The 52,813-nt window shown below is 60.1% G+C and carries 70 protein-coding genes and 1 riboswitch (2 of these 71 only partly in view); of the genes, 30 read left to right on the plus strand and 40 right to left on the minus strand.

Annotation, left to right across the window (positions count from 1 at the left end; genetic code table 11):
* Positions 1-644: the 5' portion of an META domain-containing protein gene (locus AB731_RS14030; protein ID WP_047094459.1), read on the minus strand. The gene continues 7 nt to the left of window position 1, outside the view; the window shows 644 of its 651 coding nt (coding positions 1-644); the start codon lies at positions 642-644; its stop codon lies off the left edge, out of view.
* A 12-nt stretch (positions 645-656) separates the two neighbouring features.
* Entirely contained in the window at positions 657-1,190 is a 534-nt protein-coding gene (locus AB731_RS13065; RefSeq protein ID WP_047094460.1) for a J domain-containing protein, read from the minus strand.
* Positions 1,191-1,367: 177 nt separating this feature from the next.
* Here AB731_RS13065 and AB731_RS14035 point away from each other — a divergent pair, with 177 nt between their 5' ends.
* Positions 1,368-1,556, plus strand: coding sequence for a hypothetical protein (locus AB731_RS14035; RefSeq protein ID WP_156167469.1), 189 nt, complete (start codon positions 1,368-1,370; stop codon positions 1,554-1,556).
* Here AB731_RS14035 and pal read toward each other — a convergent pair whose 3' ends face one another.
* The 14 genes from pal to hisB form a co-directional block, all read right to left on the minus strand.
* Positions 1,557-2,078 carry a peptidoglycan-associated lipoprotein Pal gene (gene pal, locus AB731_RS13070; RefSeq protein ID WP_047094461.1) on the minus strand — a complete coding sequence of 174 codons (522 nt, stop codon included), beginning with the start codon at positions 2,076-2,078 and terminating at the stop codon, positions 1,557-1,559.
* A gap of 68 nt (positions 2,079-2,146) precedes the next feature.
* Entirely contained in the window at positions 2,147-3,556 is a 1,410-nt protein-coding gene (gene tolB, locus AB731_RS13075) for a Tol-Pal system beta propeller repeat protein TolB (protein ID WP_047094462.1), read from the minus strand.
* Entirely contained in the window at positions 3,556-4,374 is an 819-nt protein-coding gene (locus AB731_RS13080; protein WP_082126504.1) for a cell envelope integrity protein TolA, read from the minus strand. Before AB731_RS13080 ends, tolB begins: the two co-directional genes overlap by 1 nt.
* A gap of 10 nt (positions 4,375-4,384) precedes the next feature.
* Positions 4,385-4,912, minus strand: a complete 528-nt coding sequence (locus AB731_RS13085; protein WP_047094464.1) for an ExbD/TolR family protein — start codon at positions 4,910-4,912, stop codon at positions 4,385-4,387.
* Positions 4,913-5,027: 115 nt separating this feature from the next.
* The gene (tolQ, locus tag AB731_RS13090) at positions 5,028-5,735 is read right to left on the minus strand and encodes a protein TolQ (protein ID WP_047094465.1); all 708 of its coding nucleotides are present in this window, start codon (positions 5,733-5,735) and stop codon (positions 5,028-5,030) included.
* Positions 5,732-6,187 carry a YbgC/FadM family acyl-CoA thioesterase gene (locus tag AB731_RS13095; RefSeq protein WP_047094466.1) on the minus strand — a complete coding sequence of 152 codons (456 nt, stop codon included), beginning with the start codon at positions 6,185-6,187 and terminating at the stop codon, positions 5,732-5,734. Before AB731_RS13095 ends, tolQ begins: the two co-directional genes overlap by 4 nt.
* Positions 6,188-6,286: 99 nt before the next feature.
* Complete coding sequence (locus AB731_RS13100) at positions 6,287-6,664, minus strand: histidine triad nucleotide-binding protein (RefSeq protein WP_047094568.1); 378 nt, start codon at positions 6,662-6,664, stop codon at positions 6,287-6,289.
* Positions 6,664-6,981, minus strand: a complete 318-nt coding sequence (locus AB731_RS13105; RefSeq protein ID WP_047094467.1) for a phosphoribosyl-ATP diphosphatase — start codon at positions 6,979-6,981, stop codon at positions 6,664-6,666. Before AB731_RS13105 ends, AB731_RS13100 begins: the two co-directional genes overlap by 1 nt.
* 65 nt (positions 6,982-7,046) lie before the next feature.
* Positions 7,047-7,226 carry a hypothetical protein gene (locus tag AB731_RS14040; protein ID WP_047094468.1) on the minus strand — a complete coding sequence of 60 codons (180 nt, stop codon included), beginning with the start codon at positions 7,224-7,226 and terminating at the stop codon, positions 7,047-7,049.
* A 150-nt stretch (positions 7,227-7,376) separates the two neighbouring features.
* Positions 7,377-8,141 (minus strand): imidazole glycerol phosphate synthase subunit HisF, encoded by a 765-nt coding sequence (gene hisF / locus AB731_RS13110; RefSeq protein ID WP_047094469.1) that lies wholly within the window; start codon positions 8,139-8,141, stop codon positions 7,377-7,379.
* Complete coding sequence (locus tag AB731_RS13115) at positions 8,138-8,374, minus strand: hypothetical protein (protein ID WP_047094470.1); 237 nt, start codon at positions 8,372-8,374, stop codon at positions 8,138-8,140. Before AB731_RS13115 ends, hisF begins: the two co-directional genes overlap by 4 nt.
* A complete protein-coding gene (gene hisA, locus AB731_RS13120; RefSeq protein WP_047094569.1) occupies positions 8,371-9,096 on the minus strand; it encodes a 1-(5-phosphoribosyl)-5-[(5-phosphoribosylamino)methylideneamino]imidazole-4-carboxamide isomerase in 726 nt (241 codons plus the stop codon). Before hisA ends, AB731_RS13115 begins: the two co-directional genes overlap by 4 nt.
* Positions 9,093-9,725 (minus strand): imidazole glycerol phosphate synthase subunit HisH, encoded by a 633-nt coding sequence (hisH, locus tag AB731_RS13125; RefSeq protein WP_047094570.1) that lies wholly within the window; start codon positions 9,723-9,725, stop codon positions 9,093-9,095. Before hisH ends, hisA begins: the two co-directional genes overlap by 4 nt.
* Positions 9,726-9,841: 116 nt before the next feature.
* Positions 9,842-10,435, minus strand: coding sequence for an imidazoleglycerol-phosphate dehydratase HisB (hisB, locus tag AB731_RS13130; RefSeq protein WP_047094471.1), 594 nt, complete (start codon positions 10,433-10,435; stop codon positions 9,842-9,844).
* A gap of 128 nt (positions 10,436-10,563) precedes the next feature.
* Here hisB and AB731_RS13135 point away from each other — a divergent pair, with 128 nt between their 5' ends.
* From AB731_RS13135 to gmk, 3 genes are read left to right on the plus strand one after another with little or no spacing between them, the layout of a single operon-like run.
* Complete coding sequence (locus tag AB731_RS13135; RefSeq protein ID WP_047094571.1) at positions 10,564-11,076, plus strand: SspB family protein; 513 nt, start codon at positions 10,564-10,566, stop codon at positions 11,074-11,076.
* A 38-nt stretch (positions 11,077-11,114) separates the two neighbouring features.
* On the plus strand, positions 11,115-11,522 hold the full coding sequence (locus tag AB731_RS13140; RefSeq protein ID WP_052769073.1) for a hypothetical protein: 408 nt from the start codon (positions 11,115-11,117) through the stop codon (positions 11,520-11,522).
* Positions 11,523-11,577: 55 nt separating this feature from the next.
* Entirely contained in the window at positions 11,578-12,231 is a 654-nt protein-coding gene (gene gmk / locus AB731_RS13145) for a guanylate kinase (protein ID WP_047094472.1), read from the plus strand.
* Between the two features lie 5 nt (positions 12,232-12,236).
* Here the strand turns inward: gmk and AB731_RS13150 are convergent, their stop codons facing one another.
* A complete protein-coding gene (locus AB731_RS13150; protein ID WP_052845721.1) occupies positions 12,237-14,522 on the minus strand; it encodes a S8 family peptidase in 2,286 nt (761 codons plus the stop codon).
* A 296-nt stretch (positions 14,523-14,818) separates the two neighbouring features.
* On the opposite strand from AB731_RS13150, the gene dapD reads away from it, so the two are divergent.
* The 5 genes from dapD (at position 14,819) to AB731_RS13175 (ending at position 17,216) form a co-directional block, all read left to right on the plus strand.
* On the plus strand, positions 14,819-15,658 hold the full coding sequence (gene dapD / locus AB731_RS13155; protein ID WP_047094474.1) for a 2,3,4,5-tetrahydropyridine-2,6-dicarboxylate N-succinyltransferase: 840 nt from the start codon (positions 14,819-14,821) through the stop codon (positions 15,656-15,658).
* Between the two features lie 66 nt (positions 15,659-15,724).
* Complete coding sequence (locus tag AB731_RS13160) at positions 15,725-16,033, plus strand: hypothetical protein (protein WP_047094475.1); 309 nt, start codon at positions 15,725-15,727, stop codon at positions 16,031-16,033.
* Positions 16,034-16,045: 12 nt separating this feature from the next.
* The gene (locus tag AB731_RS13165; RefSeq protein ID WP_047094476.1) at positions 16,046-16,273 is read left to right on the plus strand and encodes a hypervirulence associated TUDOR domain-containing protein; all 228 of its coding nucleotides are present in this window, start codon (positions 16,046-16,048) and stop codon (positions 16,271-16,273) included.
* 242 nt (positions 16,274-16,515) lie between these two features.
* Positions 16,516-16,806 (plus strand): DUF427 domain-containing protein, encoded by a 291-nt coding sequence (locus tag AB731_RS13170; RefSeq protein ID WP_047094573.1) that lies wholly within the window; start codon positions 16,516-16,518, stop codon positions 16,804-16,806.
* On the plus strand, positions 16,806-17,216 hold the full coding sequence (locus tag AB731_RS13175; protein ID WP_047094477.1) for a DoxX family protein: 411 nt from the start codon (positions 16,806-16,808) through the stop codon (positions 17,214-17,216). The genes AB731_RS13170 and AB731_RS13175 overlap by 1 nt, the downstream gene beginning before the upstream one ends.
* A gap of 74 nt (positions 17,217-17,290) precedes the next feature.
* Here the strand turns inward: AB731_RS13175 and AB731_RS13180 are convergent, their stop codons facing one another.
* Together AB731_RS13180 and AB731_RS13185 are read right to left on the minus strand one after the other, a co-directional pair.
* Positions 17,291-17,542, minus strand: a complete 252-nt coding sequence (locus tag AB731_RS13180; protein ID WP_047094478.1) for an SWIB/MDM2 domain-containing protein — start codon at positions 17,540-17,542, stop codon at positions 17,291-17,293.
* Positions 17,543-17,592: 50 nt separating this feature from the next.
* Positions 17,593-18,207 carry a YbhB/YbcL family Raf kinase inhibitor-like protein gene (locus AB731_RS13185; protein WP_052769075.1) on the minus strand — a complete coding sequence of 205 codons (615 nt, stop codon included), beginning with the start codon at positions 18,205-18,207 and terminating at the stop codon, positions 17,593-17,595.
* Between the two features lie 248 nt (positions 18,208-18,455).
* Between AB731_RS13185 and AB731_RS13190 the strand changes: the two genes are divergently transcribed.
* Positions 18,456-19,895 carry a S41 family peptidase gene (locus AB731_RS13190; protein WP_047094479.1) on the plus strand — a complete coding sequence of 480 codons (1,440 nt, stop codon included), beginning with the start codon at positions 18,456-18,458 and terminating at the stop codon, positions 19,893-19,895.
* A 16-nt stretch (positions 19,896-19,911) separates the two neighbouring features.
* On the opposite strand, the gene AB731_RS13195 is transcribed toward AB731_RS13190, so the two are convergent.
* A complete protein-coding gene (locus AB731_RS13195; protein WP_047094480.1) occupies positions 19,912-20,349 on the minus strand; it encodes a COG3650 family protein in 438 nt (145 codons plus the stop codon).
* 73 nt (positions 20,350-20,422) lie between these two features.
* Between AB731_RS13195 and AB731_RS13200 the strand changes: the two genes are divergently transcribed.
* Entirely contained in the window at positions 20,423-20,821 is a 399-nt protein-coding gene (locus AB731_RS13200; protein ID WP_052769076.1) for a BLUF domain-containing protein, read from the plus strand.
* Positions 20,822-20,829: 8 nt separating this feature from the next.
* On the opposite strand, the gene AB731_RS13205 is transcribed toward AB731_RS13200, so the two are convergent.
* The 6 genes from AB731_RS13205 to AB731_RS13230 form a co-directional block, all read right to left on the minus strand.
* Complete coding sequence (locus AB731_RS13205; protein WP_047094481.1) at positions 20,830-21,279, minus strand: DUF3429 domain-containing protein; 450 nt, start codon at positions 21,277-21,279, stop codon at positions 20,830-20,832.
* A gap of 133 nt (positions 21,280-21,412) precedes the next feature.
* Positions 21,413-21,988: a fasciclin domain-containing protein gene (locus tag AB731_RS13210; RefSeq protein WP_047094482.1), complete on the minus strand. Its 576-nt coding sequence runs from the start codon at positions 21,986-21,988 to the stop codon at positions 21,413-21,415.
* Positions 21,985-22,299, minus strand: a complete 315-nt coding sequence (locus AB731_RS14045; RefSeq protein WP_156167470.1) for a hypothetical protein — start codon at positions 22,297-22,299, stop codon at positions 21,985-21,987. The genes AB731_RS13210 and AB731_RS14045 overlap by 4 nt, the downstream gene beginning before the upstream one ends.
* Before the next feature lie 166 nt (positions 22,300-22,465).
* Positions 22,466-22,738 (minus strand): hypothetical protein, encoded by a 273-nt coding sequence (locus tag AB731_RS13220; protein WP_047094484.1) that lies wholly within the window; start codon positions 22,736-22,738, stop codon positions 22,466-22,468.
* Positions 22,739-22,837: 99 nt separating this feature from the next.
* Positions 22,838-23,050, minus strand: a complete 213-nt coding sequence (locus AB731_RS13225) for a cold-shock protein (protein WP_047094485.1) — start codon at positions 23,048-23,050, stop codon at positions 22,838-22,840.
* Positions 23,051-23,269: 219 nt separating this feature from the next.
* The gene (locus AB731_RS13230; RefSeq protein ID WP_047094486.1) at positions 23,270-24,007 is read right to left on the minus strand and encodes a hypothetical protein; all 738 of its coding nucleotides are present in this window, start codon (positions 24,005-24,007) and stop codon (positions 23,270-23,272) included.
* Positions 24,008-24,128: 121 nt separating this feature from the next.
* On the opposite strand from AB731_RS13230, the gene AB731_RS13235 reads away from it, so the two are divergent.
* Together AB731_RS13235 and AB731_RS13240 are read left to right on the plus strand one after the other, a co-directional pair.
* Entirely contained in the window at positions 24,129-24,692 is a 564-nt protein-coding gene (locus AB731_RS13235; protein ID WP_047094576.1) for a lipocalin family protein, read from the plus strand.
* A gap of 52 nt (positions 24,693-24,744) precedes the next feature.
* Positions 24,745-25,959, plus strand: coding sequence for an FAD-binding domain-containing protein (locus tag AB731_RS13240; RefSeq protein ID WP_047094487.1), 1,215 nt, complete (start codon positions 24,745-24,747; stop codon positions 25,957-25,959).
* 3 nt (positions 25,960-25,962) lie between these two features.
* Here the strand turns inward: AB731_RS13240 and AB731_RS13245 are convergent, their stop codons facing one another.
* Positions 25,963-26,394: a DUF6491 family protein gene (locus tag AB731_RS13245; protein ID WP_047094488.1), complete on the minus strand. Its 432-nt coding sequence runs from the start codon at positions 26,392-26,394 to the stop codon at positions 25,963-25,965.
* A gap of 74 nt (positions 26,395-26,468) precedes the next feature.
* Between AB731_RS13245 and AB731_RS13250 the strand changes: the two genes are divergently transcribed.
* Together AB731_RS13250 and AB731_RS13255 are read left to right on the plus strand one after the other, a co-directional pair.
* On the plus strand, positions 26,469-26,798 hold the full coding sequence (locus tag AB731_RS13250; protein ID WP_047094489.1) for a DUF962 domain-containing protein: 330 nt from the start codon (positions 26,469-26,471) through the stop codon (positions 26,796-26,798).
* Between the two features lie 13 nt (positions 26,799-26,811).
* A complete protein-coding gene (locus AB731_RS13255) occupies positions 26,812-27,276 on the plus strand; it encodes a YaiI/YqxD family protein (protein WP_047094490.1) in 465 nt (154 codons plus the stop codon).
* 8 nt (positions 27,277-27,284) lie between these two features.
* Here AB731_RS13255 and AB731_RS13260 read toward each other — a convergent pair whose 3' ends face one another.
* Positions 27,285-27,629, minus strand: a complete 345-nt coding sequence (locus AB731_RS13260) for an HPF/RaiA family ribosome-associated protein (protein WP_047094491.1) — start codon at positions 27,627-27,629, stop codon at positions 27,285-27,287.
* A 135-nt stretch (positions 27,630-27,764) separates the two neighbouring features.
* On the opposite strand from AB731_RS13260, the gene AB731_RS14345 reads away from it, so the two are divergent.
* Positions 27,765-27,893: a hypothetical protein gene (locus AB731_RS14345; RefSeq protein ID WP_269429542.1), complete on the plus strand. Its 129-nt coding sequence runs from the start codon at positions 27,765-27,767 to the stop codon at positions 27,891-27,893.
* A 22-nt stretch (positions 27,894-27,915) separates the two neighbouring features.
* Here AB731_RS14345 and AB731_RS13265 read toward each other — a convergent pair whose 3' ends face one another.
* Positions 27,916-28,233: a hypothetical protein gene (locus tag AB731_RS13265; protein ID WP_197076231.1), complete on the minus strand. Its 318-nt coding sequence runs from the start codon at positions 28,231-28,233 to the stop codon at positions 27,916-27,918.
* Positions 28,234-28,306: 73 nt separating this feature from the next.
* Complete coding sequence (locus AB731_RS13270; RefSeq protein WP_047094492.1) at positions 28,307-28,519, minus strand: hypothetical protein; 213 nt, start codon at positions 28,517-28,519, stop codon at positions 28,307-28,309.
* A gap of 191 nt (positions 28,520-28,710) precedes the next feature.
* On the opposite strand from AB731_RS13270, the gene AB731_RS13275 reads away from it, so the two are divergent.
* Complete coding sequence (locus AB731_RS13275; protein ID WP_047094578.1) at positions 28,711-29,160, plus strand: pyridoxamine 5'-phosphate oxidase family protein; 450 nt, start codon at positions 28,711-28,713, stop codon at positions 29,158-29,160.
* 164 nt (positions 29,161-29,324) lie between these two features.
* Here AB731_RS13275 and AB731_RS13280 read toward each other — a convergent pair whose 3' ends face one another.
* On the minus strand, positions 29,325-29,861 hold the full coding sequence (locus tag AB731_RS13280) for a hypothetical protein (RefSeq protein ID WP_052769077.1): 537 nt from the start codon (positions 29,859-29,861) through the stop codon (positions 29,325-29,327).
* Positions 29,862-29,959: 98 nt separating this feature from the next.
* Between AB731_RS13280 and AB731_RS13285 the strand changes: the two genes are divergently transcribed.
* Both AB731_RS13285 and AB731_RS13290 read left to right on the plus strand, forming a co-directional pair.
* On the plus strand, positions 29,960-30,568 hold the full coding sequence (locus AB731_RS13285) for a DUF2726 domain-containing protein (RefSeq protein WP_231638950.1): 609 nt from the start codon (positions 29,960-29,962) through the stop codon (positions 30,566-30,568).
* 118 nt (positions 30,569-30,686) lie between these two features.
* Positions 30,687-31,619, plus strand: coding sequence for a 5'-nucleotidase (locus AB731_RS13290; RefSeq protein ID WP_047094493.1), 933 nt, complete (start codon positions 30,687-30,689; stop codon positions 31,617-31,619).
* Between the two features lie 133 nt (positions 31,620-31,752).
* Here AB731_RS13290 and AB731_RS13295 read toward each other — a convergent pair whose 3' ends face one another.
* The 6 genes from AB731_RS13295 to AB731_RS13320 form a co-directional block, all read right to left on the minus strand.
* Entirely contained in the window at positions 31,753-32,250 is a 498-nt protein-coding gene (locus tag AB731_RS13295; RefSeq protein WP_231638951.1) for a hypothetical protein, read from the minus strand.
* Between the two features lie 89 nt (positions 32,251-32,339).
* Positions 32,340-32,732, minus strand: coding sequence for a DUF4304 domain-containing protein (locus AB731_RS13300; RefSeq protein WP_047094494.1), 393 nt, complete (start codon positions 32,730-32,732; stop codon positions 32,340-32,342).
* Positions 32,733-32,816: 84 nt separating this feature from the next.
* Positions 32,817-33,362 (minus strand): hydrolase, encoded by a 546-nt coding sequence (locus tag AB731_RS13305; RefSeq protein ID WP_197076232.1) that lies wholly within the window; start codon positions 33,360-33,362, stop codon positions 32,817-32,819.
* A gap of 103 nt (positions 33,363-33,465) precedes the next feature.
* Positions 33,466-35,373, minus strand: a complete 1,908-nt coding sequence (gene thiC / locus AB731_RS13310) for a phosphomethylpyrimidine synthase ThiC (protein ID WP_047094495.1) — start codon at positions 35,371-35,373, stop codon at positions 33,466-33,468.
* 48 nt (positions 35,374-35,421) lie between these two features.
* A riboswitch (TPP riboswitch) is annotated at positions 35,422-35,529 on the minus strand.
* A gap of 47 nt (positions 35,530-35,576) precedes the next feature.
* Entirely contained in the window at positions 35,577-36,242 is a 666-nt protein-coding gene (locus tag AB731_RS13315) for a hypothetical protein (protein WP_052769078.1), read from the minus strand.
* Positions 36,243-36,358: 116 nt separating this feature from the next.
* The gene (locus tag AB731_RS13320) at positions 36,359-36,955 is read right to left on the minus strand and encodes a DUF2585 family protein (protein WP_047094496.1); all 597 of its coding nucleotides are present in this window, start codon (positions 36,953-36,955) and stop codon (positions 36,359-36,361) included.
* A 139-nt stretch (positions 36,956-37,094) separates the two neighbouring features.
* Here AB731_RS13320 and AB731_RS13325 point away from each other — a divergent pair, with 139 nt between their 5' ends.
* A complete protein-coding gene (locus AB731_RS13325) occupies positions 37,095-38,696 on the plus strand; it encodes an AbgT family transporter (protein ID WP_047094584.1) in 1,602 nt (533 codons plus the stop codon).
* Between the two features lie 11 nt (positions 38,697-38,707).
* Positions 38,708-39,328, plus strand: a complete 621-nt coding sequence (locus AB731_RS13330; RefSeq protein WP_047094497.1) for an SOS response-associated peptidase family protein — start codon at positions 38,708-38,710, stop codon at positions 39,326-39,328.
* A gap of 125 nt (positions 39,329-39,453) precedes the next feature.
* Here AB731_RS13330 and AB731_RS13335 read toward each other — a convergent pair whose 3' ends face one another.
* Positions 39,454-40,041, minus strand: coding sequence for a hypothetical protein (locus tag AB731_RS13335; RefSeq protein WP_047094498.1), 588 nt, complete (start codon positions 40,039-40,041; stop codon positions 39,454-39,456).
* A 160-nt stretch (positions 40,042-40,201) separates the two neighbouring features.
* Between AB731_RS13335 and AB731_RS13340 the strand changes: the two genes are divergently transcribed.
* Both AB731_RS13340 and AB731_RS13345 read left to right on the plus strand, forming a co-directional pair.
* Positions 40,202-42,238: a S9 family peptidase gene (locus AB731_RS13340; protein ID WP_047094499.1), complete on the plus strand. Its 2,037-nt coding sequence runs from the start codon at positions 40,202-40,204 to the stop codon at positions 42,236-42,238.
* Positions 42,239-42,288: 50 nt separating this feature from the next.
* A complete protein-coding gene (locus tag AB731_RS13345) occupies positions 42,289-42,834 on the plus strand; it encodes a hypothetical protein (RefSeq protein ID WP_047094500.1) in 546 nt (181 codons plus the stop codon).
* 16 nt (positions 42,835-42,850) lie between these two features.
* Here AB731_RS13345 and AB731_RS13350 read toward each other — a convergent pair whose 3' ends face one another.
* Positions 42,851-43,774, minus strand: coding sequence for a MipA/OmpV family protein (locus AB731_RS13350; protein WP_047094501.1), 924 nt, complete (start codon positions 43,772-43,774; stop codon positions 42,851-42,853).
* A gap of 145 nt (positions 43,775-43,919) precedes the next feature.
* Between AB731_RS13350 and crtY the strand changes: the two genes are divergently transcribed.
* The 7 genes from crtY (at position 43,920) to AB731_RS13385 (ending at position 51,889) form a co-directional block, all read left to right on the plus strand.
* Positions 43,920-45,134, plus strand: a complete 1,215-nt coding sequence (crtY, locus tag AB731_RS13355; protein WP_047094502.1) for a lycopene beta-cyclase CrtY — start codon at positions 43,920-43,922, stop codon at positions 45,132-45,134.
* Positions 45,131-46,627, plus strand: coding sequence for a phytoene desaturase (locus AB731_RS13360; protein WP_047094503.1), 1,497 nt, complete (start codon positions 45,131-45,133; stop codon positions 46,625-46,627). Before crtY ends, AB731_RS13360 begins: the two co-directional genes overlap by 4 nt.
* Before the next feature lie 44 nt (positions 46,628-46,671).
* Positions 46,672-47,253, plus strand: coding sequence for an LOG family protein (locus AB731_RS13365; protein ID WP_047094504.1), 582 nt, complete (start codon positions 46,672-46,674; stop codon positions 47,251-47,253).
* Entirely contained in the window at positions 47,250-48,350 is a 1,101-nt protein-coding gene (locus AB731_RS13370; protein ID WP_047094505.1) for a phytoene/squalene synthase family protein, read from the plus strand. Before AB731_RS13365 ends, AB731_RS13370 begins: the two co-directional genes overlap by 4 nt.
* Before the next feature lie 79 nt (positions 48,351-48,429).
* Positions 48,430-49,101: a Cif family virulence factor gene (locus AB731_RS13375; RefSeq protein WP_156167471.1), complete on the plus strand. Its 672-nt coding sequence runs from the start codon at positions 48,430-48,432 to the stop codon at positions 49,099-49,101.
* Entirely contained in the window at positions 49,098-50,990 is a 1,893-nt protein-coding gene (locus AB731_RS13380; RefSeq protein ID WP_047094507.1) for an acetyl/propionyl/methylcrotonyl-CoA carboxylase subunit alpha, read from the plus strand. Before AB731_RS13375 ends, AB731_RS13380 begins: the two co-directional genes overlap by 4 nt.
* The gene (locus tag AB731_RS13385; RefSeq protein WP_047310234.1) at positions 50,987-51,889 is read left to right on the plus strand and encodes an aldo/keto reductase; all 903 of its coding nucleotides are present in this window, start codon (positions 50,987-50,989) and stop codon (positions 51,887-51,889) included. The genes AB731_RS13380 and AB731_RS13385 overlap by 4 nt, the downstream gene beginning before the upstream one ends.
* Positions 51,890-51,900: 11 nt before the next feature.
* Here the strand turns inward: AB731_RS13385 and AB731_RS13390 are convergent, their stop codons facing one another.
* Positions 51,901-52,813 carry the 3' portion of a multidrug effflux MFS transporter gene (locus AB731_RS13390; protein ID WP_047094509.1) on the minus strand. The gene runs 335 nt beyond the window's last position, so 913 of the gene's 1,248 nt are visible here — the last part of the coding sequence; its start codon lies beyond the right edge, outside the window; its stop codon occupies positions 51,901-51,903.

The raw sequence follows: 52,813 nt of genomic DNA on the forward strand, positions 1-52,813 counted from the left end.
GTCGGGAATGGGTCCGGATTTGGTGGCGCAGGCGGAGGTGGCGGTGGCGCAGCTGGCGGGGCCGGGGGTGGTGGGGCATTTCTGTCCGGTGCGGGATATACCGGCGAAGGCATTTTGGATTCGGCGCGGCGCGCGGCGTCCATTGCGCGTTCGTCGGCGCGGCGTTCTGCCTCGTCCAGTTCGGGAGTCCAGCGCCGGAATATCCCGGTAACGCCGCGATAGCTGACTTCCAGCCGGTCTGCGGACACGAGTTGTAGTTCGGCGCGGTAATGGCCGATGGCATCGTAGGCCTGCAGTGCAGGTGTTTCTTCACAAGCTGCCATCGTGCTGGATATCATGCGTTCGCCGGTTTCAGGGTCGGGAGCGCCCGAGTAACCCCAATAATTGCAGCCATCACGCCCACCGCGGATTTCGCCATCTGCGACCGCGATGCTCATTCTTTCGGCTGCGACATCCAGCCCGCCGATCATGATGGCGCGCCATGTCCCGCGTTCAGGCCCGTCGAACCATGCGCGCCAGTCAACTCTCGGCCCGGCTACCGAAAACATGGCAGAGAAAAGTGCGATAAACAAAGCCGGGACGATGAGGCGCACCGTCCATTTCTCGAATGCACCGCCGCGGTTCGGGCGCGGCGGCCTAACCACGACGGATCTTCCTCAGCCCTTCCATTCGCGCCGTTCCTCGGCGGCTTTCAGCACTTCATAGGAAAGCTGCAACTTCTGGAATTCTTCCGCAGCCTCGGCATCGCCGGGCTTCACATCTGGATGGACCTTCTTGGCCCGCGCCCGCCACTCACGCTTGACCGCGGCGAAATCGGCATCGGCTTCCAGTTCCAAAACCTCCAGCGCGCGCATTTCATCCTTGGAACGCGATCCGTCGCCACTGCCGCCCCAGCCATAATGCTGCGCTTCGGCATAGCCGGCGTTTTCCGTCTGCTCGGCCTTGGCGCGATTAGCGGCCTCTTCCTTGTCGAGCCCTTCGAAATAATCCCAGCCCTTGTTATATTCCGCCGCGTGTCGCTGACAGAAGAACCACTTGTCGGGATTGTTGGGGCTTTTGGGGGCCGGGCAATCGCCCTTTTCATCGCAGCCGTGGCGGTCGCACAGGCGCACCTGCACAGCGTCACGCGCGTCCTCGTAGCCGCGCCAGCGCGGGAAACCCCAGTCGTTGGAACGCCGAGCACCGGCCATCAATCAGTCACCAAAAGATTTTGCATCTATTTCCTATAGGCAAACATTTGCTCGCCGTGAACCGGGAACAAAGTCCCGGGAACTTTCATCCTCTGGTCATCGTTACGGACCTATTGCTGCATTGCAGTATGCCTGCCGCTGCGTAATTGGACTTTCAATAAATACAGGATGATATTCGTGAGTAAGCAATTGGCTATTTCCGCATGTGCGTCCATCTTCGCGATGGCGGCCCTTGCTGTTTTCTCCGCTCCGCAAAGCGTGCCGGGATCACCATCCTACGCCGCGAATGAACAGGGCGCGGCGGTTGAAGCCGCCACGCCCCGTGCGGACCGGATTGCTCCGGCCCTGTTTGATTTTACACGCTGATCAGCGGCTGATCATTACCGTTACAGCACGGCGATTGCGTTCCCACGCAGCCTGGTTTGATCCGGTCGCAACCGGACGTTCCTCGCCATAACTTACCGTACGAAGGCGGTCTGAGGGCACACCAAGGCTGACGAGATAGTTCTTCGCCGCGTTGGCACGGCGTTCACCCAAAGCAAGGTTGTAATCGCGCGTGCCGCGTTCGTCGGCATGGCCTTCGACCGTCGCGCTGGAACCCGAATATTGGAGCATATATTCCGCCTGACGGCGCAGTGCGACGGCATCTTCACCGTCGATATTATACCGGTCGGTGTCGAAATAGATCGTATCCGCACCCATCATCGCAGAGGAAAAATGGCTTTGCGAACCCGGCTGCGGTCCCATGGGCGGTGCGGCAGTGGCAGTCGGCGTAGGCGTCGTCATGACATCCTGCGGCGGATCAGGCGTGATTTCCGGCGGCTGCCTGCTGCAAGCGCTGAGCGCGAGTGCGCTGGAAAGGGTGACGGCAATAACAATGCGATTCATTGTGTGGCTCTCCTTGAACCTGCGGTTGTAGCTAGGCGATTTTGCAACCCGTTGAGGAATTAACGCATTTACGGCAGAACCGGTCCCCAAGCCGGATCTGACGCACCGACCGGCGTACGCAGGCGGCGCTCGTTCTCTCCGGTCAGGTCAACCTGCCAGATCGATGTGTCGCCCGAATTACGCTCGGTACGGAAAAACTGGATGATGCGGCCATTGGGGGCCCAGCTTGGCCCCTCATCATGCCATGCGTTGGTCAGTGTTCGCATGTTCTGGCCTTGCGGGTTCATCACCGCAATGCGGAAGTCGCCTGCAATGTGCGTAAACGCAATCTGGTCTCCGCGCGGGCTCCATTCCGGCGTGGCGCAGCGCCCGCCGAAAAAGCTGATGCGGCGCTGGTTGGTGCCATCGGCATTCATGACATAACACTGCTGGCTGCCAGACTGGTCGCTTTCGAACACGATGCGGCTGCCATCAGGGGAATACGATCCGCCGACTTCGATGGAGGACCCGTCAGTCAACCGGATCGGCGTGCCGCCGCCCGAGGCAGAAACGCGGTAGATGTCGGTATTTCCGGCAACGGCCATGGAATACAGGATGCTCCGGCCGTCCGGGCTCCAACGCGGGGCAAAGGTCGGGCTGTTGCTCTCGGTCACCAGCGTTTGGCGTCCGCTGTCGATCTCATACACATAGATACGCGGATTCCCGTCGGTGTAGGAAAGATAGGCGATGCGCGAGTAATCGGGCGAGTAACGCGGCGTGAGCGCGGTCGATTGACCATTGGTGATGAAGCGGTGGTTGGCACCGTCACTGTCCATGATGGCAAGCCGCTTCACGCGGTTATCCTTGGGACCCGTCTCGGCGATATAGGCGATGCGGCTGTCGAAGAACGGGCTTTCCCCCGACAGGCGTGAATAGACCAGATCGGCGCAGCGATGCGCAGCGCGGCGCCATTCGGACGGGGCCACTACCCAGCCCTCTCGCACCAGCTCGCTTTGCAAGGCAACGTCATACAGATAACAGCCGACCGTCAGCCGGCCATCACCATTGGCGCGAACAAAACCGTGCACCAGCATTTCAGCAGAGCGCCCGCGCCACGTGTTCCATGCAGGGGCGGTGATCTGAGGATAGCTTGGTCTCGGCAAGGCATCGGGGCCAACCGGGCGAAACAGCCCGTTAAAGCGCAGATCGTTGTAAACGATGCGCGACAACTCGAGGCCCAGTGCCTCTGTACCGCTTGAATTGGCAGGTGTGGGGACATTTTCGTTGGTGGCGAAAGCCGCGATGGCAATGCCGAGATCCTGCCATGCGGAATCGTCGGTGACTGTGCCGCGCAGGGGGCCATCGTCAGGATCCTGAGCGGTCGCGGCTGCTGCGGCTTCCTGCTCGTCAAAGCGGGTAGGATCGAGATCGCTATTCTGTGCCGCCACCGGGGCGGACAGGAGCAGCATCAATGCGGCGAGAATTCCAGGGGTCTTCATCACAATCTCCGGTCGAAATCCCACTCGAGGTCGTCCCATCGGCTATAGAACTGTTCGGGCAAGTTGAAAGGCGCAGCAAGCTGAACCGCGCGAATTGCACGCTCGCAATGGAGCGGAGCCTGCGGCCGATTGGAATCGTTTACCCCGCTGAGGTTACGGCACGAGGGCCGTCCATTCAGGCTGCCATCGCGGTTGAGGCGCCAGTTTACGCGCGACACCAGCAGTTCAACATCAACCCCGGAAGGAGCTGTCCAGTGCGGACGCAGCTGGCGCGTAATTGCAGACGCCAGAGCTGCGCGCTCGGTCGTTCCGAAAGTCGCAGCAGGTGTACCAGTATTGCCATCGGTGGCACCCATACCTTCAACGAAGTCCGCCCCCAGACGGCTGCCGCCGGCCCGCCGTGTGGCGGTGGGTGTTGGTGCAGGCCGCGAAGATGCGCGGGCCGTCGGCGTGGGCGCCGGAGTGGGCCGAGACGTAGCGCGCGTGGTCGGGCGCGGAGTGGGCCGGGATGTCGGCGCGGTGGTCGGCTGCGTGGTCGGCACGGGTCGTGGTTCTACCGGCGGGGCGGTCACAGGCTCTTGCGGAGCCTGGGGTATATCGGTGATGACAGGGGCGAAGCTGGCGGCGGGTTCTGCGGATGGATCAGGCGCGGTGGATTCAAGGCTGACTTCTGTCGCAAGGCTTACCGTGATCCGTTCCGGGTGCACAAGCGGGGGCGCATCACGCGTAGCATGCCAGGCCAACGCTGCCGCGAGCGCCACATGGGCAACAAGCGCGACGCCAATGCCGACGCTTTCTTCCGTGGAGAGACGAGCCATTTCTGCCATATTATTCGGTGAAGCTAGCCTCTTCGGCTGAACCCTCACTGACTAGACCTTTTTCAGGATCTTGTGTCGGCGCCGGGGCCACAACAGGCTCCGCAGCAGGCGACGTGATCAGCGAAATCCTGGTGAAACCTGCGCGGTTCAGCTCCCCCATCACCGCCATGGCGCGGCCCCAGTCGATATCGCGGTCAGCGCGAAGATTGATCAAGGGTTGCTCTGCGCCCTCTGGCCCCATCAGCGCTTCCAGAGCTTGCGGCAAACCACCGGTTTCAACCCGTGCATCGTCGATATAGACAAAGCCTTCGCGGTCCACTGCAACGGTGATCTGATCAGGTTCCTGATCGACAGGATTCGCGCGGCTTTCTGGCAATTCCACCGGCACACCGCTCGCCAGAAGGGGCGCAGTGACCATGAATATAATAAGCAGCACCAGCATCACGTCCACGAAAGGCGTGACGTTGATTTCGGCCATCGGTGCCCGGCGTGAACCGTGCCGCCGCGATCGCCTGCCTCCTGCCATTCCCATGGCCATCAGACGTTTCCTTTATTGGAGGCGGCACCAGTCCGCTGCCCCGCCAAGCCACCCGATAGGGTGTCAGCGAAAAGATCAGGCGTTTGCGCGGGACAGCGGGCGGAAACTGTAACCATCACACGCCTTCCATTTCGCGGCTGATCTGCGCGTGAACACGGTCGGAGAAACGGGTGAGCCGCGCCTCAAAACCGTTCACGGTGCCCGACAGGCGGTTGTAGGCGATAACTGCCGGGATAGCGGCGAACAGGCCGATTGCAGTCGCAAACAGCGCCTCTGCAATGCCGGGTGCGACCACGGCGAGCGATGAATTTTGCTGGAGGCCGATCTGGAAGAAACTGTTCATGATGCCCCAGACAGTGCCGAACAAGCCCACAAACGGCGCAACAGAGCCCACTGTGGCAAGGAAATTCAGCCGGTCTGCCAGACTGTCCGATTCCAGCGCGACCTGACCTTCCATCGCCTGCGCAACGCGCGCACGCGCGGCTTCCTTATCCTTTAAGCCGGATTTGTGACTGCGGCGAAATTCCGCGATTCCCGATGCCGCAACGCGGGCTGAAGGGTTATCTTTGCGGCGGCGCCCGTCAAGCAGGCCATCGACATCGGTATTGGTCCAGAATTCGTCCTCGAACGCTCCGCTTTTGCGCCGCAGGTTGCTCATGCGCAGAGTGAAGCCGACGATGATCGCCCAGACCCACACGGATGCGAGAACAAGGCCCAGGATGACAGCTTGAACAACAATGTCGGCAGCCATGAACAGTTCGATCGGGTCGAGCCTGGTCGGGGCCATAGCGGTTCCGGCGGCAAGTGTTTGCAAAATGCTCATTCAGGGTCTTTCTGGGTAAAGGTCGCAAAGGCAGCGCGCCATGCGTCTGGCTGGCGTTTTGGACGGCCATCGGCTGACAGGAATGCTGCGGTAATCTCTATTTCTGCAAGCAGTTCTTCCGCGCGGAAAATGCGCTGGATCATATGGGCGCTGGCGGCGCGCACCTGCGTGCAGCGCGTTTCCACCGTAAGAACATCGTCAAACTTCGCCGGACGGCGCCATTTGATGTTGGCTTCGGACACGGCATAAAATCCCTCGCCCGCTTCGAATGCAGCGCGCTGGTCTATGCCGAGCACACGCAAGATATCGCTGCGCGCACGCTCGCACCATTTAAGATAATTGGCGTGATAGGCGATGCCGGACAGGTCGGTATCCTCAAAAAAGACGCGCACCGGATAAAGGTGACGCGACCCTTCGATAACTCCCGAGGGTGGCTGCATTTGCTCAGTCATTTGTGAACGGATGCTTACAAGCGTAAGCGCAGCGACAAAAGAGGGTTAATCGCCCAGTCGAGTCATTAATGCGGCAGGTAGCGGCTGCTGGCTGCGGCATTACCGCGCCAACATCGGCCCCAGCGGTCCGCCGCCGAACAGATGCACGTGCAAATGCGGCACTTCCTGCCCGCCGTTGCGCCCGATATTGCTCAACAGACGATAGCCGCGCACCACCAGCCCCTTGTCGCGTGCGACATGGCCGACCGCACGGACAAAGCCGGCGATTTCGTCGGCGGAGGCATTGGCGGAAAAATCGTCCCAGCTGACATATGCGCCCCTGGGGATCACCAGAATATGCACATCGGCCTGCGGGTTGATGTCGTGAAAGGCGAGCGCGTGATCGTCTTCATAGACCGTGTTCGCAGGGATTTCCCCGCGCAGGATTTTCGCGAAGATATTTTCGGAATCGTAGGGAGCAACCGGGTCGACAGCCATCATTCTTGTGTCCTTGCAGCTTTTTCAACGATACCGGACACGCCTTCGCGCCGGTCCAGTTCGGCCAGCACATCGGCCAGCGCAATGTCTTTCGCGCCCAGCAATACCAGCAAGTGGAAAATAAGGTCGGCGGCTTCTCCGGTCAGGTCCGCAGCTTCACCAGCCAGAGCGGCGATCACGACTTCGGTCGCCTCCTCGCCCACTTTCTGGGCGATGGCGGGAAGGCCCTTCGCATGGAGCTTCGCTACATAGCTGGTTTCGGGGGAGGCGGCGCGGCGCTGCGCGATCACCTCTTCAAGGCGGGAGAGTGTATCCATTGGCCAGCGCAATGCGCGAACCTGCGGCAGCGCGTCAAGCCGAATGAGAGGTCCTGCGGTTCTATCTAATCGTCCCGGTCCGCTTTGCGCATGGACAGGCGGCGGCCCACGATTACTCCAATCACGCCAAGCGCGAACAGCGTGGCGCTCGATCCTTCAGGGATCTGCGCAGCAGTAGAGGCGGAGGCCGATACCGGCGCAGCGGCAAATGCCATTATGGCGAGGAAAGAAATTCGGTAAATCATGAAGGGGCGAATTCGGCGCTTTTGCCGCATTGCACAAGAACCTAGCGCAGCCTGTCCCGCAGCGGGACCGGGGGTCTGCACAGGTGTAAAGGATTGTATCATACAGCGCGTCCGGCGGGCTGATGGCTTTCCCCTGATTCGCCTTTTGTTTCAGGTACTTCTGGCGGGTAGTCCGGCTGCGCGCAGGGCCGCATGGGCCTCTGCAATGGTGTATGTGCCAAAATGAAATATGCTGGCGGCCAACACAGCGCTCGCGTGGCCCTTGGTCACGCCGTCCACGAGATGCTGCAAGTTGCCCACTCCGCCGCTTGCGACAACGGGAATGGAAACGGCGTCGGCGATGGCACGGGTGAGCTCCAGATCATATCCGGCCTGAGTTCCGTCACCGTCCATGCTGGTAACAAGCAGTTCGCCAGCGCCCAGCTCTGCCAGTTTGACTGCGTGTTCCAGCGCGTCGATCCCTGTTTCACGCCGCCCGCCGTGGGTGAAAATTTCCCACCGGCCCGGTGCCACCTTGCGCGCATCAACGGATGCGACCGCGCATTGGCTGCCCATACGGTCCGCAATGTCAGCCATGATTTCCGGGCGTTTCACGGCGGCGGAATTCACCGCGACCTTGTCCGCGCCGGCCAGCAGCAGGGCCCGCGCGTCCTCTACGCTGGAAACACCGCCGCCGACGGTCAGCGGCATGAAGCACACTTCCGCCGTCCGTCGCACTATATCGAGCAGCGTCCCGCGCCCTTCATGGGTGGCGGAAATGTCCAGAAAACAAAGCTCGTCCGCGCCCGCTTCGCTATAGGCTTGCGCCTGCTCTACCGGATCGCCTGCGTCCTTCAAATCGACGAAATTAACGCCCTTCACCACGCGACCATCGGCAACGTCGAGACAAGGGATGACGCGGATACGGACGGTCATCTGATAACTGCCGATATGTAATATGCCCCGACAAGCATGACAAAAGCGACCAGCAGAACATTTGCAACCAGCGCGATTGTGTAGCTGCGGGGGCTGTCTGCCCGGTTGATATGATGCATCGGGGTGACACGTACCTTACCGGCCTTCGCATCAAGCCACAAGAATATGGCTTGGATTGTTCCGATTATCGGAAGGCCCAGCGCAAACAGCAGATCAATCTGGTATTGGCTCACCGGTTGGCCATCGCAATCGCAGTCGCCAGATCCAGCCTGCCTTCATACAGCGCACGGCCCGTAATCACGCCTTCAATGCCCTGATCAGCCTGAAGCGCCAGCATGTGGATGTCGTCCAGCCCCTTGACGCCGCCGCTGGCGATCACGGGAATATCAACGCTGCGCGCCAATTCCACCGTCGCATCCACGTTGCAACCTTTCAGCAGGCCGTCGCGGCCAATATCGGTAAACAGCAGGCTGGCAACGCCTGCATCCTCGAACCGGCGGGCCATATCGCGCACCGGCACGTCGGAAACTTCGGCCCAGCCCTCCGTCGCGACCATGCCGTCGCGCGCGTCCACGGCAACGACGATGCCGCCTTCCCATTCGCGGGCCATGTCTTTCACGAATTCGGGGTTTTTCAGCGCGGCGGAGCCCATCACGATGCGCGCCACGCCCAGATTGAACCAACCTTCCACGCCAGCCGCATCGCGGATGCCGCCGCCAAGCTGCACGTATCCCGGAAACGCTTCGACTATGGCCTCCACCGCGGCGCGGTTTTCCGTGCGGCCCGCAAAGCTGCCGTCCAGATCGACCACGTGGAGATGTTCCGCGCCGGCTTCTGCAAAAAGCATGGCCTGCGCGGCGGGATCGTCTCCGTACACCGTGGCGCGGTCCATATCGCCTTCGGCAAGGCGCACCACTTCACCGGCCTTAAGATCAATGGCTGGAAATACGATCATTGCGGTTTCCATTCGAGAAAGCGGCGGAGCAAATCCAGGCCGTAGCTCTGGCTTTTTTCCGGATGAAATTGCACCCCCAGAATATTGTCGCGCGCAACCGCCGCCACAAGGCCGCCGCCGTGATCTGTCATCGCGGCGATATCATGGCCTTCTTCGGGCAGGAAATGGTAGGAGTGGAGGAAATAGGCCTCGCCTTCCTCCAGCAGATCATGATCGGCATGATGCGGTTTGAGGGCGACATCGTTCCAGCCCATGTGCGGCACTTTGATGTGCGGATCGGTGCGCTCTATGCGCGTCACATCGCCTGCGATCCAGCCGAGGCCCGGACATTCCCCATGCTCCAGCCCGCGGGTCGCAAGCAATTGCATACCCACACAAATGCCGAGGAACGGGACGCCGTCCTGAAGTACGCGCTTTTCCAGCGCCTCGACCATGCCCGGGATGCCGGTCAGCCCTTCATAGCAGGCGCGAAAGCTGCCGACACCGGGCAACACGATCCGCCGTGCACCGCGCACGAGTGCGGGATCGGCAGTAACAGTGACATGCTCCGCACCGGCTGCTTTCAGCGCATTATGGACAGAGTGGAGATTGCCAGCGCCGAAGTCGATCAAGGCGATGGCCTCAGACATGTTTGTTTTGCGCACGCCCATCCGGGCGCGCAGTCCTCACTATGCGTGCAGACAAGCTGCCCCCGTTGCGGGCGGGCGGTCGCCCTTGTCGCTGTTTACCAGCGGATTCGATTTCGTTAGCCACCGAGCTGGCCTTTCGTCGACGGCACAGCATTTCCCTTGCGCGCATCCAGTTCCACTGCCTGCCGCATGGCGCGGGCAAAGCCCTTGTAGATACTTTCGCAGATGTGATGATTGTTGGTGCCGTACAGCTGCTGGATGTGCAGCGTAAGACCCGCCGTTTGCGATACGGAATGGAACCAGTGCTCGATCAGCTCTGTGTCCCATTCACCCAGCTTTTCCTGCGTAAAGCGGGCTTTCCACACCATGTAGGGCCGTCCGGAAATATCGACCACAACGCGGCTCAGCGTCTCGTCCATCGGCGAATGCGCCTCGCCGTACCGGCCAATCCCGCCCTTGTCGCCCAGCGCCTCTGCCAGAGCTTGCCCCAGCGCGAGCGCCGAATCTTCGGTCGTGTGGTGCTGGTCGATATGCAGATCGCCGTCCACTTTCATTGTGACGTCGATCAGCGAATGGCGGCTGAACTGTTCCACCATATGATCGAGAAATCCGATCCCGGTGTGAATGTCATAAGTGCCCGTCCCATCGAGATTTACCTCGACGTGGATATCGGTTTCCTTCGTTTTGCGCTGTATTTTGCCTGTTCGCATGGGAAGCAGCCTATAAACCGCCCGGCGTCATGCGCAAGCCGCGCGAAGGCCGAATTTTGGCGGATTGGTGGCGGATCAGCACCCATTTCGCGCTTGACCTTGCCGTGCGCCAGCGCCACCTAACGCGAATGAGTGATGATACACCCGATAGCCTGATCCCCTACGATGAAATCGTGCAGGAAGCTCTGCGCGCCGTTGTTGGCAGGGTGCTGGGCCAGGTGCAGGAATCGGGCGCGGTTCTGCCGGGCAGCCACCATTTCTACATCACTTTCAAAACCGGCGCAGTGGGCGTGGATATTCCGATGTCGCTGAGGGAACGGTTCCCGGACGAGATGACGATCGTGCTGCAGAACAAGTTCTGGGACCTCAACGTTACCGACAGCGGCTTCACCGTTGGCCTGAGCTTCAATCAGGTGCCGTCAAAGCTTTCAATTCCGTATTCGGCCATCACGGCTTTCGTCGATCCGGCAGTCGATTTCGGCCTGCAATTCCAGGCTGCAGTCGATGATGTTGAACCAGCGAGCCACGAAGATGCAGAAAACGACGGGACCAGCGAAGCGGAACAAGATGGCAAACCGGACATTGCTCAAAGTGAAGACGGATCAAATGTCGTCACGGTCGATTTCGGCCGGAAGAAGTAATAGCGGGCTGTTTTCTGCCCGAGCCAACGGGGAAAGCCTTGTCTGATCCAACTCATCTGACTGACATTGCGGCGGACGCGGTAGCCGACGCCGAGGATGACCGCGTTCCCGGCCCCAGTCCAAACCCCGCAACCAATCTCATGATCCAGGATATTCTCCTGCGTTCTGTCGGGCGTGTTTCGCGCATGACCCTGGAAAAGGCGTTGCTGGGCAAGAAATACGGTACCGAATTTGCCAAGGATGCGGTTGAAAACCGTTCTCTTACGCACACCCTTGCAGCCTATGGTGTTACCAAGTTTGCAACCAAGTCTCTGCCAGGTTTCGCGCTGGTCAGCACCGGCCTGCTTGTCAAAACCCTGTTCGATCGCAGTCAGGGCAAACGCAAGGCGCGCAAGGCCGGTGAAAAGGCATTGCGCGATCAGGCTGATCCCGACGGTACGCGGTAAAGCTTCGCCAGCTTTGACTTGATTTGTGCAGCGCGGCTGCGCAACAGACTTGAACATGGCCGACCCACAAAGCCTCGATCGCCCCAATCTCGCCAGGCGCGGATTGATGTTTATCCTCTCCTCGCCATCGGGGACGGGGAAAACGACCATCGCCCGCCGCCTGCTTCGCGAAGACGCGGAGATCGCCATGTCGGTTTCCGTCACGACACGCCCTCCCCGCCACGGCGAAGTTGACGGCCATGATTATTATTTCGTGGATGATACGAAATTCCGCGAAATGGCCGACGGAGGCGAACTGATCGAATGGGCGCAAGTCTTCGGAAACAATTACGGCACGCCCAAATCGCACATCAAGGCGGGCCTGAAGGAAGGCCGCGATTTCCTGTTCGACATTGATTGGCAGGGTACGCAGCAATTGTACCAGCGTATGGAGACAGACGTTGTGCGCGTCTTCCTGCTGCCCCCCAGCATCGGTGAACTGGAAGATCGGCTGCGCGGTCGCGGCACTGACAGTGATGAAGTCATCGCAGGCCGCATGGCACGCGCCCAGCATGAAATCAGCCATTGGGACGGTTATGATTACGTGGTCGTCAACGATGACATCGACGCCTGCTTCAAGAAGGTGAAAACGATCCTTGAAGCCGAACGGATGCGCCGTGCGCGCCAGACAGGCCTGGTGGACTTCACACGCGGATTGATGCGCGACTGACCTCGCTAAAATGCACGCGACCAGCGAAGCGCCATTCCCGCATCGGACGCTGCATCGGCATAGTGGCCTGGCTGATTGCGGTAAAACAGGCTGGCCGCCGCGCTGCCACCCCAAAATCGCCCGCGCCACGCCAGCTCTCCCGTCAACTCGCGCCCTTCCGGCGAAAGACTGAGCGTCTGTATCGCATAGGCGTCCGGTAGCAGGGTTTCATAGCTATAGCTGGAAGGAAGGCGCAGGTTCAGCCCGCCGCCGGTCACGCGAAGAGGTTGTGAGAGGCGCAGCGCAATCCGATCATCGCCGGCCAGAAAACCGCTGCGCTCCAGATCGACACTCCAGCCATTGCTCGTCATCCGGGAACCACCCGCCACCAGCGGGGCATCGCGCAGATCGGTAAAGCCCTGCCGCCATGATGCGCCCAGCCGCCACCGGCTTGCAGGCCGCCAGCCCAGATCAAGATCCACAAACAGATTATCGCTGCCCGCAAGACCAAGGCCTTCGTGGAAGCGCGCGCCCAGAACTGTGCGATCCTCTGCCGCCCAGGTCACCCCGAACGCCGTGTCGAGCGCGCCAAGGCGGCGATCCAGTGCCAGGCCAAAGCTCGCCATGTCTTCATCCAGCCGCTGTCCGCGCAAAGCCGCAGCCCGGCGCACAGTGGCACCAGTGAAAGTGGAACCGGTTTCCGCACTGACGGTGAGGCCCCATGGGCCGATCTGTTCGCGCAGGGCCACCGCAGCATCGCTGCCTGCCAGCATACCATCATTATTGCTTGCCTCACCCGCGATCATGAATGCGGGCCGTTCCTGCCCTTGCAATCCGGTCACGACACCGCTTGCGCCACCGCGGTAGGCGAAGGCGAACTGCGTTGTCGGCGCGACCTGCACGGAAACCCGCGCGGCAAGGACGCGCGCTTGCTCCGCATCCGTATGGCTGAGCCGCAGGGCCTGTGCTCGGGGCGGCTGAAGGCCGCGGGCATCGATGGTAAATGCGACACTCGCACCCGCCGCATCGCCCGAAAGTGCGCGGGTCTGCGTGGCGATCACACCGTGCAATTGCTGGCGCTGCTCTGCCCCGCGCAATGTGCCTGCCAGATCGGTTTCAAACGCGCGGGCAAACCGGTCAGTGATCAAGGTCGGCAGCGCGGCTTTACGGAAAGCATCGCCCATCGCAGGCGAGGCAACGCCAGAACCATCGCCCAGCGCCAGAGCTGTACCTTGCCCCGCAATACTGGTTGTTCCGATTGGCTGGAAGGCAGCGGCAATATCCAGAATGCCGCGACCAAACACCGCATCATTTCCGGCAGCGCCTGCATCAAAGGCGCTTTCGAGCAGGATCTCGGCAATCTGCCGCCCGGTTAAATTGGGAAAGGCCTGCGCCAGCAAGGCCGCAGCTCCTGCCACCTGGGGTGATGCAAAACTGGTGCCGGAAAACAGGAAGATAAAGCCTTCATTGTCCACGAAGACCGCGCCGTCCTGATACACGCAGCAGATCGTCTCTCCGCGCGCAGCCAGATACTGGGCGGTGTTCGTCCCGGCGCGATTGGAGAAGCTGGAGATATTGTAATTCGCATCGACCGATCCGACCACCAGGACGCCGCCGTCGCCCGCACTGGCAAAGTCCACACCAGATTGCTCCAGACCAGGCAAGCCGTCATTACCAGCTGCCACCACGATCAGTACGCCGGCATCAACCGCTGCGCGAACCGAACTGTTCAGGCGAGCATTGTTGCCGCCAGGCCCGCCAAGCGAAATGTTGATCACTTTCGCGCCGTTGGCGACCGCGTAATCTATCGCGGCGGCGATATCATTGTCGAAAAACGCACATTCCGAATTCGGATCCTGGGCATTGTCGCTGCCGCACGTACCCGGGGCATCAGCACGAATCGCAAGCACGGTCGCGTCCCATGCGATGCCGACAACGCCGGTATTGTCGCGCGCAGCGGCTGCCACGAGCGAGACCAGCGTGCCGTGATCGTCCGGCCCTTCCAGCGCGCGGTTCGCAACAATGTCTATCGAGGCGGGAGAGATTCGCCCGGTAAATTCGGGACTGTCATTATCTATCCCCGTATCGATCACGGCGATGGTCACCCCCGTCCCGATATTGCCATCTGCCCAGACCGATGCGGCATTATGCTGGCCCGGCCCGTCCGAATCGCGAAATTCGCGCGTATTGAATGCGGCGGGGACAGCCTGCTGCGGGAAATTGGCGCTTGTCGGTGTGGGAGTGGGAGTTGGAGCCGGAGTTGGAGTTGGAGTCGGTGTAGGCGTGGGGGCCGGTGCAACAGGTGGGCGCATGGTTACAGGCGGTCCACCGCCACCTCCTCCGCAAGCGGAAAGGACAGCGACCGCAGCCGCCGCCACGCCGCACCGCCAGCTTGTTAGCCGGGCCTTGCTGTTCTTCTGTCCCAAAGCGATCCCTTAAGTATGCAGGCCGGTCATGGCACGGCTTGTCATAATCGCAAATGAACACCTTTCTGTGGCGCAGACCAGATGCCTTTTCGCTGCCTACTTGTGCCCACGCCGCCAAGGGGCTAGCCGCTGGCTTGTAAGAGCATTGCTCCCATATTCGCAGCAGCAGGGATACTTGTTACATGAGCGACGAACTCGTCACCGAAATCGAACAGGCCTGGGAAAACCGCGCCAACATCACCATCGAAGATGTCGATGTGCGTCATGCGGTCGATAAGGCCATAGAGATGCTCGATAGCGGCACGGCGCGCGTGGCGGAGCCTGATGGCAATGGCGGCTGGCAGGTCAATCAATGGCTGAAGAAAGCCGTGCTATTGTCTTTCCGTCTGTATGAAAACCGGGTGATGGATGGCGGGTCCGCGGGCAAGCCGGCCTTTGACAAGGTATCGTCCAAATTTGCCGGCTGGGGCCGCGATCGCTTTGTCGAGGGCGGCTTTCGCGTGGTACCCGGCGCGGTTGCACGGCGCGGCAGCTATATCGCGCCCGGTGTGGTGCTGATGCCAAGCTTCGTGAACATTGGCGCTTATGTTGGTGAAGGTTCGATGATCGACACCTGGGCCACTGTCGGTTCCTGCGCGCAAATCGGCAAGAATGTGCATATTTCGGGCGGCGCCGGTATTGGCGGCGTTCTGGAACCTTTGCAGGCAGAACCTGTGATTATCGGCGACGGTGCTTTCATCGGTGCGCGCGCCGAAGTGGCAGAGGGTGTACGCGTGGGCGAAGGCGCTGTGCTTTCCATGGGCGTATATCTGGGTTCCTCGACCAAGATCGTGGACCGCGCCACGGGCGAAGTGCACCGCGGCGAGGTACCGCCCTATGCCGTGGTTGTTCCAGGCGCATTGCCGGGTAAACCGCTGCCAGATGGCAGCATGGGGCCGAGCCTCTATTGCGCCGTGATCGTGAAAACGGTGGACGCGCAAACCCGCTCCAAAACCGGCATCAACGAACTTTTGCGCGACTGATGCAGGAACAATAACAGCGACGGCCCGTAAAGCTTGTACGGGTCATGACGACGGAAGGCTAAGGCAATGAGTTACAAAAAAGGCGACGAAATCCACATCGAGGACGATGATGCGATGGCTGGATCCAAAACGGGCCATGTGCGCTGGATTCTGGGCATCAGCCTGTTTGTGGCGATTGCTCTGCTGTCCGCCATCTGGATTTTCGGCGCATGGTCGCAAGGCAATGTCGAAGAAGAAGCCACCCAGTCTGCCGTTATGCAAGACAATCAGGACGCACAGGAAGCTGGCGACAGCACGGACAGCATCGTTTTGGAAGCTGGCGAAGGCGTTGAAGGCGAAGCTTCGGACGCAGCCAGCGCTCCGGAAACAGAGTAGCCAGGTCTGCCGATGAGCAATTCCAACAGTTTCCAGACCAAACAGTATGTTCAGTGGGACTGGGGCAATGGCACAGCCAAAGGCCAGATCACCGAACGGTTCGAACGCGATGTCACCCGCACGCTGAAAGGCAGCGAAGTGACCCGCAACGGCAGCGAGGATGATCCCGCGTACCTGATCAAGCAGGAAGACGGCGATGAAGTGTTGAAACTTGGCTCCGAGTTAAAAGCCGCAAACTGATTTATCTGGCGGGCGTCTCGATCAGGGCCACGCCCGCCTGCCCCCACGGATACGCTTCTGCCGCGCGCATCACGCGCAGCGTATTGTGGCAGGAAATTACCTCCAGCCCAGTTCGTGAATATCCGCGCCGCGCCAATGCGGTAGAGACCAGCGGACTGGCGACAAAGATGGTTCTGATCGCGGAAGCTGGCTATGCCCTTCGTGTATGCACTGGCAAGTGCAAGCTATCCAAAGGAATATCCATGACCGTTACCGCAAGCTGGAATGGCACGATTATCGCCCGCAGCGACAATACCGTGGTCGTCGAAGGCAATCACTATTTCCCGGCAGATGATGTCGAAAGCGCGGTACTGGTGCCGAGTGACAGGACCACGCACTGCCCATGGAAAGGCGATGCGCATTATCATTCGATCGTGGTGGACGGTGAAACCAATACCGATGCCGTGTGGCATTATCCGGAACCGAAGGATGCAGCGAAGGAAATCGCAGGACGGTTTGCGTTCTGGAAAGGCGTTCAGGTCAACGCCGGGTGATGCGTGCAGGACTGCGGATTCTGCTGGCGGTGTTCTATGCCTACGCCGGATACCGCCACATCGTCGGCCCTGAGCCGTTTCTGCTGATTACGCCCGCTTGGGTGTCGATGCCCGAGCAAGTCGTTCTATGGACCGGCATTGCCGAAATCGCTGGAGCTATTGCGCTCGCGCAGCCCTGTTCCCTCCGCTTGCGGCAAGCGGGCGGCATTGGCCTTGCGCTGTACGCGCTGTGCGTGTGGCCTGCCAATGTGAACCATATGCTGATGGATTTTGCGCGCGGGGATGGCAGCCTGTCTGGCGGGTGGGGCGCTGCCTATCACGTGCCACGCATGATTGCGCAGCCGCTGCTGATCTGGCTGGCGCTATGGACGGGCCGCGTCACGGACTGGCCATTGACGGTGCGGCGATAGGCCGCAGGCAAACGAAACGGGCGGGAAGCGCAATGCCTCCCGCCCGTTTGCGTGTTTCAATGATGCTTGAGCGATTAGCTCATGTGCTTGGAAACAGCACCGGTCATCTTGAACATGGAGATCTGTTCGGTACCGATCACCGCGCCAAGCTTGGCATCGGGATTGATTTGACGACGATCTTTGGAATCCTGCAGGTCATTCGCCTTGATGTGGTCCCACACCTTGCTGGTGACCTGTGCGCGGGTCATCGGACCCTTGCCGACCACGTTTTCAAGTTCCGGTGTCAGGTTGACCGGCTTGTTCAGTGCATTGTTCTTGGCAGCCATTTTCAGATTTCCTTTCAGTCAAAAATACAGGGCTAGAAGTCTAGCACCGTTCAAATCTCTTCGTCGCCATCTTCCCAGTCGTAATCCCCGCCTTCTTCACGGGTATAAGTTGCTGTAAGCATTGCCACAGCCGTCACATGGCCTTCCATCGCGGCAACAAGCTCCTCCCGATTCGCGCCCGGCATCAGCGTAAGCGGCAGATCGAGCGCAAACAGTTGGAACACAAAATCATGCGGTTTGTCACCCGTTGGCGGGTCTGGCAGCAGCCATTCGGAATTGCCAAAAGCATTCTTGCCCACCCGCGGCGGAGTTTCCCCTTCCAGGATCATGCCCTTCTGGCCAGGCAGTCCCCAGACCAGCCAGTGACAGAACGGTTCGCCCGTCTGGAAATCGGCATCTTCCACGATCAAGACGAGTTCCTGCGTTCCGGGTGGCGGCGCGGTCCATTCCAGCGGCGGCGCGACGGCATCTTCTTCGTCCGCTGTAAAACAGGGATCAAGCGGGCCACCAGCCTTGAACGCGGCAGAGGACAGCGCGAAGCCGCCCTTGTTCACCATTGCCTCTGAACCCAGTTTGGCCGCCACGATTTTGGCATGGCCGCCACGAACATCGCCTGCTGTCTTGCCAAGTGCCTTGGATAGCCAATCAGGGACGGTGTCGGACATTCGCATAGGTCTTTCATGCTTGGCGCGTTTTCGACGCGTTTACGGATAGGTGAAGCGCCATGTGCCGATTGCGACACGCCATTGCAAGGCCTCAATCGGTTCAGCCTGTCGAAGGAATTGGGAAGCTAGGCGGGGCCGATGTAAAGACTCTGGACACAAATCGGCTTTGCTTGTCACGCAAGTCACCACGCGATAGACTGCCTTTTACCTTCGGTTCGGTCCAACAATCTGAAAAGAAACGGACATTCATGCACACGTCAAAATTTGCCTTGTCTCTGGCTTGCGCCGCCATGCTCGTTTCCTGTGGCGGAGGCGGGGGCACTCCGACTCCGACAGTTGGTGGAGGCGGCGGAGGCGGTGGAATCGGCGGCGGCGGCGGCACGGACCCTTGCTCGCTCACCGCACGACAGAATTTCGCGCGCGATTTGCTGAATGAATGGTATCTGTTCCCCAACCTGCTCGACACGTCGGCCCGGCAGAGCGATTTCAACAGCGTGCAAGCCTATCTTGATGCACTGGTTGCCCCGGCCCGGGAGGTCAACAGGGACCGCGGTTTCACCTTCGTCACCTCGATCCAGCAGGAAAACGATTTCGCCAGCAGCGGGGCAAGTGCCGGGTTCGGCTTCCGGCTGGCTTACGATTCCGCCAATCGCCGCGCCTTCGTTATCGAAACGTTTGAAGGCACAGCAGCGCTGGGTGCAAACCTTGATCGCGGGACTGAAATTCTGGGCATCGGAACGGTTTCCAGCAACATCCAATCGGTCAATTCGCTATTCGCGACTGGCGGCGCAAGGGCGGTATCCGATGCTCTTGGCGCGGCAACAACTGGTGTTACACGCGTATTGCTCGTGCGGGATCAGTCCGGAGTACAGCGTGAGGTTTCGCTGAGCAAAACCACTTTTGCCTTGGATCCTGTGTCGGACCGGTATGGCGCGCAGATCATCAACGATGGCGGCAAACAGGTTGGCTACCTCAATCTTCGCACTTTCTCCGTCCTGTCTGCCGAAACCGATCTGATCAATGCATTTGCGGATTTCCGCGCAGCGGGCGTGACAGAACTGATCATCGATTTCCGCTACAATGGCGGCGGGCGCATTTCGGTGGCAGAAACGTTCGGCGACCTGCTTGCACGCGGTTTCGACAATCAGGTCTATAATGAGATTGCTTTCCGCGCATCGAAATCGGAAAACAATTCGATCTACCGCTTCAACGTCCGGCCAGAATCCATCGCGCCGACCAAGATCGCGTTCATCGGGACAGAGTCGACTGCTTCCGCCAGTGAACTGGTGATCAATGGCATCCAGCCTTACGTGGCTGATATCGCGCTGATCGGAGAAAACACTTTTGGCAAGCCAGTGGGACAATCCGGATTTGATCTGGCCGCCTGCGATGATCGTTTTCGCCCTGTAACGATCCAGCTTCAAAACGCAGATGGACTTGGCGAGTACTTCAATGGCCTGGCCACAACAGTGCCAAACACGTGCCGCGCGAATGACGATATCCGCTTCCAGATGGGTGATCCGAGAGAAGCGATGACGGCGACCGCGCTCAGTTTCCTTGCCGGGCGCGCCTGCACCGCAATAGCTGGCGGGCCTGCAACCACTGCAACTGCGATCGATGAAGGTCTGCTTTCGCCCGATCTGCAGGACCGCACAGCCGCGCAGCACGAGGTTCCTGGCCTGTATTAAGCCGTTTGCGGGCGCGCTACGGCTCGCCGAGCGCGGCTTCGTCCACGCCTGCGCGCCACGCGCAGCCGTTGCGCTGGTCACGGCCGATCACGACGGTTGCGGTAAAAGGGTAAGTGCGATCGCTCATCCCGTCAGAGCATTCGCCCGGCGTGACCGCGATATCCAATGCGGTACCTTCCAACTGTCCACTGAACGACAAGCCGCCGCGCCCGGCAAAACGCTCGACTGACACATTGACGCCATCGATGTTTTCAGGCGTCCGCCAGACCATCGACAGCCCGTTTATGGTGGCATTCCAGAACGGCTCTGTCCCCGTCAGTTCCAGCACCGCATCTTCGGCGATGCCGGAATAGGGCTGGTCATCGTCGCTGTTGCCCGGCAGCCCTTCTCCGCCACCTTGCTGGCAAGCAGTCAGGAGCAAGGACGATACAGCCGCCACGTAAAATCTGTTCATCAGTGTGTTTCCGCCGGTTACTTTTTCTTGACCCTCCCACGCTTCTATATGATGCAACGTAGCGGAGAGACACATGATATCGCTCATTTACGTAAGCATGGCCAGCGATGGCGTGGCCTCAGAAGATGTACGCGAACTGGCCCTGCATTCCGCGCGGAAGAACGCCGAACATGGCGTAACCGGCCTGCTCACCTACAATTCGGCGCGTTTCATGCAGTTGCTCGAAGGTGAAGAACACGCGGTCATGTCAACGATGGAACGGATCTCGCTTGACGGCAGACACAATGATATCAGCATTTTACGCAAGATGGATATCACTCGCCGCGAATGCCCGGATTGGTCCATGCGCGTGTTGTTTGCACCGCTTGCAGCCAAGGGCAGCGCGTCGGATTTCACCGCCTCCCTACCCAAGCAAATGGACGTGGACACGCGCATACTGTTCACCAGCTTTGCTTCGTCCCTAAGGGACTGACCGGGACGCTAACCCAGCGCCAAAGCCAGCGTTGCAAGGCCAAGTCCCACGGAAAGCGGCACTCGCAGGCTTATCCACCAGACGGGACGTATCGTGACCAGCCGCAGGTCAACCAGCGGGCTGACCAGAATGCCCAGCCCCAGCACGATCAATGACGGACCCGGCCAGGTTTCCCCGATCACCCACGGCAGATAGGTGAGCAATGCCACAAGACTGGGAGTGACAGCTGCCAGCCATATCCATTGCGGCGCACGGCGGCCCTCGTCTGGTGCTGATGCGGCCAGCCCCCACCACATGCCTCCCAGAAAGCTGAAAATCAGGGCGGCATAAGCCCATCCCATGGCAATCGCGGTCCAGCGCCATTCCTCCGGGCCAAACCAGACGGCCAGAGCACAGCCAATTTGTGGAAATAGCCCGGCGAAACCGAGTAATCGCGCATTGGGGGGAATGGCATTCATGGGTGTGTGACTAACGATGCAGGCGTGCGTTGGCTACGCCAACCAAAGGCCATGGCGGTTGTTACTTCAAACGCAAAAAGGCGGGCCGCAATGGCCCGCCTTTCCGTTTGGTATTGAATTGCCGTGTTGCCAATTACGCAGGCATCAGGACCGTGTCGATCACGTGGATCATGCCGTTCGAGGCATCCACATCGGTTGCAGTCACGGTTGCTGTGCCACCGGCCGCATCGGTCAGGACGACATTACCGTCAACCAGCGTTGCAGTCAGCGTCGCGCCATTGACCGTGGTCAGCGCATATCCGTCGGCGCCTGCACCTTCGATGGCGGCCAGTACATCGGCTGCCATCAATTCACCGGCTACGACATGGTAGGTAAGGATCGAGCCGAGCGTTTCGGTATCGGTCGTCGTCAACGCTTCAACGGTTCCTGCTGGCAGGGCGTCAAATGCGGCGTTGGTCGGTGCGAACACGGTGAACGGACCTTCGCCCGACAGTGTCTCGCCGAGGCCGGCTGCGGTCACGGCAGTGACGAGTGTCGAGAAATCGCCATTGCCCATGGCAACGTCTACGATCGTTCCGGTAGCGGTGTCTTCAACCGACATTTCATCGGCCATAGCGGCATCTGCTTCGTTAGTCTCTTCTGCCGGCGTGCCGCATGCGGCAAGCGCAAGCGTAGCGGCGGAGGCAAGTGCGATGGAAAACTTTTTCATAGAATCAATCCTTTCGGGATGATGGTGTTCGAGTATTTTTTCAGGAGCACCGAGGATGGCTGACTGCCATCACGGCTCTTCACATCTAACAACGGGCCGGGTGTGTCGAAGTTCCAAATATGGCAAAAAAAAGGCACCGCGATATGATTAGCACCAGGCTTTTGTTTGAATATCGGATTGCTGCGCCAGAATTCGGCAAGGGAGGGGAAGTGAACACGGGCGCAGCAATAGGCAGAATATGGCTGACAATCGCTGCTGTTTGGAGAGAGACCTTCGTCGGTAGGGACAAAGGTCTGGCCTGCGCGTCCCACACGGGCGCCTTGATCGGCAGAGGCATCCAGTATGCCGAGAAATCTTGGCGAATGTGATGTGTGGCGCGCTGCGTCCAGGCTGCGGCCTCTGTGCGGGGCGTCAGCCGTCAGTTTGCCCAGCAACTCATGCGGTCGACAGGCTCTCTGGCGTAATTCGCGTAGATACTCAGCCCGCGGCGCGTTCGCTGAGCATTTCTTCGGTGTTTTCTGACGCCTGCGCGGTCAATTCCGCCTCTACGGCTTCGCGGTCGAGTCGTTCCTGCCGGATTGCTGCGGCCTTCTTGCGGTCAGATTCGACCTTCTGCGCCTGATCGGCCAGCGCACGCCATGTCTTCTCCGCCCGCAAGTTGCGATCCCGCACGTTATCGAGCGTGGCTTTTTCTGCTTCGGCAGCGGCATCTGTGGCGCGCTGGTCGTAGAAGGCAAAGGATTGCGACATGGAAGATTCTCCGAAGAGGGTTGGAGGTGGTCAGTGAATGAATACCGGGCGCAGATCGCTCCGCGCCCGGATTTCATTGTGCAACTTGATCGCTAAGGATCAGTCAGCAGCGCTCAGGTTCACGGCGCTTTCCTTGCCATTACGGCCGGACTCAACGTCATAGTTGAGGCGCTGCTCTTTATCGAGCGACTGCATGCCAGCGGCCTGCACGGCAGAGATGTGCACGAAGCTGTCGTTCGAGCCATCGTCAGGCTGGATGAAACCATAGCCCTTGTCGGTGTTGAAGAATTTAACTGTGCCGGTCTTCGACATAATGTGTTCCTTTCAAAGAACGAGTGTTGCCGGCCTGCGAAAATGCAAGCCGGGTATGCGTCAAATCGTCTTGGGAAAGGAAGTCGTCGTCTGGTTTGCGCCGGGGCCTGAAAAGGCAAGCGGCGGTCGGCAAATCTCGAAGTCCGTCGCAAATTTCGACGTCAGCGAAGCTTCATTAGCATGGGTATCGCAGTTTACCTAATGATTGCTGCGTCTTGCCTAGGGGAGCGGTGCGGTGGCCACGTTCATCCACCAGCCACTGCCGAGCAAAACGGCCACGAATATCTGGAAGCCAATGAAAGCGCCCAGCGAAATCCAGCTGGCCTTGTGCACCCGCCCGCGTCTGATCTTGTCAGAAACCGGCAGAAACAAAACAAACAGGAGATTCGCGGCCCCAACCAGCGGACCGATCGCCTCTGCCGGGATCGGCGTGTAATATTGATAGAGTCGCCCGATGATTGTCCCGACTGCCGCAAAGGCTGCCATATACATGAAGCGCCAATGCCAGTCCGGTCGCCGTTTGAGGGCCCATGCTGCGGCGAAGAAAGCCGCCATCATCGGCAGAGACTGGAACAGGCGAAAGGCCCCGCCCATGATGTTACTGGCATCGCCGGGCGAAGTCGGGAACATGCCCAATTGGACCCCCACCCCGCTCACGATCGAAAGGAAGACGACACCGGCAGCAATCCACCCGCTTACCCGATGTGCGCCAAACTTGCGCGCCATGATCAGTGTCGGCTGGCTAATGAACAGGAGCGAAAAGCCGAAGCCTGCAATCGCATGGGGGTGCATCCACATGTTCCACGCTGCTGGCGGATTATAGGTGCCTTGCGCCAGGGGAAGGAGGTAACGTGGCGCAAATCCTGCCAGCGTCATTACCAGCAATATGACGGCCATGGCCCGCAAGAAGCGCGCATCGCGCATCAGCTCTTCTGCCGAATAATTTTGTTCTGTCATGAAACCCCCCAACCCATCTATTGGCGAGGGCAGCGAGCATGGCAATAGCAACGCCGCTTTGCTGCATGGACCACGGACAGTCATTCTGGAACTTGCCGCGCACCGCGTGCATTACGTTGGCATGAAGAGCCATAGAATCCTATTCGCCCTCGCCTCCCTTGCACTTGTCGGTGCCTGTGTTGGCGCGCCCGGCCCCGTAGGCAATTCCTCCGTGCCGCAACCAGCACAGGCAGTCGAGCTCGATGCCTATCTTGGCACATGGTATGAATATGGCCGCTACGAGGCACCCTTCCAGCGCGGCTGCGAAGGGGTCACGGCGGAATATTCCCTGCGCGATGATGGCGATATCCGCGTGGTCAATTCCTGCTACCGGGACGGGCTGGACGGCGAATTCGATCAATCGACAGGCCGCGCCAAAATTGTTGAGGACACGCGGGGCGCGCAATTGCGGGTCAGCTTCTTTGGTCCGTTCTACGGCGATTATTGGGTGCTTGACCGGGGCGAGCCGGATGCGAGCGGTGAGTACCCATGGTCCATCGTGGGTGAGCCAAGCGGGCGCTATTTGTGGATGCTTACGAGAGAGGCGCAGCCCGATGAGGACTTGCGCGCTTCACTGGAAGCCCGCGTGCGCGAGTTGGGCTATGACTGGAGCCTTGTGCGGCTGACACAGCAGCCGGAAAGCTGAAAGGTATTCGTCTGCAACGGAACAACATCGCGCCTCGCGCCATTTCCTTTGCATGCAATTCAACCCCACCCGCTCCGCCGGGCTCCAGCAGCTCGAAATTTTCCTCCCGCTTGCAGGCGGGGATTACGCCCACACTCGCAACCACGACACCGGACCTGCGCGGACCAACGTCTCGCAGCTGTCACCGTGGCTTCATGCGGGCCTGCTCTCGGAGCGCGAAGTCATTGCCGCTGCGCTGGATCAGCACAGCCGGGAGGATGCGGACAAGTTCATCGCGGAAGTTTTCTGGCGGGTATATTTCAAAGGGTATCTGGAACAGCGCCCGGCCATCTGGCGCGGGTTTTGTGACGGTCGCGATGCGGCTTTCGAGGCACTGGACAGCAATGCCGGGCTGCGCAAATCCTATGCGGAGGCAGTAGAAGGCCGCACCGGTATTGCCGCCTTCGATCACTGGGCGCGGGAATTGGCAGAGACGGGCTATCTCCATAATCATGCCCGCATGTGGTTTGCCAGCATCTGGATCTTCACTTTGAAGCTTGATTGGACCCTGGGCGCGGATTTTTTCCTGCGGCATTTGATGGATGGCGATGCGGCTTCGAACACGCTTAGCTGGCGCTGGGTTGGCGGGCTGCACACCCAAGGAAAGACCTATCTGGCGCGGGCCGACAACATTGCGCGTTATACCGTGGGACATCCAGCCGGGCCGCTTGCAGCCAATGGATTGGCAACGGAGGCACATCCGCTGACGGAAAGCGCCGAATACCCTCGGATTGATCTGGATTTCCCTGACAGCGCCATGCCCGGCGCGCCATTTGCTCTGCTGCTCCATGATGAGGGCGCGAGCCATTCAGGCCTTGATCTGCCGCATGAACCCGCGATCGTTATCGGCGCAGCGCGTCCTGCTGCACGCTCTACCGGGGCGGTAGGCAAGCATGCCCTCGCCTTCGCCAATGGCGCGGTGGATGACGGGCTCAAAGCTGCAGCTGCGGCCTATGGTTGCCCCATTGCCGATTGGCAGGGCGATCAGGCGTTGCCCGATCTTTTGGCACAGTCGAAAGTGGAGCACCTTATCACGCCCTTCCTTCCCACCGGCTGGACCCGTGACGCGCTTTGGCCGGAACTTGTCGCACTGCAAAAGCGCGGTCTGCTTTCCCAGCAGGTGTCCGATCTCGACCGGCTTACATGGCCCTACGCCCGTGCAGGGTTCTTTCGGGTAAAGAAGGAAATTGACAGCGTGCTGGCAGATATCGGTCTGCCGACACGCTGATAATCAGTCCTTCGGCACCCGCCCAAGCACACGAACCGGGCACTGCCCAAATTCCTGTACGGCAGTGGGCGGGATCACCAGCGTTGCCAGATCATCTGTGCACACACTGCCAATGGTTCGGGTGTCAAGCCGGATACGCAGAGAGAAGTCGAGATCGGGACACGCGCCAACAGTTTCCAGCAGGAACCGTTCATTCAGTCCAGTATCCAAGTAGATACGCTCTCGCGTGCCAGTGCCGCCTGGTGCGCGCGCGTAGCCGCGTATCTCGCGCTGGTTGAAACAGGACCGGCTGGTATCCAGCTGCGCCAGAACCTGGTCACTCGCATCCGATCCAGAACGCTCTACCGGCGCACATCCAGCAAGGCCCAGCATGATCGCAGCGCCCAGCATCGCATTGAAAGGCCGTTTGGCCGGCGTGTAAAAAGCTTGCGTCATCTTTTGCGGCTCCTTTCTGCCCAAAATCCACCTTGCCCTTGCACCGCCACGCATCATGGCGCAGCATTACAAAGATGACACAGCGCTATACCACATTTGCCGAATTCTGGCCGCATTACCTGCGCGAGCATGGGAGGCCGCTCACCCGCGCGCTGCATTATATCGGCACGACTCTGGTATTTGCAGTGGCCGTTTTCGCCATTGCGACGGGCCGTCCATGGTGGCTGCTGGCCATGCCGCTTGCCGGATATTTTTTCGCATGGCTGGCCCACTTCACGGTTGAAAAGAACCGGCCAGCCACCTTCACCTATCCTTTGTGGAGCCTTGCCGCGGATTTTCGGATGTACTTCCTCTGGCTTAGCGGGAAGCTGGGACCGGAGCTGGATCGGGCCGGCTTGCGCTAGGCACGCCCCCGGTATGACCGCAGCACCCCCCGTCACAATTCTCGTCGATGCGGACGCCTGCCCGGTGAAGGACGAGATTTACCGCGTGGCAGATCGTTTCAAAGCCCACGTCCGTGTGGTCAGCAATGCCGCCTTCCGCGTTCCCGTCAGCGAGCGGGTGAAGCGCGTGATCGTGTCGGACAGCTTCGACGCTGCGGACGACTGGATAGCAGACAATGCCACCACCCGCAGCGTGGTCATCACAGCCGATATCCTGCTGGCGGAACGATGCCTGAAAGCAGGCGCAGCGGTACTGGCGCACAATGGCAAGCCGTTCGACACTGCCAGCATCGGTAGCGCCGTTGCGACCCGCGCCATCATGGCGGACCTGCGCAGCGGCATGGACGGCATCGGTGGCGGTCCGCCGCCATTCAGCAAGGCGGACCGTTCCCGTTTCCTGCAATCGCTCGACCGGGTTCTTACGACCCTCGCCCGATAGCCGGGCTACTACATCACCTTGTCGGGGCGAGGTGCGTGGTTATCCTTGCCCGCCTTGCCGAAATGCCGTTCCAGCCGCTGCGCGATTGTACTGGCGGCCTTGCGCGCCGCATCATCCACTTTGGCGGCATGGGCTGTCACGCCGATCGGCTTGCCCCCGCGAATCCGCGCTTCGATCATGCAAGCCTTGTCATCCCCGCCGCCCTTCGCGCCGTTTTCATCGCGCACATGGACCTCCACCCGCGTCAACCGGTCTTCGAAACGGGCGAGCTTTTCGCGCACCTGTGCCTCGATCCGGTCGGCCACGTTTTCGGTGCCCATGACGGAGCTGTCGGAATTGAACTGGAACTGCATGACTGTCTCTTTCTGGTGAAATGATACGGTTCATGACCAACGCCCGGGCGGCGCGCGGTTTCCCGAATTCAGGCGCTTTGTTGCAGCAACAGGCGTATGCCTTGCTCGGGGCATTCCGCCCTGATGGGAAATACCATGTCCAAGGGACAAAAATCGAACAAGGAAGCCCGCAAACCCAAAAAGGAAAAGGTGAAAACCAACGCCTCCCAACCGTCGCAAAAGGCTGGCGGCATCAAGGGGCTGGAGAATATGAAGAACAGCTAGGCGCAGAGCCTAACGGCCCCGGTCAGCGGGATAAGCGGCGGCGGTTGGCGCGCACGGGCTTGCGATAATGCGCCAGTGCGCGTGACCCCGCGCTTTCCACAGACTGGCCAATTCCGCCCGCCATCACGGCGGGGATCAGCGTCATGCTGGCCAGCATCTTTTCGGAAACCATTCGCCCGGCTTCCTGTTCGGCCAGCTTTCCGCCAGCCATCAGGCGGATGCCGCGCAGCCACATGACGTAAGACGCCTCTCCCGCCAACATCCAGCTGTCGAGCATCAGCTCAGGCATGGTCTTGGCAGTTGCGGAGGTCCTGGTCTTTGGCTTTGCGGTCTTCGGCATGGCGACATAATCCTTTGTCAGCAAGATGCTGCACTGCACCAATGGTCGGCGGAGCCAATGGTTGCAAGCGCTATCACGCCTTTGGCGGATCGCCCGCTTTGTCTGCCGGTTTCGCGGCTTCGGGTGCCTTTCCCGCCTTTTTGGCGTCGCGGTGTTCTGCCAGCAGACGATCCAGTTCTGCGATGCGAAGACGCTCCGGCGTGTCTTTCGCCAGGCCCTTCAGGCGGCAGGTCGCCCACAGTTGGCGGCGCTCCGCCTCCAGCGATTTGAGATAGAGATCGGCCATTGTATGTCCTGTCTGGTCAGCGGCTGCCCGGAGGGATGCGGGCGCGGCTTTGCGGATAATGAAGGAGGCGATGTAGCGGATATTGCTGCAATACCAAGTGCAGCCATCCTGCCGCCTGCCAGATCAATGGCCGGAACGCCTGCCTCTGCCAAGCGCTTCATATGCTGACGGGGCAAAGGAAAGAACTGATAATGGCCGACAAAACCACCCAGCAGCATCTTGATCACATTGCCCGGGCGATGAAGGATATCGATTTCGCCATGCTGGGCACCCACACGAAAGACGGGCAGATCGGCGCGCGCCCGATGAGCAACAATGGCCAGGTCGATTATTCCGGCGACAGCTATTACTTCACCTGGGAGGATTCCCTGATGGTGACCGATATCAAGGGCGATCCCAAAGTCGGCCTGTCGTTTCAGGGCGCCCCATCCCCGCAAGGCGCGCCCGGTGCCTTTATCGCGATTGAAGGCGAAGCGAAAATCGTGCGGGACAAGGCAGCGTTTGAAAAGCACTGGACCGAAGGCCTGGAACGCTGGTTCAAGGACGGCACGGAAACAGAAGGCATGGTCATGCTCCACATCAAGGCCACCCGCGCCGCATATTGGGACGGCGAAAACGAAGGCGATTTCGATATCGCCTGAGCCAGTGCGCAGCTGGCGCAGAAGCAGAACGAAACGTGGGGTGGGTGACAAAGGTTACACTGCGTCACCCTGCCCGCTCGCCCCAAAATCCGCTCAAATCCGCCGTTTTTGCGGGCAATCGTCAGGGTGACACTCTTCCGCCGTTTTTCGGGTCGCGGCATCTTTCAGCCCTCCCCTTCGGCGCAATCCTCCTCGTCATCATCGCAGTCATGGCTCCACTGCTCGTCCCCCTCGGCCACCCGCTCTACCAGAGCCTCGAAATCATCTGCCGGAGCCATCACATGCTCGGCATAGCGGGCGCGCGGGATCGGGGTGAGGCGGTCCTGCATGGCGAGCAGCGCGACTGTCAGCCGCTCGTCATAGCGGCGCGAGACATGCACCAGCTCTCCCTTGTGAAAATGCGGCACCTCCACGCCATTCAATGCGCGCTCCAGCGCCGCCTCCGCCAGCGCATCATACTGCCGCCGGAAGGCGCAGGCCCACGCAATATCGAACGGCTCTCCCTTGAGGCGATTGCGCAGGCGATAGGCCGACTGCCGGGACATGCCGACAGCACTCGCCGCCTGAGAGACGCAATGCGAGGCGGCCAGATGGCGCAGGAACTCGGCCTGCTTGGGCAGGGTCCAACCATCATGGCGCGGCTGGATTTCGGTTGCAGTTGTCGAGACGACGGCGGGGGTGATGGATGTGTGCTGGTTCATACCGCGCAGCGAGGCACGGTTTGGGGGGTGTAGGAAAGTACTTGACGGTTTTCACTAAGAATCAGAACGTTGCTGGGAATCACTTCGAGGGGGGCCAGATGGTCGAAGCATTGATTTCAACACTAATGACACCGCCGTTTATTTTCCTCGGGGTCGTCTTGGTGGCAGTGTTTGTTCTCAAGGAGCTTTTCGGCAAGCCCAAGGGCCGGGGCAAAGGCCGCTCAAGTAAATACAAGCCCAATACAAACTGGGCAAAGAACCGAAACGGTCCAGACAAGCGGATCAATGACGCCGCCGATCAGCTGAAATTGGTCATGGGTGCCGACTTCAAGCCGCGCCCCTTGCTGAACAAGCCAGAGGCCAAAGTGTTCAAGTCACTGGATGCCGCAGTGATCGAGCGTAATCCCGCGTGGCAGGTCATGGCGCAGGTCTCGCTCGGTGAATTTCTTTCCAGTCCAGACCGCAGCGCGTTTTTCTCCGTCAACTCAAAGCGCGTCGATTTCGCGCTGATGGACGAGAAATGCTGCGTGGTTCATGCGCTGGAATATCAAGGAACCGGCCACCACCAAGGCAGCGCCGCCGCGCGCGATGCGGTGAAAAAAGAGGCGCTGCGGAAAGCGGGGATCGGGTATCATGAGATTGTGGCTGGCCACACTACACCTGCGGAACTGCGGCAGTTGGTGGAGAAGTTGGTGCCGGGAGTCTAGTATCGGTTCAGAACATTTAAAATAGCGCTTGCCAAAAACCTGACAATATATACCTCTGCATAGGGCTAGTAAAACTTGGATTTCTCAGCATTTTCCGGTTTCACAAAGGAATGCACTTATGGGGTTTCCAATTCACGAAAAGTTAGTCGTCGGCGTGACTTCTTCGGCGCTGTTTGATCTAGCACATGAAAGTGAGATTTTTCAAAGAGAGGGGGTTGAAGCCTTTCGCAAATATCAGCGGGAAAATCGCAAAATTACTCCTCTTCCTGGTTCTGCATTTCCATTTGTGAAACGACTCTTAGGTTTAAATGAGAAATTCCCCGATCACCGTCCAGTCGAAGTGATTGTTCTCTCGCGAAATGATCCGAAAGCCGGTCTCAGAATAATGGACGCAATGCCCGAGTATGGTCTCGATATCACTCGTAGCTTCTTCTTATCTGGCGACGATCCTTTCAAATACCTCAAGTCGGTCGGAGGATCTTTGTATCTCAGCGCAAACAAAGATGAAGTCAAACGCGCTGCTATTGGTGGGCATCCCGCAGGATGGGTACTGCCGTCTCCTGCGATTTCGGCTGATCATGATTTAGACACTCAGCTACGGATCGCGTTCGACTTTGACGGTGTTCTCGTCGATGATGAAGCCGAAACGCAGTATAAGGACGGCGGCCTCGACTTGTTTCAGCGCCATGAAATCGAGCACAAAGCACGGCCCCTAAAAGATGGGCCTTTAATGCCATTGCTTAAGAAAATTTCAAAAATACAGGAGATAGAGCGTAGTCATTCGCAGCTTGTAAATGATCCGCAGAAGGCCGTTCGGGTATCGATTGTGACCGCACGTAATGCGCCTGCACATGAAAGAATGATGCACACGCTCGAGCATCATGGGTTGGAAATCGATGAACTGTTTCTAACGGGCGGGATCGATAAGAAAAATATTCTCGATGAGTTAAAACCGCAAATTTTCTTCGATGATCAATTGGGACATCTGGAGCCTGCTTCAGCGACAACCCCTTCGGTGCACATTCCGTTTGGAATACGTAATCAAGATTAACTGAAGAATCCATTTGATCGCACATATGTACTTGCCTCTAGCCCGCTGCGCATGGCCTCACGAGAGCCCGCACAGTGCCCTATTGAGACATCTCACATGAGCCTCTTCGCTCGGCAACCCCCAACCCAACCCCTCAAAAATCCGCCCTTAGCCCCAGCGCGAAATACCGATCCCCGCCATTGGCTTTCACCCGAACGCGCGGGAGGACGGGGAAGCTGGCTGTGGCGTAGGGGCGCAGGCCGTCGCCGCTGAGCCGTCCGCCTATGCCGACTTCGGTCGTGCCCAGCAGCGTGTAGGTTCCCTCCAGCCGGGCATAGGCGCTTACGGAAGTATTGCCGCACAAATCGCTATCGGCGAACTGGCCGTTGGTGATGTCGCGGCAGCGCCCGTCGCCGTCATCGAACCGGTCTATGAAATAGCGGTCGTTTTCGCGTTCATACACAAACACTCCGCCGCCGGGGCGCAGGGTAAAGCCGGGGAGCAGCGGGAGGCTGTAGGCCGCGCCCACTTCCGCGCCCCATTCGCCCTCTGCGCGGGCCAGATTGGCCTCTGCCGATATTTGCGCCTGCGCGGCCACCGGCACCAGCCAGATGCCAAGCGCCGCAGCAGCGGCCATTGCGGGTTTCCACATGCGATTTTCTTCCTGCCAACCGGACATATGCCTGCAGGAGTAGGGCAGGCAGGAAGGCAAGGGAATACGCAAATCGTCCGGGCGGCGTTTCAGCCCCCAAGCACCTGCAATTCATCCAGAAACGCCCACAGCTCCGCCCGGTCCAGCTCCGCGCAGACTTCGCGCGCCACGTCCGCCGGATCGCGTATCGCAAACGCGAACCAGTGGTCGCCGTAATTGACGCGCAATTCGCTGCCGAGGCGGTGGCGTTCTTTCAGATAGCGGGTCTTCGCCCTGGCGGCGGGGATGTGCTTGCCGTGGAAGTCGAACCCGCCTGCAGCCACGCGGCCCAGCTCCACCACAAAGGCTCCTCCATTCCGGTTGAACTGGAAGGTCAGCAGATCCACCGCCTCCCCGCGCGGACGGTGGAAATCGGGCAGCGAGCCTTTGAAGCCGAGGGCGCGCAAATGGGGGACGACGACCTGCCTGATCGCCGCGTCCATTTCATCGCGCGTGGTTTCGGGCTGGGCTACCGTGTTTCTCCTTCAGGCGATGACAGCTTTTCGCCCGCCGGTTTTAACAAACCGCTAAGCCGCGCCGTTACCCACCTTGTCCACCAGCACCATGTAATTGTGGCCGTATTCCTCCGCGCACAAGGGGCAGGTGGTGTAGAAGACCCAGCTTTCCTCCGGCTCCTCCCCCTCCTCCTGAAGTTCGCGGCGGAAGCCTTCCATCAGCACCGGGGCCTTTTCATAAGGCGCATCGAACACGCGGGTGCGGTAATGGCCTGACAGGGTCACCATTTCCGCATCGGGCACTTCGGCGTCCACGGCGAACAGATGCTCCCCCTGTTCGGCAGAAAGATCGCGGCTGAGAACCAGCGGATGCGTTTCATCCAGCGCGCCGGCATCCATGATCGCGGTAAAGGTTTCGGGGAACACGATGTCCATATCCAGCGGCACGTGATCGCGCAATTTCGTGGTGGCCCGCACAAAGCGCTTGTTGTCGAAATGCAGGTGCTGGTTGTCCCACCCTTCGGGATGAAAGCGCGGACAGCACAGGCTCGGCGCGTCCAGCGGATCGATCTTGGGCGTGGCGTTGGTGGGCAGTTCGGCTTGCAGTGCGGTTGTCATCAATGCCTCCTGAGGGGAAGGTCGCAGATTGACGCACAAGGAAGCGCTGCCGGAATACGGAAAGGTCCCTATTCCGGCAGCGCGATCGGGTGTTGGCGGAGCGTTATTCGGTTTCTTCTTCCGGCAGGTAGAGATGCTCGCCCTTGGCTTTGTACAGCGCGCTCATTTCCTCCATTCCTTTCAGCGCGGCCTGGCGGCTGGCCTCTGCAGTGTCGCTGCCGAGCTTTTCTGAAGCGAGGAAGGTTTCCGGGCTTTCGTTCTGCTTGGCGGCGAAATCGCGCACTTCCTGGCTGATCTGCATGGAACAGAACTTCGGCCCGCACATGGAGCAGAAATGCGCCGTCTTCGCGCCTTCTGCGGGCAGGGTCTGGTCGTGGAATTCCTCTGCCGTGTCGGGGTCGAGGCTGAGGTTGAACTGGTCGCGCCAGCGGAATTCGAAGCGCGCCTTGCTCAGCGCGTTGTCGCGCACCTGTGCGGCGGGATGGCCCTTCGCCAGATCGGCTGCGTGGGCCGCCAGCTTGTATGTCACCACGCCGACCTTCACATCGTCCCGGTCAGGCAGGCCGAGGTGTTCTTTCGGCGTGACGTAGCAAAGCATCGCCGTGCCGTACCAGCCGATCTGGGCTGCGCCGATGCCGCTGGTGATGTGGTCATATCCCGGCGCAATATCGGTGACGAGCGGGCCGAGCGTGTAGAACGGAGCTTCACCGCACACTTCCAGCTGCTTGGTCATGTTTTCCTTGATCTTGTGCATGGGCACATGGCCCGGCCCTTCGATCATGACCTGCACGTCTTCTTTCCATGCGCGGTGGGTGAGTTCGCCCAGCGTGTACAGCTCTGCAAATTGTGCCTCGTCATTGGCGTCCGCGATGCTGCCCGGGCGCAGGCCATCACCCAGGCTGTAGGCAATGTCATAGGCCTTCATGATCTCGGTGATCTCGTCGAACTTCTCGTACAGGAAGCTCTCCTTATGATGCGCGAGGCACCATTTCGCCATGATGGAGCCGCCGCGCGACACGATGCCGGTGACGCGCTTGGCGGCCATCGGCACATAGGCGAGGCGCACGCCCGCATGGATGGTGAAATAATCGACGCCCTGTTCGGCCTGCTCGATCAGAGTATCGCGGAAAATATCCCAGGTGAGGTCTTCAGCAACGCCGCCGACCTTCTCCAGCGCCTGATAAATCGGCACTGTGCCGATGGGGACAGGGCTGTTGCGGATGATCCATTCGCGGGTGTCGTGGATGTTGCGGCCAGTGGAGAGGTCCATGACCGTGTCCGCGCCCCAGCGGATCGACCAGACCATCTTGTCGACTTCATTCGCGACATCGGATGCGACGGCGGAATTGCCGATATTGGCATTGATCTTCACGAGGAAATTGCGCCCGATAGCCATAGGCTCGGACTCAGGGTGGTTGACGTTGGAGGGGATGATCGCCCGCCCGCGCGCCACTTCATCGCGCACGAATTCCGGCGTGACATAGTCAGGAATTTCCGCGCCCCAGCTTTCGCCGCGATCACGGGCGGCGTTCTTCATTTGCGCGCGGCCAAGGTTCTCCCGCTCCGCCACATATTCCATTTCCGGCGTGATGATGCCTTGGCGGGCATAGTACATCTGGGAGAGGTTCGCGCCCGGCTTGCCGCGCAGCACAGTCTTGGAGACATTGGGGAATGCTGGCACGCCGCCGCTGCGGTCTGGCCCAAGCTGGCCGTTGTCCTCCGGCTTGATTTCGCGGGCGGTGTATTCCTCAACATCACCGCGAGCGAGCTGCCATTCGCGGCGGAGCTGCGGCAGGCCGGTGTTGATGTCGATCTTGGCATCTGGATCAGTATAGGGGCCGGAGGTGTCGTACACACGGATCGGCGGCTCGCCGCTGGAAGGCTCCAGATCGATTTCCCGCATGGCCACTTTCACGGCCGGATTGCTTTGCGCCGGTACATGAACCTTGCGGCTGCCGCGAATGGGGCCGGTGGTGACACCGATTTCGAATTGCGAATTGATGTCGGCCATGGGGATACTCTCCTTGAGGCGGGAGAGCGGATTTCTGGCCCTGTGCATTTCGGGAACCAGACCACTCCCTCCGCCGATGCTAATCGGTTCAGGTTCTACGGGTCGAAGGGTGCGATACCTTCCTCTCAGCGCAAGCACGCTCCCCGGGGATGGATCGTTGTGTAGAGGTTATGTCGCCCAGCGTAAAGCTGCTTGGGCCCGGTTCATGCCTTGCGGTCTTTTCCTGAAATCGCCAGCACGATCCCCAGCAACAACGCTGCCAGAGTTCCCGAACCACCAGCCACGAACAGCCAGTTCATCCCGGCACCCAAGGCGGCGATGTTGGAAATGGCCGCCAGCGTGCCAACAGCAAGCGTCAGCCCGCCAATGATGCGGCCCATCAGCCCGACCGCCTCGCGCATGAAGCTCAGGCCGAATACAGCGGCGGCAATACCCAGTGCGATTTTGGCAATGAAGTAAAAACCAAAGGCACCGGAAACCACAGCCCAGAACATCCACGTGTAGTCTTCCCCTGCCAATGCAACAGGTTTGAACAGGGTCAGGCCGATACCGATTTGCACGATGTTGAGAATGCCCGCGATTGCGATCGCCGCCCAGCCAAGTCTGCGGCGATCATCAACCATTGCAAACAATGCTCCCACGGCGATGGTAATGAAGGTGATGGCCTCCACCGTCCAGACAATCGCAACTTCGTTCCAGCGGTCAGTGAAATATGCAGCGATATCTGCATTGGTCAGCCCGGCCGCCGGGTCCGAAGGCTGCGGTCCGCCGAGCAGCGCCAAATACAAGATTTGCGTGACCACAGTTACGATCAGCGCGGTGGCGACCAGGGTGCTGGCACGCTGCAGATTGGCGTTTGATACGGACATTAGGCTCTCCAGATTGGAAGCCAGCCCAGACAGGTGATTTTCGTTAAGGGCTACAGCCAGCCGACCAAACCCGCACGGCTTTCGACAGAACCCTCAATGGGTCCCGGAAACGCACCCTATGCAGCCATGCCAGCCGCCTGCCACTGTGCAATCGCGTCCACCGGGTACAGCAGCATGATGACATTGAGCGTCAGATTGTCACGCACGGCCAGCGCCGCCACGACCTCTCCGATCAGCGCCAGCGCCGCCGTCAGCTTCACTGGCAAGCGCAAGGCGAGCCAGAAGCCGAAGGCCATCCAGCCGATATCGGCGGCTGAATTGAGCACGCTGTCGCCGGAATAGCCCCAGTTTGCGGTGACCGAGCGGAAGCGGTCGATCACCAGCGGGGTGTTTTCGAGGATCTCCCAGGCGGACTCCAGCGCCACTGCCAGTGCCAGCCCCCAGCGCTGGCCATCCACTCCGCCCCAGCCCCACTTGGTGAAAAGCAGCCAGCCCAGCGCGTAGAAAATCATCCCGTGAATAATGTGGCTTGGCGTGTACCAGTCTGAGATATGCTGGCTGTTGCCGCTATCGTTGATCTGTCCGTGCCACAGTTTGACGTAGCCGCATTCGCAAATGGGGGGCCGGTCCATGGCGAGAAGGATCAGGACCGTTACGACGGCTATGGCTGCCGATATAATGATGGCGCGGCGGTTTGGGACAAGGCGTGTCATGCTGCCCGAATGCTAGACAATGCAAAGCGGCTGGCAAGCCCTGCGGTCAGCTTGTGGCAATATGGGGGTCTTGAGAAAGGCACCAATGCCGCTAGGCAAAGATGCAAATATCCACCTGACCTTTCATAAGGCCGCCTTCATGACAGAATTCCCAGCACCGGCTCTCCAGCCAGATTTGCCCAAGAAGCGTAATGCTTTTACCCGCTTCCTCGACGGGGTGGAATGGCTCGGCAATCTGCTGCCGCATCCGGTGACGCTGTTTGCACTGCTGGCGATTGGCATTGTCCTGCTGTCCGGACTGTTCGGCTGGATGGGCGTAGCTGTCACCGATCCGCGCCCCGCTGGTGGCAACGGCGTGGCGGAAGACGGAATGATCCGTGCGGTCAGCCTGATGGACGGCGACGGGGTGCGACGGATATTCACTGGCCTGGTGGACAATTTCACCGGCTTTGCCCCACTGGGCGTCGTTCTGGTCGCGATGCTGGGCGTCGGCGTGGCGGAAAAATCCGGCCTGCTGAGTGCGGCTGTACGCAGCATGGTCATGGGCGCGCCGCCCAAGCTGGTGACGGTAGCCATCGTGTTTGCCGGCATCATTTCCAATACCGCCAGCGAAGTGGGCTATGTGGTCCTCATCCCGCTTGGCGGAGCGATCTATTACGCGCTGGGCCGCCATCCGCTGGCAGGAATGGCAGCGGCCTTTGCCGGGGTATCGGGCGGATACAGCGCCAACCTGCTGATCGGTACGATTGATCCGCTGCTGGCAGGGATAACCACAGAAGCTGCACAATTGATCGACCCGGACTATACCGTTCTGGCGACAGCGAACTGGTTCTTCATGTTCGCATCCACATTTCTGATTACCATCATCGGTTCGCTGGTCAGCATCTATATCGTGGAGCCGAAGCTGGGCGCGTATGACGCGGCCAAGGCCGATCCCACAATCCTTGACGATGGGATGATGCAGCCGCTGACCGGTGATGAACGCAAGGGCCTGCGCTGGGCAGGCATCGCGCTTCTCGGCGTGCTTGGCCTGATGGCGCTAACCCTGGTCCCTGAATGGGGCGTGCTGCGCAATGCAGAAGATGGGGACCGGATGGACTCGCCATTTTTCGATGGCTTCGTCGTGTGGATATTCATCTTCTTCGTTACCATCGGATATATCTATGGCCGCGCCGTCGGCACGATGAAGTCGGACCGCGATGTGATCGACGCAATGGCCGCGGCGCTCAGCTCTCTTGGCCTGTATATCGTGCTGGTATTCTTCGCCGCGCAGTTCGTGGCCTTTTTCGGCTGGACCAATCTGGGCGCGATTACGGCTGTGACGGGGGCGAACTTCCTTGTCAGTACCGGGATGACCGGGCCGATGGTGTTCTTCCTGTTCATCCTGCTGTGCGCGGTCATCAATCTGTCGCTGGGATCGGCCAGTGCGCAATGGGCCGTCACCGCGCCCATTTTTGTGCCGATGCTTATGCTGATCGGATATTCACCTGAAACCATCCAGGCAGCTTATCGGATCGGCGATTCCACCACCAATATCATCACCCCGATGATGAGCTACTTCGGGCTGATCCTGGCATGGGCGACGCGTTACCAGAAAGATCTGGGCGTCGGCACGCTGATCGCGATGATGCTGCCCTACACGATCTGTTTCATCACCGCGTGGTCGATCTTCTTCTACCTCTGGACCTTCGTTTTCGGCCTTCCTGTGGGGCCGGGTTCGCCGACCTATTACACGCCGTAGGGCGCGGCAAATTGACCGTTCTCTACCGCCTTGATGCCGGTGCCGCCGCAATTGCGCGGGTGTTCGAAGTCAACCCTGGCGATGATCCGTGGAGCGGCGGTTACGTTTCTCCCGCCAGTTTTGCACCTGTCATCACTGCGGGACGGGAATTTATTGCCGGACCGGGATCATCTCGCCAGCCGAGGCGCATGGTCCCGCGGCTGTGGGGCGTACCGCCGCCGCCGGGTGCCAGCGATGCCGCGCGCCCGGTGCTGTCTGTGCGCAATGCGGATAGTCCGTTCTGGACCGGCAATCTGCGCAATCCGGAATTCCGCTGCCTGGTGCCCTGCACCGGCTTCATGGAATGGGGCGGTATCGGCATGGACGCAAAGCGCCGGCAGCACTGGCTGACTGCTACGGACCAGCCGCTGTTTGCGATGGCGGGCGTGTGGAAGGATAGCGAAGTGCCCGGCTTCGCGCTGCTGACATGCAAACCCAACGCCGTCGCCAAAGCCATGGGCCGCGATGCGATGCCGGTTATCCTGCCTCCCGATCCCCGCGCCCATGACATTTGGCTGCGCGCCGGATGGGATCATGCAAAGCGATTGCTGGCACCTTATTCATCTACCCTGATGCGGGAAGTTGGCGCTTGAAATTCGCTATTCAAGGGGTCCAGCCGTAAAGCTGGACTTTGCCGGTGATATGGCGCGGAGCATGGTCTCTGCGCGCGATCCTGCGCAGCAATCAATGCCCCCGCCACCGGGTAAAAGCAGGGCCGCTACTCGGTCGTAACCGGACGAAGAACCGTCAACCCCAATGCAAGGAACAGCGCCGCTGCGGTGCCCGCAGCCCCCGCCGGGAACATCAGGTCATTGTCTGCCATTGCGATGGCGATGGCATTCAGCAAAGCCGCCGCAAGTCCTGTGATGCCTGCAAGCGCGCCGATTGCCCTGGCCACTCCGCCCGTATGCCAAAGATCCCGCGCAATCGCCATTGCAGCGACGCCAAATGCCACTTTGCCGGCATGAAACAGCAGGAAGGCCATTGCCAGCACGGCGGAAAATACGGGGCCCAAGGCATCACCTGCTTCCATCAGCGGCGGGAACATGACGAGGCCCATGCCCGCCTGGATAACGTTCAACACACCGCCAACCGCCAGACCCGCACCGATAAGCGGGCGCACAGGCAGCAACACGAGGCCGGTGACCGATATGGCAAGAAAGGCCAGCACTTCGGTTGACCAGATAACCTGCCGGTTGGGGGTTACGCCCGTATTGGACAGCGTGATGTAGATGATCTGCGTGGCGACGGTGATGATCAGCGCGATTGCCGCTGCGCGTGCGGTACTGGTTAAATGAATATGCATGAGGTTGGTCCCTGCTTGATGCTTTGCCTGTGTTGCATGTGTCAGGCTTATTCGCGCAGCGCTTCCCCGCGGTTACAAGGCCTTCGGGCTACATTTGCCTTGCGGGTAGGGTTCGCTATGACCCGTTGCAATCGAAACTACACAAGAGGATTCTCCCCCCATGAAAATGCTCCGCCCTGCACTGCTTGCCTCTGCGCTGGTCCTGCCTTTTGCCCCTGCAATGGCGCAGGAAGTAATGACACCCGAAGATGTTGCGCGCATCGAAAACACCGGCACCGTCGCTGTTTCGAAAGATGGCACACAAATCGCCTATACCCGCGTCCATTATCCCGATGTGACCATGGGAGAGGATGATGGCGGCGGCATGCAGCAGCTGTTCGTGGCCGATGGCCCCATGCAGGCGCGCGCATTCCTGCCGGAAGATATGAGCGTTTCGGGCATCGATTATTCGCCCGACGGATCGATGATCACGTTCCTCTATTCCGCATCGGGCGATGACCGCGGCGTGTGGGGCATTCCCACCAATGGCGGATCACACCGGAAGCTGGCAGGCGTGGAAGATGCGCGGGTCAGCTCCTACGCCTTTTCCCCCAATGGCGACATGATCTACATGCTCGTATCCGCTGCGCCTGACGAGACGCGCGATGATGAACGCGCAGCAGGCTTCGATGCGGTAGTTTACGAAGAAGAAGCGCGGCTGAACCGCCTGTTCGTTGCGACTGCCGGAACCGATGACATCGATGCAGAGCCGCGCGAAGTGACCGTGCCGGGCTATGTCGACAGCTTCCAGATAGCACCCAATGGGCAGTGGGCGCTGATCACCAGCGCGCCGACACCTCTGGTCGATGACAGTTACACGTCAAAGCGTGCGCATATCCTTGATCTTGCCACCGGCAGCCTTCTTGCAATTGAAACGCCGGGCAAGCTGGGTGATCTGGAAATCTCGCCCGATGGCAGCCAGCTTTCGATGATAGCGGCGGTGGATGAAAACGATCCTGCCGACACCACCCTGCATCTGGTGGACACGGCAACCGGCGCATACCGCGCACTCAATGCGGGCGCGCCCGAAGCGGCGGTTGATGCAGAGTGGATGTCCGATGGACGCCTCGCCGTGGTCGTCCATGTTGGCGCGCAAAGCGTGCTGCGGTTCTATTCCGATGATGGCGACATGCTGCGCGAAATTGATCCCGATGGCCTGATCCTGACCAGCCTTGAACAAGGCGGCAATCGCCTGACGGTGGAGGCCAACGCGCCTTCGCACCCGAACGAGCTGTTCCTTTATTCCAGCAATGGTTTCGAACGGTGGACCGATCACAACCCGTGGCTGGCCAATATTGCAATGGGCACGCAGCGCACTTTCACCTTTACCGCGCGCGACGGGCAGGAAATCGAAGGCGTTCTGACAGAGCCTGTTGGCGGCATCCCCGCTGGCGGCGCTCCGCTGATCATGGATGTGCATGGCGGGCCGGAAGCGCATGACAGCAACGGCTGGACCACCAATTACAGCGGCCCGGGCCAGGTTGCAGCGGGCCAGGGCTATGCCGTGTTCCAGCCGAACTATCGCGGCTCCACCGGATACGGCACGTCCTTCTCGAAACAGCATCAGGGCAATTACACCGATCCTGAATTTGTGGATCTGGTGGACGCCAAATATGCGCTGGTCGAAGCGGGCATTGCCGATCCGGACCGCGTTGGTATCACCGGCGGTTCCTACGGCGGCTATGCCACCGGTTGGAGCAGCACCTATTATTCCGAAGAATTTGCCGCAGGCGTGATGTTCGTGGGCATTTCCAACCAGATCAGCAAGGTGGGTACAGGCGACATTCCGATGGAAATGTATCTCGTCCATGCGCTGGAATGGCCGTGGGAAAACTGGCAGCGCTGGCTGGAAATCAGCCCGATCTACTATGCCGACCGCGCCGATACGCCGCTGCTGATCATGCATGGTGACAGCGATCCGCGCGTCAGCCCGACGCAGAGCACGGAACTGTACCGCAACATCCGTATCCGCCGTCCGGATACGCCGCTGCGGCTGGTGTTCTATCCCGGTGAAGGCCACGGCAACGCCCGCGCCGCATCGCGTTACGATTACAATGTGCGCATGATGGAATGGTTCGACACCTATCTGATGACAGGCGACCGTGATGCAGCCTTGCCGGCCCCGCGTCCGGCGCTCAACTTGGGCAGCGAGGACTGATCACATCCCGGTAGCACGCTGATACGTGTTATTTTTACGCGAAACGTTTAATGGCTGCCTCTCGGAATATCCGGGAGGCAGCCATTTTTCGTACACTGATCCTGATCGCCATTGGCGCAGCTTTCGCCGCCTTTGCCCTTGGTTTCGTGTCGCTTGGAGAACAGCCGCCGATCTTCCTGCGGATCATGTTTGGCCTGCTTGGTACGCTCGCAATGTATGGCGGGCTTCACCACCTGCGGTTCCTGTTCAGGCGCCGGAACGCTTTGGCTGGCGGTCGCGACCGAAAAGGAACGCTGCAATTGCGCGGCAAGCTGGATGATGAAAGCGGCACCGCCCTTGCAATTTTTTCCACATCATACGGGGAATGGGTTCTCATGCTCGATCCTGGCAAGATCCGCGCGCGTGAAACCGAATTTCGCGAAGGCGTGCCAGCCCGCGCGACCGTGGATGAAGACGATCGGATCTATGCGCTCAGGATCGGCTCGGAAAGCTTCGTCCTGCAATCCGAAAGCATCGCTTTTGACGGGAAGATGCGCCTGGCGATCGAAAAATCCGAAAGCTGGATGGCCGAACGTGACAAGAAGCGATCCGGATAGGGGCGCAGCCTGAAGGTCAGAACGTATACGCAAGGCCCAACACGCCAAGAAACTGGCTGCGCGATCCGCGCACGCTGGTAAAGGGCGTATCCGCCGCATCGCCGAGCAAGTGGGAATAGCCAAGAATGGTGACGAAACTCAGCCCGCCATTGGTCACGTCCCCGTCCAGATCGACGCCAACCAGCAGGGTGGCACCTGCACTGGTGAAGCCGCCGCCATCGGGATCATAGGCCGCCAATGGCGATGCGCCCGCACCGGTGAAATACGCCGGGTTTACGGCGAAATTATAATCCTGAAAATCTTCGTCCGCCCATTCCGTGCTGAGCGTGAGGCTGGTTGCCACGCCGCGGTTGATGGGCGTGAAATAGCTGATGCTGGGGGACACGACCGTGCCGCCATGCGCACCGGCCACATCGAACATCACATCGGTCTTGATCGAAAGACTGTCGAACGGGTTGAGCAATTTCGGGAAGCTTACGCCCACGCTGGGGCCGACTTCGATGGCGCGGTCCAGTTCACCATATTGCGCTACCACATCATCCTTGATCCGGTCTGCGCGGTTGCTGCGCACGCGGGCGGAAAAGCCCACATCGAAGCCCACACCTTCATCGGGATTGGGGATGAAATCGACGGTCAGGCCAGCCGCGCGCGGGCTGAAACGAACCCCGCCGAACGAGCCCTGAATAACCGGCAGGGCGGAAAACACGTATTCGTCCGATCCGGTGTAGGACGGGCTGATCGCGCCGCCGACTCCGATAGTAAGGAAATCACCATCGAACACGGTTTCGCCAAATCCCTCCGGCGGACCGCCGCGGTCCCGGTCTTCATCGGCTGCCTGTTCGACTACATCGGCTGGAACGGATACGTCCTGCGCAAGAGAAGGCGAGGCCAGCGCAGCGCATGCGATAGCCGAGAAGGTGGCGATGGGGCGAAGTTGCATTTGTTCGGGAATCCTCGTTGTATCGGTACCCAACGGACGGTGGAGGCAACAGGTTCCATAATGCAACCTCTTTTGCGCCCCGGTGACGGCATAGCCCTTCGCCCGTCATTGCCTCGCCCTCGCAATCCGCTAAGGCACTGACATAATGAACGGACGCGACTGTGATATCGCCATTGTCGGCGGGGGCCTTTCGGGCGGCCTGATCGCATTGGCTCTGGCCCGCCATCGGCCTGACCTTTCAGTGCGCCTGATTGAAAGCGGCGGCGCGCCTGGCGGCAATCACCGCTGGAGCTGGTTCGCTACCGATCTGGATGCAGCCGGACAGGAACTTATGTCCCGCTTCCGCAAAACCGAATGGGATGACGGTTATGAAATCCGCTTCCCGAACCTCAGCCGCAATCTCGATGCAGGATATCGTTCACTGACAAGCGAGGATTTCGCCGCAACCCTGGCGCGCGAATTGGACGATGGCGCAATTCTCACGGGGCGCGATGCGTCTGTGGTGGAGGCCAAGTCAGTTACCTTCACCGATGGCACGACGCTTACCGCGCACAAGGTAATCGACTGCCGCGGCTATACTTCGACCGCTGATCTGAACGGCGGGTGGCAGGTTTTCATGGGGCGGCATGTCCGCACTGCGGAGCCGCACGGGTTCACCAGGCCGATCATCATGGACGCGACTGTCGATCAGGTCGCGCCGTCGGGCAATGGCGGGGCCTACCGCTTTGTCTATGTCCTGCCGCTGGGATCGCACGACGTCTTTGTGGAAGACACCTATTATGCCGACAGGCCGGAATTAGACCGCAGCGCGCTGTCAGGCCGGATAGATCAATATTGCCACCAGGCAGGCATTGCGGGAGAGCCGGTCAGCTTTGAAACCGGCGTGCTGCCCGTCATCACCGGCGGAGATTTCGCCGCATTTCAGGCCGCGCACCGCACGCCCGGCGTGGCGGTGGCTGGCGGGCGCGGCGGTTTTGTCCATCCACTGACCAGCTACACCCTGCCCATCGCGGTCGAGGTTGCGCTGGCCGTAGCCGAGGATGCCGATCTTCCCGGAGAGCAGCTGGCTGCCAAGCTGGAAGCCCACGCGCGCAAGGTTTGGAAGTCCATGGGGTTCTACCGCGCGCTGGGTCGCATGCTGTTCAACGGCGCGCCGCCTGCCATCCGCTACCGCATTTTTGAACGGTTCTATGGGCTGCCGGAACCGCTGGTTGAACGGTTTTATGCGGGCAAATCGACACTTATGGACCGGTTGCGCGTTCTGACCGGCAAACCGCCCATTCCCATACACCGCGGCATTTCCGCACTGCTTTCCACATCCCCCCGGCTCAACGCCGCCCATTCCAAGGACAATTCATGACCACTCCCGAAGGCCGCACAGCATGTGTCATCGGCGCCGGTTTCGGCGGCATGGCGCTTGCCATCCGCCTGCAAAGCGCAGGCATCGCCACCACAGTGATCGAAGGCCGCGACAAGGTGGGCGGCCGCGCCTATCACTGGCAGAAAGACGGCTTTACTTTCGACGCCGGACCCACAGTGATCACCGACCCGCCGTGCCTGAAGGAATTGTGGGAATTGTCCGGTCACGACATCGCCGAAGATGTCGAACTGATGCCGGTATTCCCATTTTACAGGCTCAACTGGCCCGATGGCACCAACTTCGATTATTCGAATGACGAAGAAGGCCTGCGCAAGGAAATTGCCAAGCTCGATCCTGCCGATGTCGCCGGATATGACCGCTTCCTGGAATATTCCGCTGCCGTGCATGACGAAGGTTACGTGAAGCTGGGCACAGTGCCGTTCCTCGATTTCAAGAGCATGTTGAAAGCCGCACCCGCCCTTGCCAAGCATCAGGCATGGCGCAGCGTGTATTCCATGGTCAGCAAGTATATCCGCAATGAAAAGCTGCGCGAAGCGCTCAGTTTCCACACGCTGCTGGTGGGCGGCAGCCCGATGAAAACCTCCAGCATCTATGCCCTCATCCACAAGCTGGAAAAGGACGGCGGCGTCTGGTGGGCGCGCGGCGGCACCAATCGACTGATCGCCGGGATGGTCCGCCATTTTGAACGGCTGGGCGGCACGATGCGCGTGGGCGACGCGGTGGAGAAGGTGGAAACCATGGGCGACCGCGCGACAGGCGTTGTCACCAAAAGCGGCTGGTCTGCCAAGTTCGATGCCGTCGCCAGCAACGCCGACATCGTGCATTCCTACAAGGATTTGCTGGGTGAAAGCCACCGCGGAAAAACCTACGGCAAGGCGCTGACGAAGAAGAAGTTCTCCCCCAGCCTGTTTGTCGTTCACTTTGGTCTGGAAGGCACATGGCCGGGCATTCCGCACCACATGATCCTGTTCGGCCCGCGTTACAAAGGGCTGGTCGACGATATCTATGACAAGGGCGTGCTGCCCGCCGATTTCTCGGTCTATCTGCACCACCCCACCGTTACCGATCCCAGCATGGCGCCCGAAGGCCAGAGCACGTTCTACGCGCTGGTGCCGGTCGCGCATCAGGGCAAAATGCCGATCAATTGGGACGAAGTCGGCCCGCAGTTGGAAAAGCGCGTGCTGGACGAAGTCGGGCGTCGCCTGATCCCCGATATTCATGACCGGATCGTGACCAAGTTCCACTATGCGCCATCGGATTTCGCAACGGATTTGAACGCGCATCTGGGCAGCGCCTTCAGCCTTGAACCGCTGCTCACGCAAAGCGCTTTCTTCCGCGGCCACAACCGGGATGACAAGATCCACAACTTCTACCTCGTCGGCGCAGGCACCCATCCGGGCGCAGGCATCCCCGGCGTGGTCGGCAGCGCAAAGGCGACTGCGGGCTTGATGATCGAGGACTTGAGCGTTTAAGCGGGCCTTTCGCGGTTCCACGAGAACAGCAACAGGGAAAAAGAATGAAACGTCTCGCCGTCTATTGCGGGTCCGCAACACCAGCGGACCCGCGTTATATCGAGCTTGCGCGCCACGTCGGCACTGCACTGGCCCAGCGCGGGATTGGCGTGGTGTATGGCGGCGGCAAGGCTGGCCTGATGGGGGCGATTGCCACCGCCGCGCTGGACGCAGGCGGCGAAGTGATCGGCGTTATCCCGCAGGCGCTGGTCGATATGGAAGTCGCAAACAAGGACTGCACGCAGCTCCACGTGGTTGACACCATGCACCAGCGCAAACAGGCTTTTACCGATTTGTCTGACGGGTTTGTCACCATGCCCGGCGGCGTCGGCACGATGGACGAATTGTGGGAAGCGATCAGCTGGGCACAGCTGGGCTATCATTCCAAACCTGTCGGCCTGCTCAACGCTTTGGGATATTTTGACGGGCTTGTTGCGTTCAACACCCACATGGCCGAAACCGGTTTTGTCAGGGAAGCACATCGCGGCATCATGATTATCAGCGAGACGATTGAGGATTTGGTGGACAAGATGGCCAGTTTCACACCTGCAAAAACAATCGTGCAAATGCGCGCCGAAGATCTGTGAAGCGCGTAAAGCCCCGTCCTCTGGTCGCGAGCCATGTGGTCAAATCCACGCCGCGACAAATTGGCGGTGGCCGCCCGCGAGAGGCGTTGGTGCGCCGGGCGAAAGAAAGCATCGCCAAGGGCTCCAAAAGCTTTTCCGTCGCCAGCCTGCTGTTCGACAAGACCACGCGCGAACGCGCGCATCTGCTGTATGCATGGTGCCGCCGGTGCGACGATATTGCCGACGGGCAGGAGGCCGGTTTTCGCAACAAGAGCGGCGAACTGAAGCTCGATACTTCCAGCCCGATGGACCGGGTGGAAGCCATCCGCATTCTCACCAACCGCGCGCTTGACGGCCAGCCGACTGCCGACATTGCCTTCGACGCGCTGGGGCAGGTTGCCGCCGAGACCGGTCTGACCCGCGAAATGACCGACGATGTGATCGACGGGTTCGTATTGGACGCGCAGGAATGGCGCCCCCGCACCGAAGCTGACCTTATGCGCTATTGCTACCATGTGGCGGGCGCGGTTGGCGTGATGATGGCGCGGGTGATGGGCATTCCGGCTGATGCAACCGAAACACTCGACCGCGCCTGCGACCTTGGCCTCGCCTTTCAGCTCAACAATATTGCCCGCGACATTGCTGACGATGACGCCGCCGGGCGCTGCTACTTGCCAGAAGAATGGCTTGCGGAAATGGATATCCCTCCGGGCCAGCACATGAAGCCGCAGTATCGCAAGCAATTGGTGAAATTGACCAAGCGGCTGGTGGACAGCGCGCGGCTACATGATGCGGCGGCACGCGTCGGCGCAGGGCGGCTGCGTTTTCGCCAGCGCTGGGCGATATTGTCAGCCGCCAACATCTACGGCGCGATTGGCGAGGAAGTTGAACGTCAGGCAGAATTTGCGTGGGACCACCGCGTCCACACCAGCACGTTGGACAAGATCGGCCATGTGATCGCCGCGCTGAAAGAAACAATCAGTGGATCGTTCGAACCGCAAGTCATGCCGGAATTCACGCGTGGCAGGCTGATGGTGATGGCGCGGATGGATGGCCCCATTCCCGATCGCCCGATGACCCCGCTGCGCGACGAAGGCATTCGCCGCAAGGAAGACTGAGCTGCATTGCCAAAGCTGGGCCAGACGGTTGCATTTGCAACCGGTGCAGGCCATCGCTCCGCACAAGGAGACGAGTGCCATGAAAGCTGCCATGAAATTCGCATTTGCCACTGCTGCGGTGTGCCTGCTGCCCCTACCTGCGCAGGCGCAGGACGATAGAGTTGGGCCAGCGCAGGCCCAGGACGATACGTCCGGACCTGGCCTGCCCTTGTCTGAAGCCAGTGCTTCGACCGACCGTGCCGATCCGGCGAGCGCGCAAAGCGATCCCCTGGCAGCGGTCGAGGCGTTCATGGCGGGCCTTGGCGCGAAGGATGCAGAGGCCATGACCGCGGTCGCTCTGGACGCTGCCTATCTCGCTTTCGTACGGCCTGATGATGATGGCGATGCCATGCGTACCATGCCGCTTTCCCGCGCCATTACATCGCTGGCAGAAACCGTGCCCGATATTTCCGAACCGATCCGCGATCCCGTGGTGATGGTGGACGGCCCGGTGGCAATGGTCTGGGCGCCGTATGAATTCTACGTTGCCGGCACGCGCAATCATTGCGGCGTGAACGTGTTCTCTCTGCTCAATCGAGACGGTGAATGGCTGATCGCGAGCGTCGTCTATTCCTACCTCCCCGATGATTGCCCCGACGAGGCGGAGGATACCGCCGGGGAAGTCCAGTTGCGGCCTGTGGATCCTGGCGTAATCACACAAGGCATCACCGGCGACACTAACGATGCCGCAGCGGAAGATGGCGGACAATGATCGCCAAGCTGCTCATCGCTAACCGCGGAGAGATCGCCTGCCGCATTATTCGCACCGCGCGTGAAATGGGTGTGGCCAGCGTGGCGGTCTATTCCGATGCCGATGCGAAGGCATTGCATGTGCGTCAGGCAGACGAGGCGGTGCATATCGGCCCCTCGCCCGCTGCGGAAAGCTATCTGGTCGGCGAAAAGATCATCGCTGCGGCGAAGGAAACCGGCGCAGAAGCGATCCACCCCGGTTATGGCTTCCTGTCCGAAAATGCTGACTTCGCGCAAGCGGTTATCGATGCGGGGCTGATCTGGGTCGGGCCGAAGCCGGAAAGCATCCGCGCGATGGGCCTGAAGGATGCTGCGAAGGAACGCATGATAGCCGCCGGAGTACCGGTGACGCCAGGCTATCTGGGCGAGGGCCAATCTGTGGAACGCCTGAAAAAAGAGGCCGATGCCATCGGCTATCCCGTGCTGATCAAGGCCGTGGCAGGCGGCGGCGGCAAGGGAATGCGCAAGGTTCTGGCTGCCGAAGACTTCGAAGCTGATTTGCAAAGCTGCAAGCGGGAGGCAAAGGCCAGCTTCTCCAACGATGAAGTGCTTCTGGAAAAGTGGATTACCTCACCCCGCCATATCGAAGTACAGGTGTTCGGGGATAGCCACGGCAATATCGTCCACCTGTTCGAACGCGACTGCAGCCTCCAGCGCCGCCACCAGAAGGTGATCGAGGAAGCTCCGGCCCCCGGCATGGACGAGGCGACCCGGACACAAATCTGCGCCGCCGCCGTGCGCGCTGCAAAAGCCGTCGATTACGAAGGTGCAGGCACCATCGAGTTCATCGCCGACGCCTCTGAAGGCCTGCGCGCCGACCGCATTTTCTTCATGGAAATGAACACGCGCCTCCAAGTCGAGCATCCGGTGACCGAGGAAATCACCGGCGTCGATCTGGTGGAATGGCAATTGCTCGTGGCAAGCGGGGAACCGATCCCGTGCAAGCAGGAAGAGCTCTCGATCAACGGCCACGCAATTGAAGCGCGGCTGTATGCAGAAGATCCGGCGAAAGGGTTCTTGCCGAGCACAGGGCGATTGGACGAGTTGATCCTGGACGAAGGGGAATCGCGGATCGAGACCGGGGTCGAAGCCGGAGATGCCGTTTCGCCGTTTTACGACCCGATGATAGCCAAGGTCATCGTGCATCATGAAAACCGCGAAGAGGCGCTGCATTCGCTTAAAGTCACTTTGGACGAAAGCCTCGTTCACCCTGTCCGGACCAACAAGGGCTTTCTGTACGAATGTCTGGACCACCCCGATTTTGCAGCGGGAAATCTTGATACCGGCCTGATCGAACGTGCAGGCGAGGCTCTGATGCCATCAGCGCGGCCAAGCCAGCATGCCGCAGATGTTGCGGGCGCACGGCTGCGCAGCGACTATTTCGACTGGCGCGCCCCGCGAGAAGTCCAGCTTGTGAGCGAACTGCACGGGTTTCGCCTCAACGCGCTGCAGCGCAAGACTGCCGATGTCTGGTGCGCAGGCGAGCATTACATCGCGCGCACGGATCAACATGGCTTGCTGGCTAGCTATGGCAGCCCGGATCATACCGTTCTGGTCACCGAGCGCGGTCAGGACTGGCTCTTTACTCCCCGGCCGGATCGTGGCGGTGCCTCGGCCCACGCGCACGACGGCGACATCCTTTCCCCTATGCCGGGCAAGGTCATCGCGGTCGATGTGGCGGAGGGCGACGCCGTCACCGCGGGCCAGCGGCTGATGGTGCTGGAGGCGATGAAGATGGAACACGCGCTCACCGCGCCGTTCGATGGCACGGTTTCTGAACTCAATGCGAGTGAAGGAGGACAAGTGCAGGTAGAGGCGCTGCTGGCGCGGATCGAGCCCGCCGAAGAGTGAGCGCCCTTCCGCTTCCATCGCGCCGTGTCCTTGGCGCATCAGGCATTGAAACCAGCCCGCTTGCCTGGGGCATGTGGCGCAGCGATGGCTCGTCCCAAGATCTCGCCCGCCTGCTCAGTACCGCGCTGGATGCGGGCATCGATTTGATCGACACTGCGGACATTTATGGCTTCCACGGTACAAGCGGCTTCGGCAAGGTCGAGGCGATGCTGGGCGAAGTCCTGCGCGCCGACCCGGCCCTGCGCAAACGCATTACGCTGGTGACTAAAGGCGGCATCACCCCGCCTACGCCTTATGACCAGTCGCGCGCCTATATGGACCGCGCGCTGGAGGCGTCGCTCACAAGGCTCGGCACCGATCACATCGACCTCTATCTGATCCACCGGCCCGACATCCTCACCCATCCGCAAGATCTGGCGCGATTTCTTGATGACGCGGCGGCGAGCGGCAAGGTACGCGCCATAGGCGTGTCCAATTTCACGACTGCTCAAATCGACGCGCTCAGTCACTTCCTGAACATCCCGCTCTGCGTCACCCAGCCTGAAATCAGTCCGCTGCGGATCGATCCGTTCGACAACGGCGAACTGGATCAGGCCATGCAACTGGGCCTCACCCCCATGGCGTGGAGCCCGCTCGGCGGCGGCAGGCTGATGCGGCCCGAAACCGAGCGTGATAGCTGTGTAGCGTGCGCCTTGGACGGTATGGCGGAGGAAGCTGGCGTTTCCCGCGCTGTCGCCGCCTATGGCTGGCTTATGGCGCATCCAGCCGGGATTGTTCCAATCATCGGATCGCAAAATGCAAAACGGATCGCAGAGGCGGCGCAGGCCCTGACAATGCGCTGGACGCGTGATCAGTGGTACGGGGTATTCGAAACAGCACGCGGGGCCGCGCTGCCTTAGACATTATGCCGTCAGGGAAGCCGCTTCCCGATATTCAGGCGGCGGAACAAATGTCCGCGTTCGCTGAACAATACTATGGCAAGCGCTGCCAGGGAACAGGCCAACATCGAAACCGCCAGCGGTACCGCCGTGCCATCATATGATCCGCCGATCACCGCACCCAGCACCGCGCCCGTGCTCATCCGCACCGCGGTCTGCGCACTGCTGGCGGCACCGGCGATATGATAAAACGGCTGCATCGCAATCGAGCTGAAGTTTGCGCCCACGAAACCGAGCGTCGCCATCGAAAGGCTCATCAATACGATAAATTCGGCCAGGCTTTGCGGTTGCAAGCTGGCGCTCACCAGTTGCGCGATTGAAATGATGATGAAGGCCAGCAGTGCCGCATGGCTCACCCGGCGCGCACCGAACCGTTCGACAATGCGCGAATTGGTGAAATTGGCCACCACCATTCCCACCACCGCACCGCCGAAGATCAAGGCGAAATAATCACCGCTTCCGAAGGTTTCGGAAATAAGCTGCTGGCTGGAATTGAGAAAGCCGAACAGCGATCCGAACACCAGCGCTGCGCCGACCACATATCCGATGCTTTCGCGCGCCCACAGCGCTTCCCGCATATTGCGCAGGATTGTCCCGGCACGGATGTCCTGCCGGTTATCATCCTGCAGCGTTTCCGGAAGCCGCACCCACGCCCATACGCTGACAAACAGACTGACAAAGGCCATTGCGCCGAAAATCGCACGCCAACCAAGCAGGTACATGATGCCTTGCCCGATGGCGGGGGCAAGGATCGGCACGACCAGAAAGATCATCATGATCAGGCTCATCAGCCGGGCCATCTTGTCCCCGCCAACCTGATCGCGCACGATGGCCGCCGGCACGACGCTCAGACCGGCGCAAAGCACGCCCTGCACCAGGCGAAAA

This window comes from Aurantiacibacter marinus, from assembly GCF_001021555.1.
GTDB classification, from domain to species: Bacteria; Pseudomonadota; Alphaproteobacteria; order Sphingomonadales; family Sphingomonadaceae; genus Alteraurantiacibacter; species Alteraurantiacibacter marinus.

Bases quoted from the DNA above. Each gene is read 5' to 3' on its own strand.
- AB731_RS13065 (WP_047094460.1), bottom strand. From the start codon at position 1,190: ATGGCCGGTGCTCGGCGTTCCAACGACTGGGGTTTCCCGCGCTGGCGC.
- pal (WP_047094461.1), bottom strand. From the start codon at position 2,078: ATGAATCGCATTGTTATTGCCGTCACCCTTTCCAGCGCACTCGCGCTC.
- tolB (WP_047094462.1), bottom strand. From the start codon at position 3,556: ATGAAGACCCCTGGAATTCTCGCCGCATTGATGCTGCTCCTGTCCGCC.
- AB731_RS13080 (WP_082126504.1), bottom strand. From the start codon at position 4,374: ATGGCTCGTCTCTCCACGGAAGAAAGCGTCGGCATTGGCGTCGCGCTT.
- AB731_RS13085 (WP_047094464.1), bottom strand. From the start codon at position 4,912: ATGGCCATGGGAATGGCAGGAGGCAGGCGATCGCGGCGGCACGGTTCA.
- tolQ (WP_047094465.1), bottom strand. From the start codon at position 5,735: ATGAGCATTTTGCAAACACTTGCCGCCGGAACCGCTATGGCCCCGACC.
- AB731_RS13095 (WP_047094466.1), bottom strand. From the start codon at position 6,187: ATGACTGAGCAAATGCAGCCACCCTCGGGAGTTATCGAAGGGTCGCGT.
- AB731_RS13100 (WP_047094568.1), bottom strand. From the start codon at position 6,664: ATGGCTGTCGACCCGGTTGCTCCCTACGATTCCGAAAATATCTTCGCG.
- AB731_RS13105 (WP_047094467.1), bottom strand. From the start codon at position 6,981: ATGGATACACTCTCCCGCCTTGAAGAGGTGATCGCGCAGCGCCGCGCC.
- AB731_RS14040 (WP_047094468.1), bottom strand. From the start codon at position 7,226: ATGATTTACCGAATTTCTTTCCTCGCCATAATGGCATTTGCCGCTGCG.
- hisF (WP_047094469.1), bottom strand. From the start codon at position 8,141: ATGACCGTCCGTATCCGCGTCATCCCTTGTCTCGACGTTGCCGATGGT.
- hisA (WP_047094569.1), bottom strand. From the start codon at position 9,096: ATGATCGTATTTCCAGCCATTGATCTTAAGGCCGGTGAAGTGGTGCGC.
- hisH (WP_047094570.1), bottom strand. From the start codon at position 9,725: ATGTCTGAGGCCATCGCCTTGATCGACTTCGGCGCTGGCAATCTCCAC.
- hisB (WP_047094471.1), bottom strand. From the start codon at position 10,435: ATGCGAACAGGCAAAATACAGCGCAAAACGAAGGAAACCGATATCCAC.
- AB731_RS13135 (WP_047094571.1), top strand. From the start codon at position 10,564: ATGAGTGATGATACACCCGATAGCCTGATCCCCTACGATGAAATCGTG.
- gmk (WP_047094472.1), top strand. From the start codon at position 11,578: ATGGCCGACCCACAAAGCCTCGATCGCCCCAATCTCGCCAGGCGCGGA.
- AB731_RS13150 (WP_052845721.1), bottom strand. From the start codon at position 14,522: ATGCGCCCACCTGTTGCACCGGCCCCCACGCCTACACCGACTCCAACT.
- dapD (WP_047094474.1), top strand. From the start codon at position 14,819: ATGAGCGACGAACTCGTCACCGAAATCGAACAGGCCTGGGAAAACCGC.
- AB731_RS13160 (WP_047094475.1), top strand. From the start codon at position 15,725: ATGAGTTACAAAAAAGGCGACGAAATCCACATCGAGGACGATGATGCG.
- AB731_RS13165 (WP_047094476.1), top strand. From the start codon at position 16,046: ATGAGCAATTCCAACAGTTTCCAGACCAAACAGTATGTTCAGTGGGAC.
- AB731_RS13170 (WP_047094573.1), top strand. From the start codon at position 16,516: ATGACCGTTACCGCAAGCTGGAATGGCACGATTATCGCCCGCAGCGAC.
- AB731_RS13175 (WP_047094477.1), top strand. From the start codon at position 16,806: ATGCGTGCAGGACTGCGGATTCTGCTGGCGGTGTTCTATGCCTACGCC.
- AB731_RS13180 (WP_047094478.1), bottom strand. From the start codon at position 17,542: ATGGCTGCCAAGAACAATGCACTGAACAAGCCGGTCAACCTGACACCG.
- AB731_RS13185 (WP_052769075.1), bottom strand. From the start codon at position 18,207: ATGTCCGACACCGTCCCTGATTGGCTATCCAAGGCACTTGGCAAGACA.
- AB731_RS13190 (WP_047094479.1), top strand. From the start codon at position 18,456: ATGCACACGTCAAAATTTGCCTTGTCTCTGGCTTGCGCCGCCATGCTC.
- AB731_RS13195 (WP_047094480.1), bottom strand. From the start codon at position 20,349: ATGAACAGATTTTACGTGGCGGCTGTATCGTCCTTGCTCCTGACTGCT.
- AB731_RS13200 (WP_052769076.1), top strand. From the start codon at position 20,423: ATGATATCGCTCATTTACGTAAGCATGGCCAGCGATGGCGTGGCCTCA.
- AB731_RS13205 (WP_047094481.1), bottom strand. From the start codon at position 21,279: ATGAATGCCATTCCCCCCAATGCGCGATTACTCGGTTTCGCCGGGCTA.
- AB731_RS13210 (WP_047094482.1), bottom strand. From the start codon at position 21,988: ATGAAAAAGTTTTCCATCGCACTTGCCTCCGCCGCTACGCTTGCGCTT.
- AB731_RS13220 (WP_047094484.1), bottom strand. From the start codon at position 22,738: ATGTCGCAATCCTTTGCCTTCTACGACCAGCGCGCCACAGATGCCGCT.
- AB731_RS13225 (WP_047094485.1), bottom strand. From the start codon at position 23,050: ATGTCGAAGACCGGCACAGTTAAATTCTTCAACACCGACAAGGGCTAT.
- AB731_RS13230 (WP_047094486.1), bottom strand. From the start codon at position 24,007: ATGACAGAACAAAATTATTCGGCAGAAGAGCTGATGCGCGATGCGCGC.
- AB731_RS13235 (WP_047094576.1), top strand. From the start codon at position 24,129: ATGAAGAGCCATAGAATCCTATTCGCCCTCGCCTCCCTTGCACTTGTC.
- AB731_RS13240 (WP_047094487.1), top strand. From the start codon at position 24,745: ATGCAATTCAACCCCACCCGCTCCGCCGGGCTCCAGCAGCTCGAAATT.
- AB731_RS13245 (WP_047094488.1), bottom strand. From the start codon at position 26,394: ATGACGCAAGCTTTTTACACGCCGGCCAAACGGCCTTTCAATGCGATG.
- AB731_RS13250 (WP_047094489.1), top strand. From the start codon at position 26,469: ATGACACAGCGCTATACCACATTTGCCGAATTCTGGCCGCATTACCTG.
- AB731_RS13255 (WP_047094490.1), top strand. From the start codon at position 26,812: ATGACCGCAGCACCCCCCGTCACAATTCTCGTCGATGCGGACGCCTGC.
- AB731_RS13260 (WP_047094491.1), bottom strand. From the start codon at position 27,629: ATGCAGTTCCAGTTCAATTCCGACAGCTCCGTCATGGGCACCGAAAAC.
- AB731_RS14345 (WP_269429542.1), top strand. From the start codon at position 27,765: ATGTCCAAGGGACAAAAATCGAACAAGGAAGCCCGCAAACCCAAAAAG.
- AB731_RS13265 (WP_197076231.1), bottom strand. From the start codon at position 28,233: ATGCCGAAGACCGCAAAGCCAAAGACCAGGACCTCCGCAACTGCCAAG.
- AB731_RS13270 (WP_047094492.1), bottom strand. From the start codon at position 28,519: ATGGCCGATCTCTATCTCAAATCGCTGGAGGCGGAGCGCCGCCAACTG.
- AB731_RS13275 (WP_047094578.1), top strand. From the start codon at position 28,711: ATGGCCGACAAAACCACCCAGCAGCATCTTGATCACATTGCCCGGGCG.
- AB731_RS13280 (WP_052769077.1), bottom strand. From the start codon at position 29,861: ATGAACCAGCACACATCCATCACCCCCGCCGTCGTCTCGACAACTGCA.
- AB731_RS13285 (WP_231638950.1), top strand. From the start codon at position 29,960: ATGGTCGAAGCATTGATTTCAACACTAATGACACCGCCGTTTATTTTC.
- AB731_RS13290 (WP_047094493.1), top strand. From the start codon at position 30,687: ATGGGGTTTCCAATTCACGAAAAGTTAGTCGTCGGCGTGACTTCTTCG.
- AB731_RS13295 (WP_231638951.1), bottom strand. From the start codon at position 32,250: ATGTGGAAACCCGCAATGGCCGCTGCTGCGGCGCTTGGCATCTGGCTG.
- AB731_RS13300 (WP_047094494.1), bottom strand. From the start codon at position 32,732: ATGGACGCGGCGATCAGGCAGGTCGTCGTCCCCCATTTGCGCGCCCTC.
- AB731_RS13305 (WP_197076232.1), bottom strand. From the start codon at position 33,362: ATGACAACCGCACTGCAAGCCGAACTGCCCACCAACGCCACGCCCAAG.
- thiC (WP_047094495.1), bottom strand. From the start codon at position 35,373: ATGGCCGACATCAATTCGCAATTCGAAATCGGTGTCACCACCGGCCCC.
- AB731_RS13315 (WP_052769078.1), bottom strand. From the start codon at position 36,242: ATGTCCGTATCAAACGCCAATCTGCAGCGTGCCAGCACCCTGGTCGCC.
- AB731_RS13320 (WP_047094496.1), bottom strand. From the start codon at position 36,955: ATGACACGCCTTGTCCCAAACCGCCGCGCCATCATTATATCGGCAGCC.
- AB731_RS13325 (WP_047094584.1), top strand. From the start codon at position 37,095: ATGACAGAATTCCCAGCACCGGCTCTCCAGCCAGATTTGCCCAAGAAG.
- AB731_RS13335 (WP_047094498.1), bottom strand. From the start codon at position 40,041: ATGCATATTCATTTAACCAGTACCGCACGCGCAGCGGCAATCGCGCTG.
- AB731_RS13340 (WP_047094499.1), top strand. From the start codon at position 40,202: ATGAAAATGCTCCGCCCTGCACTGCTTGCCTCTGCGCTGGTCCTGCCT.
- AB731_RS13345 (WP_047094500.1), top strand. From the start codon at position 42,289: ATGGCTGCCTCTCGGAATATCCGGGAGGCAGCCATTTTTCGTACACTG.
- AB731_RS13350 (WP_047094501.1), bottom strand. From the start codon at position 43,774: ATGCAACTTCGCCCCATCGCCACCTTCTCGGCTATCGCATGCGCTGCG.
- crtY (WP_047094502.1), top strand. From the start codon at position 43,920: ATGAACGGACGCGACTGTGATATCGCCATTGTCGGCGGGGGCCTTTCG.
- AB731_RS13360 (WP_047094503.1), top strand. From the start codon at position 45,131: ATGACCACTCCCGAAGGCCGCACAGCATGTGTCATCGGCGCCGGTTTC.
- AB731_RS13365 (WP_047094504.1), top strand. From the start codon at position 46,672: ATGAAACGTCTCGCCGTCTATTGCGGGTCCGCAACACCAGCGGACCCG.
- AB731_RS13375 (WP_156167471.1), top strand. From the start codon at position 48,430: ATGAAAGCTGCCATGAAATTCGCATTTGCCACTGCTGCGGTGTGCCTG.
- AB731_RS13380 (WP_047094507.1), top strand. From the start codon at position 49,098: ATGATCGCCAAGCTGCTCATCGCTAACCGCGGAGAGATCGCCTGCCGC.